Genomic DNA, 57671 nt, shown 5'->3' with positions numbered 1-57671 from the left:
CAAGGTGATGAGCGAACGTCCGTGCGAGATCGTGCGTTTGCCGGGGCACGGGCGTCCGATCGCGGTGGGGGAGCCGGCCAACCTGACGGTGGTGGATCCGGATTGCACCTGGGTGGCCTCCGGCGAGGCGATGGCATCGAAATCCGAAAACACGCCGTACGAGGGGATGGAATTCCACACCAAGGTCGTGCACACCGTGCTGCGCGGCCACGTCACGTGCGAGCACGGCACCGCCTCGGCGCCGCGAACTGAGGCACAACAATAATGAACACCCGTTTGAAAGGCGACTCCGTGACTCCTTCCACCAGCAACCAGCCGGCGTACCTTGTGTTGGCTGACGGTCGCGTGTTCCAGGGCGAGGCGTTCGGTGCCGTTGGTACCCGCCTCGGCGAGGCCGTGTTTACCACCGCGATGACCGGCTACCAGGAAACCATGACCGATCCCTCCTTCCACCGCCAGCTGGTGACGTTTACGGCACCGCAGATTGGCAATACCGGTTGGAACGATGAAGATGGCGAATCCCGGGGCGATCGCATCTGGGTGGCGGGCGTGATTATCCGCGACCTCGCCCACCGCGTATCCAACTGGCGTTCGAAGCGCACATTGGCGGAGGAGATGGTCGCGCAAGACATCGTCGGCATTCGCGGCGTCGATACGCGGGCCCTGGTGCGGCACCTGCGCAATCATGGTTCGGTGGCTGCGGGTATTTTTTCGGGTGCCGACGCCGCGCGCCCCCTGGAGGACCTGCTCGCTGAGGTGCAGGCGCAACCGGCCATGGCTGGCGCCGACCTTGCGCGCGAGGTGACTACCGATAGTGTGTACGAGGTTCCGCCGAGTGGCGAAGAGAAGTACACGGTGGTCGCGTACGACATGGGTGTGAAAACAAATTCGATACGCAATTTCAGTGCGCGCGGGGTGCGGTGCGTGGTGGTGCCCGCCAATACCCCGTACGCGGAGATCGTCGGCTACCGTCCCGACGGTGTGTTCGTATCTAACGGGCCCGGCGACCCGGCCACTGCGGATGAAATGGTGGCCGTGGTGCGTGACGTGCTCGCCGCGGATATCCCGTTCTTTGGCATCTGCTTTGGCAACCAAATCCTAGGCCGCGCGCTGGGCCTGGAAACATACAAAATGAAGTTCGGACACCGCGGCATTAACGTGCCCGTGCTGGACCTGGCTAAAGGCAAGGTGGAGATCACCTCGCAAAACCACGGCTTCGCGCTGAAGGGGGAGCGTGGGCAGCAATTTTCCACCGATTTCGGGCCCGCACGCGTTACGCACGTGTGTTTGAACGATGAGGTGGTGGAAGGCGTCGCGCTGGATAGCGGCAACGCGTATTCGGTGCAGTACCACCCGGAAGCCGCCGCAGGCCCCCACGATGCGAACCCGTTGTTCGATCGTTTTATCGAGATTATGGCCGCCCGCAAGGCCGCACACTAGGAAACCAGGAAAGGTAATTCACCATGCCCAAGCGCACAGATATTTCACATGTCCTGGTGATCGGTTCCGGCCCTATTGTGATCGGCCAAGCTTGCGAATTCGATTATTCCGGGACGCAGGCCTGCCGGGTCCTCAAAGAGGAGGGCATGCGGGTCACGCTGATTAACTCGAACCCGGCGACGATCATGACCGACCCGGAGTTTGCGGACCACACTTATGTGGAGCCGATCCAGCCGGAATACATAGAAAAGATTTTTGAAGCGGAGATCGCGGCCGGGCATCCTATCGACGCCGTGCTGGCCACCCTCGGCGGGCAAACCGCGTTGAATACGGCGATCGCGCTGGACCGTCGCGGCTCCCTGAAAAAGTACAACGTGGAGCTGATCGGCGCGGATATCGAGGCGATCGAACGCGGCGAAGATCGGCAGAAGTTCAAAGATATTGTCGCCCGCGTCGGCGGCGAATCCGCCCGCTCTCGCGTGTGCCACAACATGGAGGAGGTGCGCGAAACCGTCGCTGAGCTGGGCTTGCCGGTGGTGGTGCGGCCTTCATTCACCATGGGCGGGTTGGGTTCCGGTCTTGCTTATACCGACGAAGACCTCGAACGTATCGCCGGTGGTGGCCTGGCCGCATCCCCGGAGGCCAATGTGCTGATCGAGGAGTCGATCCTCGGCTGGAAAGAGTTCGAGCTGGAGCTTATGCGCGACGCCAAGGATAACGTCGTCGTCGTGTGTTCCATCGAAAACGTGGACGCCCTCGGCGTGCACACCGGCGACTCGGTGACCGTCGCCCCGGCCATGACGCTGACCGACCGTGAGTTCCAAAAGCTGCGCACGCAGGGCATCGCGATTCTGCGCGAGGTGGGCGTGGATACCGGCGGCTGCAATATCCAGTTCGCCATTAATCCGCGCGATGGCCGCATTATCACCATCGAAATGAACCCGCGCGTGTCCCGGTCTTCGGCGTTGGCTTCCAAGGCCACCGGCTTCCCGATCGCCAAGATCGCGGCGAAGCTGGCCATCGGCTACACCTTGGACGAGATCACCAATGACATCACGGGCGTCACCCCCGCCGCTTTCGAACCTACGCTCGATTATGTGGTGGTGAAGGCGCCGCGCTTCGCGTTTGAAAAGTTCACCGGCGCGGACGATACGCTCACTACCACCATGAAATCCGTGGGCGAGGCCATGTCGCTCGGCCGCAACTATATCGCGGCGCTGGGCAAGGTGCTGCGCTCGCTGGAAAACAAGCAGGCCGGTTTCTGGACCGTCCCAGACGAGTCCTTTGCCGGCGATAAAGCCACCGACGTTGCCGCCATTTTGGAGGATCTGCGCCGCCCGACCGAGGGGCGTTTGTACGATGCCGAGCTGGCCCTGCGCCTCGGCGCCAGCATCGAAGACGTGTACGAGGCTTCCGGCATCGACCCGTGGTTCCTCGCCGAGCTGCAGGCGCTGGTGGAGTTCCGCGCCGAACTCGTCGAAGCCCCCGTGCTCAGCGAGCAATTGCTGCGCCGCGCGAAGTTCTTCGGCCTGTCGGACCGCCAGATCGCCGTGTTGCGCCCCGAGTTCGCAGGCGAGGACGGGGTGCGCCGCCTGCGCTGGTCGTTGGGCATCCGCCCCGTGTTTAAAACGGTGGATACTTGCGCGGCGGAGTTTGAGGCCAAGACGCCGTACCACTACTCGGCTTACGAGCTGGATCCGGCGGCGGAGTCGGAGGTCACCCCGCAGACCGAAAAGGAAAAGGTGATCATCCTCGGCTCCGGCCCGAACCGCATCGGCCAGGGCATTGAGTTCGATTATTCGTGCGTCCACGCCGCCCTCGAATTGTCCCGGGTGGGCTTTGAAACGGTAATGGTGAACTGCAACCCGGAGACCGTGTCCACGGACTACGATACGGCCGATCGCCTGTACTTTGAGCCGCTCACCTTCGAGGACGTTATGGAGGTGTACCACGCCGAATCCCAGTCCGGCACCGTCGCCGGCGTGATCGTCCAATTGGGCGGTCAAACGCCCCTCGGTCTCGCCGAACGTTTGCGCGATGCGGGCGTTCCGGTGGTGGGCACCAGCCCGGAGGCCATCAACCTTGCGGAGGATCGCGGCGAGTTCGGCGAGGTGTTGCGCGCCGCCCAGTTGCCCGCCCCCGCGTTCGGCACCGCCACCAGCTTTGATGAGGCCCGTCAGGTGGCGGAGCGCATCGGCTACCCGGTGTTGGTTCGCCCCTCCTATGTGCTCGGCGGCCGCGGCATGGAGATCGTCTATGACCAGTCTTCGCTCCGCGATTACATCGAACGTGCAACCGAGATCACCAGCGATCACCCGGTGCTTGTAGACCGCTTCCTAGACAACGCCATCGAGATCGACGTGGACGCCCTCTGCGACGGCACCGAGGTGTATTTGGCGGGCGTGATGGAGCACATCGAGGAGGCCGGTATTCACTCCGGCGACTCGGCCTGCGCCCTGCCCCCGATGACGCTCGGCGCGGGGGATATTGAAAAGGTCCGCCGGTCCACTGAGGCGCTCGCACATGGTATCGGTGTGCGCGGCCTGATGAACGTGCAGTTCGCACTGAAGGACGACATTCTGTATGTGATCGAGGCGAACCCGCGTGCGTCTCGTACCGTGCCGTTTGTGTCGAAGGCGACAGGCACTCCGCTGGCCAAGGCGGCTTCCCGCATTATGCTGGGCGCGACGTTGGCGGAGTTGCGCGCGGAGGGCATGATTCCCACCGATTACGACGGCGGTTCGCTGCCTCTCGACGCCCCGATTGCCGTCAAGGAAGCCGTACTTCCGTTCCATCGTTTCCGCCGTCCCGACGGCACCATGTTGGATTCGCTGCTGAGCCCAGAAATGAAGTCAACGGGCGAGGTCATGGGCCTGGCCGATAATTTCGGCGCGGCCTATGCAAAGGCGGAGGCGGGCGCGTTTGGCGCGTTGCCCACGAGCGGAACTGTGTTCGTTTCCGTGGCCAATCGCGATAAGCGCACCTTGATCTTCCCCATCCAGCGTTTGGCGTCCCTGGGCTTTACCATGTTGGCCACGTCGGGCACGGCTGGGATGTTGCGCCGGAACGGCGTCGCATGTGAAACCGTGCTGAAGCAATCGGACGTCAAGGCGGAAGGGGAAGGCGTTTCCATTGTCGACCGTATTCACAATGGCGAGGTCGACCTTATCTTGAACACACCTGCGGGTTCTTCGGGCGCTCGCCACGATGGTTACGACATCCGTGCGGCCGCCGTGACCATGGGTATTCCGCTGGTGACCACTGTGCAGGGGGTGACGGCGGCCGTGCAGGGCATTGAGGCGTTGCGCGCCGGCGAACTCACCGTCTGCCCGTTGCAGGAGTTGGATTACTCATGACGTTCGGCGAAGCGCTTCTCGACGCCGCGGCCTCCCGCAGCCGCCTCTGCGTGGGCATAGACCCGCACCCAGCACTGTTGCAGCAATGGGGTTTACCCGTCAACGTTGCGGGCCTGGAGGAGTTTTCGCGGGCCTGTGTGGAGGCGTTTGGGGATACCGTAGCGCTGGTGAAACCGCAGGTGGCCTTTTATGAGGCTTTCGGTTCCGCAGGTTTTGCGGTGCTGGAGCGTACGATAGCCGCGCTGCGCGCACAGGGTGCCTTGGTGGTGGCGGATGCCAAACGCGGCGATATTGGCTCCACGATGGCCGCCTATGCAGCGGCCTGGTTGTCTGATGATTCCCCGTTGGTTTCTGATGCGCTCACAGTTTCCCCATACCTGGGCTATGGCGCGCTGGAGCCGGCGTTAACTCTTGCTGAGCGCACCGGCAGAGGAGTGTTTGTATTGGCCGCAACCTCCAACCCGGAGGGGCGTGCCGTGCAGGACTGTACGAACGTTGACGGGACAACGCTTAGCCAACAGATAGTGGATTTTGCAGCTCGCGATAATGCCCGTCATAGTGGTGTGGGCAATATTGGTGTCGTCGTTGGTGCTACGCTTGCCGACACGCCCGAGCTGAAACATCTTCGTGGACCCGTCTTGATGCCTGGGGTTGGAGCGCAGGGCGCCACCGCCCAAGATGTGAGCGAACTCGCTCAAGGCATCGAACATTTGGTCTTCCCAAATATGTCTCGCGGGATTTTGTTGGCGGGCCCACATGTGGCTGACCTGCGGAAATCCGTTGCCGAACAAGCCGCGAGCTTTCCGGGTTTTCCCAGGTAGATTCTCGGAGAAAAGTTGGTAATCTGGACCTCAATGACGTGGGATTTCGGCATGCCCACCTTTGACTTTTCCGAGATAGTGCTATGCTGATCCCGGCTCGGTTGTCTGCAGGTGTTCTGTAGGCCGCCGAAATCTGGTAGACATTACCGAAAGAACATTGACCGTTTATTTGAATCGGAGGAACCCCGTGGCCCTTCCCAAGTTGACCGACGAGCAGCGCAAGGAAGCCCTCGCGAAGGCCGCTGAGGCCCGCAAGGCACGTGCAGAGCTGAAGGAAAAGCTCAAGCGCGGTGGCACCAACCTCAAGGAGGTATTGGCCCAGGCTCAAACCGACGAAATCATCGGTAAGACTAAGGTGTCGGCATTGCTTGAGGCGATGCCGAAGGTAGGCAAAGTGAAGGCTAAGGAGATTATGGATGAGCTGGAAATCGCCCAGACTCGTCGTCTCCGTGGCCTAGGTGATCGTCAGCGCCGCGCTTTGCTGGAGCGTTTCGGCTTTAGCGACGAGGACTAAGTATTGTCTGCAGCCAGTTCGTTGGGCCGCCTCGTAGTGTTGGTTGGCCCTTCCGCCGTGGGAAAATCCACGGTTGTCGCGCGGTTGCGCGATGAAATCCCGGGGCTGTATTTCAGCGTCTCCATGACCACCCGTAAGCCCCGTCCCGGCGAGGTGGAAGGTCGTGATTACTTCTTCGTTTCTACCGAGGAGTTTCAGGATAAGATTGATCGTGGAGAAATGCTCGAATGGGCTGATATCCACGGCGGGTTGCAGCGCTCTGGCACCCCAGCCGGACCTGTTCGCGAGGCCCTAGCGGTGGGGCGACCCGTTCTCGTTGAGGTTGACCTCGTTGGTGCCCGCAACGTTGTCCGCGAAATGCCGGAGGCACATTCCGTGTTTTTGGCCCCTCCTTCATGGGAGGTTTTGGTGCAGCGGCTTACCGGCCGTGGTACCGAATCTGAAGACGTTATTGCCCGCCGGCTGGAAACCGCCCGTGGTGAATTGGCGGCGCAAGACGAGTTCGACCACATTGTGGTCAACGACGATATGGATCAAGCGGTTGCGGAGCTTCGTGCGATCCTGCTCGGTTCGTAAATTTATTCATCATTGTAGACACTGTTGAAAAGGTGCAAGTGACTCACGTGACTGCCAACAACCAGGACGTTTTCGATGCCCCAGTCGGCATTACCGAACCGCCCATTGACGAGCTTTTGGATAAAGTCTCCTCCAAGTACGCTCTGGTGATTTTCGCCGCGAAGCGCGCCCGCCAGATTAATAGCTACTACCAGCAGGCAGACGAAGGCGTGTTCGAATTCGTTGGTCCGCTGATCAATCCGCAGAAGCGTGCAAAGCCGTTGACCATCGCCCTGGGCGAGATCAATGAACGGCTGCTGGACCACACCGAGGGCTAGGACACCCTGACCCTCGTGAGTAAAAACATTGTCGTTGGCGTGTCTGGCGGCATAGCCGCGTATAAGGCATGCCACCTCGTGCGGCTGTTTACTGAACAAGGACACCGCGTGCACGTGGTGCCGACGCCCACCGCGCTGAAGTTCGTTGGAGCCGCCACCTTCGAGGCCCTTTCCGGCAATCCCGTCTCCACATCTGTGTTCGATGCCGTCGATGAGGTCCGGCACGTAAACCTAGGCCAGCAGGCCGATCTTGTGGTGATCGCCCCAGCCACCGCCGACCTTTTGGCGCGCCTCGTCATCGGCCGCGCGGACGATTTGCTCACCGCCACCTGCCTCGTGGCCACCTGCCCGATTGTGCTCGCTCCGGCAATGCACACCGAAATGTGGCATCACGCGGCGACCCGCGCGAACGTCGAAACGCTGCGGAGCAGGGGAATTGCGGTGCTGGAGCCCGCGCACGGACGTCTGACGGGCAAGGACACCGGCCCGGGACGCTTGCCGGAACCGGAGCAAATCGCGGCAATGGCGCAGGTGTTGCTGGCAGGCCAGAAATTGTCACGCACGCTGGAGGGGCTGCGCGTGGTGATCAGTGCGGGCGGCACGCAGGAGGACCTCGACCCGGTGCGTTACCTCGGCAATCGATCATCTGGTCGACAAGGGTTTGCGCTTGCGGAAGTCGCCGTGCAACGCGGCGCGGAAGTCACAATCGTCGCCGGCGCCACCGATAACTTGCCGACGCCGCCCGGGGCCCGCATTATCCGCGTCGGCTCCGCCGTGCAAATGCAGGAAGCCATCGAGGAAGCCTCGGCGGATGCGGATATCGTGGTAATGGCGGCCGCGGTCGCCGATATGCGGCCCAAAAACCCCGCATCGGTAAAGCTAAAGAAAGGCGTCGATTCGGATGCGCTTTCGAGCTTGGAATTGGTGGAAAACCCCGATATTCTCGCGGGCCTCGTCGCGGACCGGCGTCCCGGGCAAACCATCGTCGGCTTCGCTGCGGAAACCGGGGATACGGAACGCAGCGCGCTGGAGCACGCTAAGGTTAAGCTGCAACGCAAGGGTTGCGACGTGCTGATGTGCAACGAAGTCGGAAACGGAAAAGTGTTCGGACAGGCCACGAATATGGGGTGGATTCTTACCCGCAACGGCGAGGTGTTTGAGGTCGGGGCGGGATCCAAGTTCGAGGTGGCCGCCCAAATCTGGGACGCAATCGAGGCGGTACACGGCTAGCGCGCTTCGCGGCGAAAAATGATGCGATCGTTGCTGGTTGTAACACTTTTCAATCAGCGCGAAATTTCGCCGAGAGAAATATCTCAAAACAGATTCACCACCTTGACAGAATAGTTTAGAATATATATTCTTGGAGCCCATCAATAAGTTCGCTTCGTTTTAGGTAGCATAGTAGCTGGTGGGAGAGTGTTGGATGAAGGCGATCTCGGCTCGATGTGCGCAAAGAAAAAGAAATAATTAAAGACCTAGAGCTTCAAAATGCGTACTTAGTCACAGCACATAGACACGCTCAGCGCATTACGCGTGAATTGGATAACCACGGTGTGCCGTGGGCTATAGCAACTTCAGGCCAACGGGAGGTGGCAGTCGCTAGATTATTGGCGGCTGGCATTCGTCGACCTCAAGTGATGATTACCTGCGACGATTGCACTCAAGGTAAACCCAGCAAGGAGCCGTATACCCGCGCGGCGGACTTGCTTGGGGTTGCGCCTGAAGATTGTATCGTAATTGAAGACACGTTAGTTGGAATCACCGCAGGAAAAGCGGCCAGAGCAACGACAATCGCGGTGACCACCACATATCCGAGAACCTTTTTCGGGGAAGTTCCGGATATGGTTATTGAAAGTCTAGGTGAGATTATTGTCAGTGCTGACGGCGTATTCGTAAACAGGTCATAGCGTGAATAATCCCGTCGGATATTTCCAAGAAATCTATGGCAGATTCAGTGCGCGAACTTGTTCTGAAGCCATAGTCTATTTCTTAATCGGGGTCGCGCATGTTTTCTGGGGTGTAAGGTTTGCTGATTCTCAATTCTTAGGCTTATCAACGCTGCCGGTGCTGCTTACCGTGCAATTTGCAGCCTATTTGTCTGGAGTTTTGGTTACCCCAATTCTTGCAAAGTTCGCCGACCTTCGAGCGTTCGTTCCGATTTCGATCGGCATGTATTGCCTTGCAATATGTGTTGGCGCAACTAGCTGGTCAATGGTTCTCCTGAGTTCCACAATTTGCCCTAGTCCCCCGGTTTGAAGTTTTTTAGCTGGTTGATTTTTTCTTCGATTTCGGGTGTGAGCTGGGGTGGGATTTCGTATCGGTGCTTGCCGGTTTCGACGAGTGCGTGTCGGTACTGACTGAGGGTCGCGACAAGTTTCGGAGTGGTTATCTGGCAGGTGAGGTAAATGTGTTTTGACATTGCTAAAGCAGCCAGCACGATGGTGAGATGCGCTTGGATGGCATCTTCAGTGCGATGAAAAATTGGCCGGGCTTGCAAGTCTGTTTTCGCCATCCGGAACGCGTTTTCAATGTGGTGGAGCTCGTGGTAGAGACTAATTACCTCACTACCTGCGACTTGGTCTTTATCCAGGTTGGTAACGTAGCCTTTCCATCCGGCAAGAGCGAGCGCCTTATCGAACGCACTCTCGTTGATCCTCAGCGTGTCTTTGTTCCTTGATACAAACCGTGGCAACCGAGTAGCTGCCTTGCCTGCGACGGTTGCTTGAGCTTTTTCTTTTTGTTTTTGTAGCGTGAACGTGTCGTACTTGTAGCGCTTTGGACTAAAACCTACTACCACTCGGCGAGTGACCGCATTGCCTGCTTTGCCCATAGTTTTGGTGGTTTCGACAATTTCGTATGTGTCCGTTTTCTTCGACCACGCCGCCATGTCATCATCGGAGATAGTCACCGCGTGAGGGGCTTTTTTTAGCCGGTCGGCCACGATGTAGTTAATCCCTGCAGCATCAAGCTCATCAAGATTAGTTGCCGATAGCATCGCGGCATCAGCAACTACTGTCAATGATTCCAAATCGTGGGCATTGCGATAGGCCTCAAGCATCGGGATCAGCGTGGTGGTTTCCGCAGTCTTGCCATGAAAAAAGTCCACATGCAGTGGAAATCCCAGATTATCAGTAATCAACCCCACGACGATTTGAGGATCAACGCGACGCTCTTTGCTCATCCCGATCTTACGCAGCTCGTCTTCTTTTGAGGTTTCAAAATACAAAGTAGTCACGTCGTACAGCACCATGGTTACCTGATGATTGGTGCGCACATACTCGTGACATTTGGCCGAAATTATCTTTTTATAGTCGCGTTCGTGGCATCGCTTGAGTGCGTTGTAGATGGTGTTTTCATGCGGCGCACATCTGCCCATACTCGCTAAAACCTCAGGCACCTGAGCCTTCGAGGTGGGTTTAACCACACGTGCTATCACCGTGGACATAAACGCTTCATCATGTAACGAGGCAAAGCCAAGCTGTTGGTAAACCATGGCTAGCACATCCCAGATCAACCTGGCCGGAGATGAAATCACCCGTGGCGAGGCCGGAAAATTAGACTCAGCCACAGGCGCGCGTTGAGCGCGGGGCGGATCGCGGAGAACCGTCGAATCAGCACCGCGTTCAACTAACAGCTCGAGTTGCTTGTCCGAGGCCGATTCCAGGTAGTTAGAGATATCCACCATCGATGGACGCGCACGAACTGGCACATCAATGCCGATATCCAGACTCATCTGTGCGTCTAAACCCATAAATTCCTCTGCCTTGTCAATTAACGCATGCAAAGTCAGATCATCATGAGCAGTACCCACATGGGACAACACAACGGTGCGGCCACGGACTTTGCGCACAACTTGAACACTCACCCCACCAGAGGTAGTCCGCGAATACTTAATGTAAGCCACCCAATGACGCTATCACCAACCAGGCACCTAGTCCCCCAAAACGCACTTCCAAAACAACAAACCCCAAGGTCAGAAACATTCCACCCAAAAATCCGCAAAACAGTTGTGGAAGTCAGGTTAGTTGGAATCACCGCAGGAAAAGCGGCCAGAGCAACGACAATCGCGGTGACCACCACATATCCGAGAACCTTTTTCGGGGAAGTTCCGGATATGGTTATTGAAAGTCTAGGTGAGATTATTGTCAGTGCTGACGGCGTATTCGTAAACAGGTCATAGCGTGAATAATCCCGTCGGATATTTCCAAGAAATCTATGGCAGATTCAGTGCGCGAACTTGTTCTGAAGCCATAGTCTATTTCTTAATCGGGGTCGCGCATGTTTTCTGGGGTGTAAGGTTTGCTGATTCTCAATTCTTAGGCTTATCAACGCTGCCGGTGCTGCTTACCGTGCAATTTGCAGCCTATTTGTCTGGAGTTTTGGTTACCCCAATTCTTGCAAAGTTCGCCGACCTTCGAGCGTTCGTTCCGATTTCGATCGGCATGTATTGCCTTGCAATATGTGTTGGCGCAACTAGCTGGTCAATGGTTCTTTTGCTAGGTTCGAGCCTGCTGCTCGGCTTGATGGCTGGCATGCAGGAAACCATCATTGCGGCTGCGGTTTTGGCAGATCGGGGTCGGAGGCAGCAGATTTTCATTCTAGAAAAGTTTTTTGGCCTAGGTGCTTTTACGTTTCCGTTCTTTGTTGCGCTAACAGACGTTTCGGATTTGTTTTATTTGTACGGGATTTGTATTTGCATACTTGCGATTGTTGCCCTCGGACTGTGGATTTCCAGCGACATTGGGGAGGCTGGCCACTCAGCGGTGAGCGAAGTTCCCAGATTGAAGACGCGCTATCAATCAGATCGATCGCAAACTAAAAAGTCAATGCTTTTTACTCTGATGGTTGTTGCTTTATTCTACGGTGGTTTCGAAACCAATTTTGTGAACTGGTTGCCGGCATTCGGCTCCCACAGTGGTGGTAATGCTATCGGAGAGATCGCAATATCGCTCTTTTGGGTTGGCATTGTGGTTGGGCGGTTGGTGATAAATTTGGCACTTTCGCGCTTTAGCACGGGCTTTTTACTTTTTGTTTCCGGCGTTGCGCTCACTGTTTTTGTTTTTGTGCTGGGATTGTCGCTGAATATCACGCACAGGTTTTGGTTGTACGTTTTGATTCTGATTATTGGGTTATCGTCTTCGGTGATATTTCCGGGGCTGCTTTCGTATGCTGCCGGTAAGGTGCACGTCGATACCGCAAGAGTCACGAGTGCCCTAGTCTCTTCCGCAACCCTTGGCGGATCAGTTTGCGCTATGCCGTTCGGGTTTATCGTGTCGAATTTCGGTGAACGCTCGCTATGCTTGGTTTTTGCGGTGTTGGGTGTGTTGGCGATTCTTTTGATGTATTCGACGACGATTGTTCGTAGACATTGATATCACCGAATCCGCGACGTTGTGCCTAGGCGTGGGGGTCGCTTGATCAGTGGCGGATCGAGCATTGGCAGGGGCAAGCGGCGTTGTTGTGCTCAGGCGCTTTGTTGCCTATTTAGACCGCTTAGTCTAGATTGATGATGTCTGACGCATCGTCATCGTCGTAAAACACAAAGGAAGTTTAGTAATGGTTTTACCTGAGGCGCAGCACCGCCTTTTCACCAGCGAATCTGTGACCGAAGGCCACCCGGATAAGATCTGCGACGCCATTTCGGACACCATTTTGGATGCCATGCTCAAGGTGGATCCGTATTCCCGCGTCGCCGTTGAAACTGTGGTGACTACCGGTTTAGTTCACGTTGTGGGTGAAGTTCGTTGTGAAGGCTATGTGGAAATCCCGCAGCTTGTGCGAAATAAATTGCGCGACATTGGGTTTACCTCCTCGGAGGTGGGTTTCGACGGTACAACGTGCGGAGTTACGGTGGCCATCGGTGAACAGAGCCGAGAAATTGGCGCGGGCGTCGATAATTCGCATGAGGTACGCTCCGGCGCGAAAGTGGAGGAAGATGACCGCAACGGCGCCGGCGACCAAGGCCTTATGTTCGGATACGCCACCAATGAAACGCCGGAATACATGCCGCTGCCGATCTCGCTGGCGCATCGGCTGGCGCGTCGGCTGACCCAAGTGCGCAAGGAAAACATCGTTCCGCACCTGCGTCCGGACGGGAAAACGCAGGTGACCTTTGCTTATACTGCGGATAATCGCCCCAGCCACTTGAACACGGTGGTGATTTCCACGCAGCATGACCCAGATGTGACGCAGGAATGGTTGGAGCAGCAACTCCGCAAGCACGTTGTCGATTGGGTCATCGCGGACGCGGGCCTCGAACAATTTGTCGGCGATGATCTGCAATTGTTGGTGAACCCTTCCGGGTCCTTTATCCTCGGCGGTCCGATGGGGGATGCGGGCCTGACGGGACGCAAGATCATCGTGGACACCTACGGCGGCATGGCCCGCCACGGCGGCGGCGCTTTCTCCGGCAAGGACCCCAGCAAGGTGGATCGCTCCGCGGCCTATGCGATGCGGTGGGTGGCCAAAAACGTGGTGGCGGCGGGGCTGGCCGAGCGCGTTGAAGTCCAGGTCGCATATGCGATCGGGCGTGCGAAACCGGTGGGCCTGTATGTGGAAACCTTTGGTACCGCCGCGGCTGGTCTCAACGATGAGCGAATCCAAGACGCTGTGGCTAAGGTGTTCGATCTGCGCCCGGCCGCGATTATTCGCGAACTGGATCTGCGTCGTCCGATCTACGCGCAGACCGCCGCGTATGGGCATTTCGGCCGCACCGATTTGGATTTGCCGTGGGAGCGCACCGACCGGGTTGACGAATTGCGCGCGGCCGCCGGGCTGTAATACGGCTCACAATCGGCGGGTGATTGTTATGAATCTTGGAAGTTTTATAGCGTTTCGCCTGTGATGTTGCTAGCGTGGGCGGAGTGGTACCTAGTGTGCTTTCCCAAGCGAAGTCACTCCGCCTAGCCATGTGCTGAGCGCGCTAGGGCAATATCGAACACAATCTGGCACATCTTTGGGCGGTGAGTTTTGTGGTGGCCGTATGCCCGCGGCCGTCGATTGGAGCCAGGATCATGGCACCCCTGTTGCTCATGCCCGCAGTTTCGTTATCGTTCGTTTTGCCGTTTTTTATTTGCAGAGTGCGGGACCGCGTGCTGCGCGGCGTGTGGGTTTCCGTCTCGTTGACCACCGCGGTGATTGGCTTCGCCGTTCTGATCGCGGTGGTGGACAATAAGCACCTCGTCGGGATGTTCGCTTCCGTGTGCGTTGTCGCCGTGGTGTCTACGATTATTGCTGTTCGGATCGCCGAACGCTGGGATCGCCTGCACCCGCCAAAGGGAACACCTTTTCTAAGAGCGCTTCATAGATGAGCTGCTTGATGGCGACCCGCGCCTCCACAAAGATTTCGATCTGATTTATGGTATCTAAGAGTTCCTCGAGGAATTCGGAGGAAAACTCTGGCGGGATTTGGCCGGCCTCTTGCCAGCGCGGCACTTGCGCGGCGAGAAAGGTTTTGAAGTCGGATTCCTGGCAGCGGGTGAGGGATTCGGCGTGCAGCTCTGGGCCCATTTTGGGGTCGTCCCAGGCTTGCAGGATCTTGTTTTCCTGCGTTGCGGCGGCGAAGTGGTGTATGACGTGCATCATTGCCTCCCGCGGCTGGTCCCAATCCGTGGTTCGCGCGGCTTGGTCTTTCACCGCGGCGTTTTCGGCAAAGTAGATGTCGAAGAACAGTTCCTTTTTTGAGGGGTAGTACTTGTATACGCTGCCCACCGCCAGCCCTGCAGCAGCCGCGATGTCCGCCACCGAGGTCTTTTTGTAACCGTTGCGCAGAAACTCCGTTCGGGCTGCTTGCAGTAGCTTTTCCGGTGCTGGCTCCATAGGTTCGTATCCTACTACGGTTCCACGCCGCCAACGACGGTCAGCTTTTCCAGCGTCTTCGAATCGTGGGTCGAGTTTACGAACTGATCCGTGGCGTCTGTGCCGGCTTTCACGCCGTGGTGCATTCCGCGCACCCACGATGGAATGTTCGATACGTCATAGACGACGTCGTTCACAACAACGTAGGCGTCCTTCCCATCTGCGCCGTTGTGTTCGGCGACTTCCTCCATGGTGAAGGTGCGGTCCTCGATGATCGAAAGCTCCTCTTGGGTGAACGTGCGTTCGAGTTTGGTGGCGTCGCCAACATTGGGGTTCGGCGGCATTAGCGATTTCGCCGCGTAATAGCCGACCACGATGATCACGATCGTCACGATGATCACTACCGTGGTTATCCATATCGCTTTCACTGTTCCTCCAGACTGGTTTAGTGGGCTTTTCAGAAACTTCCACGCGTGAATGAACAGAATGAATATTCATTCACAGTGTAGTTCGCGGCGAGTCGGCGCGTCAACCTTCGGTAGAATCCTTGGATATGTCCACAGCCCGAGTGCCCGCGCCCGAGGTTCCGGTGGCCCGGGTTTTGCCCCTCCTCGGCCTGCCACACCTCGATAGATTGTTTGATTACCGCGTCGATTCTAAGCAGCACGAAGCCGTGCAGCCGGGGGTCCGCGTGCGCGTGCGCTTTTCCGGCCGACTAGTGGACGCGCTGGTAATTTCACGCTCTTCACACACCGAACACCAGGGCGAATTGGCGTGGCTGGAGCGCGTGATTTCCCCGGAGGTGGTGTACCCATTGCGCACCCGCGAACTGGTGGAGGCGCTCGCCGAACGTTATGCGGGCGTGCGTAGTGACCTGATCCGGGCCGCCATTCCCGCGCGCCATGCGGGTGCGGAATCCGCCGACACCAGCACTCCGTGGGAGGAGTTGGGCACCGTCAGCGAGCCGGACCTTTCGCAATGGTCTTCGTACGCCTATGGGGAGTCTTTTGTCGACGCCGTGCTCTCCGGCGCCAAGGCGCGTGCGGCGTGGCAGATCGCGCCAGGCGATGATTGGGCGCGGGCCCTTGCCGCCCTTGCAATCAAAACTGTGATCGACGGCGGTGGTGCGTTGATCGTGGTGCCGGACCAGCGGGATGTGGATGCCTTGGAGGCCGCCTGCAAGGAGTGGGTTTCCGCCAAACAGATCACTGTCCTCGGCGCGTCCCTAGGGCCCCAAGCCCGCTACCGGCGGTTTCTGTCCGTACTGCACGGGCAGGGCCGGTTGGTTATCGGCACCCGCAGCGCGGCGTTCGCCCCGGTGGCCAAGCTGCGCCTGGCGGTGATTGTGCATGATGGGGACGATAGCCTAGCCGAACCGCGGGCCCCCTATGTGCATGCGCGGGAGGTGCTCACCATGCGCAGCGCCAAGGAGCAATGCGCGCTGGTTGTAGCCGGGCATTCGCGGACCGCGGAAACCCAGCTTTTGGTGGCGCGCGGTTGGATGCATAATCTGGTCGCCCCCCGCGAGGTAATTCGAACGCGTATGCCACATGTGTTTGCGGCGGGAGATTCGGATTTCGCCCTCGAGCGAGACCCCCGGGCCGGGGTGGCCAGGCTCCCCAGCGCCGCGTTCGCGGCCGTACGGAAGGCCTTCGGCAGGGGAGAGCCCGCACTGGTGCAGGTGCCGCGCACCGGCTATGTGCCCACCTTGGCGTGCGGATCTTGCGGTTCCCCCGCCAGGTGCCGGCATTGCAATGGGCCCTTGGGTCTGCCTACCGGCGGCGATGCAGCCGTGCCTACCTGCCGGTGGTGTGGACGCCCAGATTCCAGGCATCGCTGCGGCGAATGTGGGTCGGTGAAATTGCGGGCCGTGGTGTTGGGTGCGGGGCGCACCGCCGAGGAGTTGGGGCGCGCTTTTCCCGGCGTGAAGATCGTCACCTCCGGCGGCGCGCACATCGTCACCGCCATCGAGGAAACCCCGCAGCTCGTGGTGGCCACGCCCGGCGCGGAACCGCGCGGCCGGTACGGTGCGTTGATCCTGTTGGATACGTGGGCGCTGCTGGGCAGGCAGGACCTGCGTGCCACCGAGGAAACATTGGCGCGTTGGGCCGCCGCCGCCACGTTGGTGAAGCGCGGCGGCGAGGTGGTGGTCATGGCGGATCCCGGGCTGGCCGTGGTGCAGGCATTGATCCGATGGGATATGGTCGGCGCCGCCGCATTGGAGCTTGAGCAACGCGCCGAGGTCGGGTTCCCGCCTGCGGTTCGCATGGCGGCGGTGGACGGGCCCGCCCAAGCGATCGACCAATTCATCGAGCTATTGGAGATTCCGGAAGGCGGCGAAATCCTCGGTCCCGTGGACTTGCCGCCGGGGGTGAAGCTGCCGGGCGAATATGACGAACAGGTTTCCGGACCTGTGCAACGCATTTTGGTGCGGGTGCCGGTGACCGCAGGCTTGTCATTGGGGCGGGCGTTGCGCGCCGCCCAGGTCGCTCGCGCGACGCGTAAGGAGCTGCTGCCGCTGCGGGTTCAGGTGGATCCCCTGCATATCGGATAGTGCGCGCGCAAGCGTTGACCTGCGGGAGCGAATCAGAGCTTGGGGGTGGTTGTGGTTAGTATGGGTGGGATACTAAAACGACGCGATATTTTTAAAGGAGCGCCCTGAAGTATGACCATCCGCGATATTCGCCTGTTTGGTGACCCCGTCCTGATAACCAAAGCGGATGAGGTGACAGAGTTTGATAGCAGCCTCGCGAATTTGGTGGATGACATGATGGAAACCATGGCCCATCACAATGGCGTGGGGCTTGCCGCAAACCAGGTCGGCGTGACCCGCCGCGTATTTGTGTTCGATTGTTCCGATGATGATGGGGAGCCCCTCAGCGGCCACGTGGTCAACCCGGTATGGGAGCCATTGTCTGAGGAAACGGTCACCGATGCCGAAGGTTGCCTGTCCATTCCGGGGGTCCGCAAAGATACCGAACGCTTCGCCCACGTGCGGGTGACCGGCCAGGACGTCACCGGTAAGCCAATTGAGATCGTGGCGGACGGGCTGCTCGCGCGGTGCATTCAGCACGAAACAGACCACTTGGATGGCGTGCTTTTTCTCAAGCGGTTGGAGCCGAAGCTCCGCAAAGAAGCCATGGGGGAGATTCGCAAATCCGATTGGTTCCAACGCTAGGAAAGGCCGATACACATATGCGGTTAGTTTTCGCGGGCACCCCTGAGCCCGCAGTCGTGGCATTGCAAAAACTCCTTGCCTCGCAGCACGAGGTTGTAGCCGTGCTTACTCGCCCAGACGCGAAACAAGGTCGGGGGCGCAGCTTGCAGCCCTCGCCCGTGGCGCGACTCGCGGCGCAGCACGGCATCGAGGTGCTGAAACCCACCAGCCTGAAACCCGACACCGAAGACGGCCAGCACGTGCGCGCCCGATTGCGCGAACTGGCGCCCGAATGCATCCCGGTGGTCGCCTACGGCAACCTGATCACCCGGGATTTGCTGGACATAGCCCCGCATGGATGGGTGAACCTGCACTTTTCACTCTTGCCGGCGTGGCGTGGCGCGACACCCGTGCAGGCCGCGATCAAGGCGGGCGACCAGCGCACCGGCGCCTCGGTTTTCCGCATCGAAGAGGGCCTAGATACCGGACCCGTGTTGGCGACGGTCGCGGAGGACATTTTGCCCACCGACACCGCCGACGATTTACTTACGCGTCTCGCACATACGGGCGGCGACCTTCTTGTCGAAACCATGGACGGTTTAGAGGCGGGCACCGTAGTCGCGAAACCGCAGGTGGGCGAGCCGACCTACGCCGCAAAGATCACCAAGGAAGACGCCCGCATTTCCTGGGCCGACAGCGCCGAGGCGATTGATCGCGCGATCCGCGCCCACACCCCTGGTCCTGGCGCTTGGACGCAGGCGGGTGAGGCGCGCTTGAAGGTGGGGCCGGTGGCCGTCACCGATCGGGATGATCTCGCGCCGGGCAAGTTGGCGATCGAAAAGAGTGGCGTTTACGTTGGCACCGGTTCGACCGCGGTGCTGCTGGGCAAGGTGCAGCCGCCCGGCAAGACCATGATGCAGGCGGATGCGTGGGCGCGCGGCGCTAAGGATATTGAAGGAATGGTGTGGCAATGAGCGGTTTTCGATCCCGGAGCCGGCGCTCCGTACAGCAGGAAAAAGAGCAGGCGAAGCGGCGGCAACGGGTGGAACGCCCCGCGCGGGAAGAGCGCCCGGACGTAGATGAACCCCGCCTCGCGGCCTTCGACGTTCTCACACAAGTGCGCGAAGAGGACGCCTATGCGAACCTGGTGCTTCCGAAGATGTTGCGGCAGCGCGGCATTCGGGGGCGCGATGCGGCGTTCGCCACCGAGATCACCTATGGCACGCTCCGCACGCTGGGGGTGCTAGATGCGGTGATTGACGCGGCGTCGACACGCCCGGTGGAGAACATCGATCCGGCGTTGCTGGATGCGTTGCGGCTCGGCGCGTACCAGGTGTTGTACACGCGGGTGGAGCCGCACGCCGCCGTTGATACGACCGTACGTTTGGTTGCGGAAAAGGTGAAAGGGTTTGCGAATGGCCTGATGCGGACGCTGACGCGCTCGAGCCGCGAATCGTGGTTGGCCAAGGCCGCGCCGAAGGGCGAGGTGCCCGAGTTGGCGTTCCGGCACGCGCACCCCACCTGGATCGCCGAGAGTTTCGCACGCACGATCGGCATTGGTGAGCTGGGTGCGGCTCTCGAAGCTGATTCCGAACGTCCGAAAGTACATTTGGCTGCGCGGCCGGGCGAGATGAGTGCGGAAGAGCTGGCGCTGATCACCGGCGGCGAGGAAGGCAAATACTCCCCATACGCCGTGTATTTGGATGGCGGCGACCCAGGGGCGTTGGAGCCTGTGCGGCAGGGGCTCGCCGCGGTGCAGGACGAGGGCAGTCAGCTGATCGCGCGCGCCGTGGTGCAAGCGCCCATCGAGGGCGAGGACACCGGGCGTTGGCTCGATCTTTGCGCAGGTCCGGGCGGTAAAGCGGCATTGATGGGGGCGCTGGCACGCATCGATGGCGCGCGTGTCGACGCCGTGGAAATCGCCCCCCATCGCGCCCAACTCGTGGCACAACTCACCGACGGTCTGCCGGTGGATGTGCACGTTGCGGACGGGAAAAAATCGGGTTTGAAACCCGGATACGATCGCATTTTGGTGGACGCGCCGTGCTCCGGACTGGGCGCGTTGCGGCGTCGTCCAGAGGCGCGGTGGCGGAAGCAGGAGTCGGATATCGCCGAGCTCAGCGTTCTACAATTCGAACTGTTGAGCGCCGCGTATGAGTTGTTGCGGCCGGGCGGCACTGTGGTCTATTCCACCTGTTCGCCGGATCTGCGGGAAACCCGCGAAGTGGTGGATCGCGCGGTGCGTGAGCTTGGCGCGGAGGAATTGGACGCGCATCCGTTGGTGCCGGGCATGAGCGATGTTGGTTTTGAGAAATCGGTGCAGATGTGGCCGCACCGGCACGGGACCGATGCGATGTTTTTCGCGGTACTGCGCAAACCGGTGACGTAAACTCACAAGTATGTTCATCGCACCTTCTATTTTGGCCGCCGACTTCGCACGTTTAGGGGATGAGATTCGCGCCGTGCCGAGCGCGGACTGGATCCACGTGGACATCATGGATGGACACTTTGTTCCAAATCTTTCCTTTGGGCCAAGCATTACCGCAGACGTTCACAAGGTGACGGATAAACCGCTGGACGTGCACCTGATGATCGAAAACCCCCAATTGTGGGTGGACGAATACATCAAAGCGGGCGCCGCGGGCATCACTTTCCACGTCGAGGCTGTTGACGATCACGTCGCGTTGGCCAAGTACCTGCGGGAGCAAGGCGTGCGCGCCGGGTTCTCGCTGCGGCCGGGCACCGCCATCGAGCCGTATCTGAAAGACCTCGAACATTTCGATATTGTGCTGGTGATGAGCGTGGAGCCCGGATTTGGCGGGCAATCCTTTATGCCGGACCAATTGGAGAAGGTGCGCACCCTGCGCAAGGAGATCGATGACCGGGGCTTGCACACCCTGATCGAAATCGATGGCGGCATTTCCGCCGCCACCATCGGGCAGGCGGCGGCCGCCGGTTGCGATGCGTATGTGGCGGGATCCGCGGTCTTTGGGGCCGATGATCCGGACGCGGCCGTGCGCGAGCTCGCGGAAATCGCCGCCGGATAGATGGATTATTCGCAAGCTTTGGCGGCGGCCATTGCCGCTTCCGAAGCCGTCGTGGGCACCACCAGCCCCAACCCGCCGGTGGGTGCCGCCGTGTGCGACGCCAACGGGGAGATCGTGGGTGTGGGGGCCACGCAGCCGCCGGGCGGCCCGCACGCCGAGGTCATGGCGCTGCGCCAAGCCGGGGAACGCGCCCGCGGCGGCACCGCCGTGGTCACCCTGGAACCTTGCAATCACACCGGCAGGACCGGACCGTGTGCGGCGGCGCTGGTGGCCGCCGGGGTTGCGGAGGTGGCGTACGTGCATTCGGATCCCAATGTGGCGGCCGCGGGCGGGGCGGAGTTTCTGCGCCGCGCCGGAGTGGCCGTGACGCAGCTTTCGGGCGAAGTACCCACGCTGCGCCCATGGCTGCGCGCGGTGCGTTTGGGGCGCCCGCACATCACCTGGAAGACCGCACACACGCTCGATGGTTTTACCGCCGCCCTGGATGGGACTAGCAAGTGGATCACCGGGGAGTCGGCGCGGCAGCATGCGCACCGGGATCGGGCCCGCCGGGACGCGATCATTGTGGGCACCGGAACCGCCCTTGTGGATCGCCCGCAGCTGACCGCCCGCGCGGCGGATGGCACCTTGTATCCGCACCAACCGCTGCGGGTGGTGGTGGGCACACGTAGCGTGCCGGGCGATTATTTGTGCTACAGCACCATCGACGAATGTATCCGCGAATTATGGGATCTAGGGTGCCGCGATGTGCTGCTGGAAGGCGGCGCCACACTCGCCACCGCCTTCCTCCAAGCGGGGCTCGTAGATGCGATCCATGCCTATATCGCGCCCGCGCTGCTGGGGGCGGGGAGGGGCGTGCTTACGGCGGCGGTCGGGGCGTCGATAAGTGATGCGAAGAGGTACCATATGCGCAGCGTTACCCAGCTCGGGGACGATGTGTTCGTGGAATTAGGAGCGTGAATGTTTACCGGGATCATTGAGGAAATCGGGCGCGTGGCGGCGGTAGAACAAATGGGTGATTCGATGCGTATCACCGTCGCCGCGGAGGCCGTGCTGAGCGACGCGAAACTCGGCGATTCCATCGCGGTCAATGGTGTGTGCTTGACGGTTGCGGAGCGGACCGCCTCGACCTTTAGCGCGGATTGCATGGCGGAAACGCTCGCCCGTTCGAGCCTGGGCAAGGTGCAGGTGGGCGGGCATGTGAACCTGGAACGGGCCGCGGCGCTGAATTCGCGGCTGGGCGGGCACATCGTGCAAGGGCACGTCGACAGCACCGCAGAATTGCTTCAGCTCGAACATACGCCCCACTGGGATGTGCTGCGTTTTTCGCTGCCGGAGCGGTTGGCGCGCTATGTGGTGGAGAAGGGCTCGATAACCGTTGACGGAACCTCGCTAACAGTTTCGAATCTAGGGTCGGATTACTTCGAGGTTTCGCTCATACCTACGACGCTGCGTGATACCACCCTGGGCGAGCTGCGCGCGGGGCAAACGGTAAACCTAGAGGTCGATGTGGTGGCCAAATACGTTGAACGTATGCTCGGCTCAAGGGTGGAGCGGGGCGGGGCCGAGCAAGCGCCCGGGGTACAGTGATTTTGGAACACAACCCAGAAAACACGTGAGAGTAGCAATCGGTGGAAGACGAAAAACAGGCCGCGAGCGTGCGTCTCGATAGCATTGAGGCGGCCATTGCGGATATCGCGGCGGGCAAGCCCGTCGTTGTGGTCGATGACGAGGACCGTGAAAACGAAGGCGACCTTATTTTCGCCGCAGAAAAATCCACCCCGGAGCTGGTCGCCTTTATGGTGCGCCACACCTCCGGGTATATTTGCGCCCCGCTGACCAGCGAAGAGTGCGATCGGCTCGGATTGCCGCCGATGGCCGCCGTCAACCAGGACGTGCGCGCCACAGCCTACACCGTCACCGTGGACGCGGCGACCGGAACCACCGGGATTTCAGCCGCCAGCCGGAGCGAAACCTTGCGTCGGCTCGCCTCCCCGGAGTTCGGCCCGGCCGATTTCACCCGCCCCGGACACGTGGTGCCATTGCGCGCCCGGCCCGGCGGGGTGTTGGTGCGCGCCGGCCACACGGAGGCCGCCGTGGACCTGGCGCGGTTGGCGGGTTGCGCCCCCGCCGGCGTGCTGTGCGAAATTGTGAGCGAGGACGATCCCACCGATATGGCGCGCGCCCCGGAGCTGCGGAGGTTCGCCGACGCGCACGGACTGCGCATGATATCCATCGCCCAGTTGATCGAATGGCGCCGCCAGCACGAGGTGCTTGTTGAACGTGTGACCGAGACGCGGTTGCCTACGGATTTCGGCGAGTTCCGCGCCGTCGGCTACCGCAATACCCTCGACGGCGTCGAGCACGTGGCGCTGGTGGTGGGCGACGTTACCGGGGGCGATGTTCCCGTACGTGTGCACTCCGAATGCCTTACCGGCGATGTGTTCGGATCCAGGCGTTGCGATTGCGGCCAACAGCTGCACTATTCCCTCCGCTATGTCCAAGAACAAGGCCGGGGCGTGGTGCTGTATATGCGCGGCCATGAGGGGCGCGGCATCGGGCTGCTGGCCAAGCTGCAGGCCTACCAATTGCAGGACGAGGGCGCGGACACGGTGGACGCGAACCTGACGTTGGGTTACCCGGCGGACGCGCGCGAGTTTGGAACAGGTGCGCAAATCCTGCGAGACTTAGGCATCACGTCATTGAATTTGATCAGTAATAATCCGACGAAGCGCCACGGGTTGACGGGGCACGGGATCAGCATCGCCGGCCGTACCCCCGTTCCGGTGGAGGTTCATGCGGATAATGTGAACTATCTCCGCACCAAACGGGACCGCATGGGGCACGAGCTTCCGGAGGTCGCGGAGTTCGAAGGAGAGCAATGAGCGCTGCAGGTTTGCCCACACTCGACGATATCGATGCCAGCGGCATGAGCGTGGCCATCGTCACCGCCTCGTGGAACGCCGATATTTGCGAACGCCTCCGTAATTCCGCCGTCGCCACCGCCGAGCGTTGCGGCGCCCACGTGCAGGAATATCGCGTCGTGGGGGCGTTGGAGGTGCCCGTGGTAGTGCAGGAGTTAGCACCGCGTTTCGACGCCGTGGTGGCCCTTGCTTGCGTGATCCGCGGCGGCACCCCGCACTTCGACTATGTGTGTGATTCTGTGACGCAGGGATTGACGCGCATCGCGTTGGACCACGCCACGCCGATTGGCAATGGCGTGCTCACTACCAATACGCGCGAGCAGGCAATCGAACGTACGGGTGAGCATGAAGACAAGGGTGCGGATGCGACCATGGCGGCGCTGCACACCGCCTGTGTGCTCGCCGCGATCCGAAAAGGCTAGACTAATGGCCGTGAACGCCTCGCAACCTGCCCCGGACACTGATCGCCTTGCAAAGGAACGGGCGACGGAACGCCTCGTCGCCGCCGATGCCGCCACCACCACCGATAAACCGTGGGACCTGGTGGTTACCTCGAAACGCATGAAGCTCATCGCATGGGTTTCCGCGATCTTGGTGCTGGGCCTGCACATTTTCATGGCCATGGTGGTTGCCGTCGGGGATACCGGTGCCGCCGTTACCACCGTGGATCAGTGGGCGTTCGTGGGCGTCGGGATTATCTTTGCGGTGGTGGCGTTGGGGTTGCAGCGCCCGCGCGTGCGCGCCAACGGCGATGGCGTGGAGGTGCGCAATTTCATCGGCACCCGGTTCTACCCCTGGGCCGTGGTCTACGGCCTGTCCTTCCCAAAGTCGGATCGCTGGGCGCGCTTGGAATTGCCCGACTTTGAGTTCGTACCCATGTGGGCCTTCCAATCCGCAGACGGCGCGGCCGTAGTGCAGGCGGTGACCAAGTTCCGGGAGCTGGAAGACCGCTACATGCCGGAGGACTAGCCTGATGGCGGATCCTGCCACGTACCGCCCAGCACCCGGCACCGTTCCGCCGGAGCCGGGCGTGTATACCTTCCAGGATAGCGACGGGCGGGTCATCTACGTGGGCAAGGCCAAAAACCTCCGCGCGCGCCTGTCGAATTATTTCCAGGATCTAACCCAGCTGCATCCGCGCACCCGCACCATGGTGACCACCGCGAACCGGGTGGATTGGACGGTTGTGTCCAGCGAGGTGGAGGCCCTGCAGCTGGAATACACCTGGATCAAGCGTTTCGACCCGCGCTTCAATGTGAAATACCGCGACGATAAGTCCTATCCCATGCTCGCGGTTTCCATCGGTTCCGAATATCCGCGCGCCTTCGTCTATCGCGGGGCGCGCCGCCGCGGGGTGCGTTATTTCGGCCCGTATTCGCACGCTTGGGCGATTCGTGAAACGCTGGATTTGATCACCCGCGTGTTTCCCATACGCACCTGTTCGCAGGGGGTGTTTCGGCGCCACCAACAGCTCGGCCGCCCCTGCCTGCTCGGCTATATAGATAAGTGTTGCGCGCCTTGCGTGGGCAAGGTGACCGCCGAGGAGCACCGCGAACTGGTTGCCGATTTCTGCAGCTTTATGGCCGGGCATACCGACGCCGTGGTGAAGCAACTCACCGCGGAAATGCACGCCGCCGCAGACGAACTGGATTTCGAACGTGCCGCGCGCCTACGGGATGATCTGGAAGCTATTACCAAGGTGATGGAACGCCAGGCCGTGGTGCTGGGCGATGGCACCGATGCGGACATCATCGCCACCGCCACCGATGACCTCGAGGCCGCGGTGCATATCTTCCATATCCGGGGCGGCCGGATCCGCGGCCAGCGGGGCTGGGTCGTGGAGAACACCGGTTCGCTTCCCCAGATGTTGCAAGATTTCCTGCTGCAATTCTACGGTGACGCGAGCGAACACGCTGCGGCAGTTGCGGCGTCGACAAGCGAGGCGAACATATCGCCGATTCCGCGGGAAGTGCTGGTGCCGGAACGGCCCGCGGACGCCGCGAATCTTGAAGCCTGGCTGACACAGCTGCGCGGCAGTAAAGTGCAGATCAGGGTGCCGCAACGCGGGGATAAGCGCGACCTTGCTCAGACCGTGGAGCGCAATGCCCAAGAGGCCCTCAAGCAACACAAACTCAAACGTGTGGGCGACTTGACGGCTCGGTCGGCGGCGCTGCAGGAACTCCAAGAGACGCTGCTGCTCGACCAACCGGTGCTGCGCATCGAATGCACGGACGTTTCGCACATACAGGGCACGGACGTGGTGGCCTCGCTGGTGGTGTTCGAAGACGGGCTGCCCAAAAAATCGGACTACCGCAGGTATAAAATCCGGGACGCGGCGGGGGACGGGCACTCCAACGACGTCGCCTCCATCGCCGAAGTGGTGCGGCGGCGCTTCCAGCGGTACCACGAGGATCGCCTCGCGGTGCCGGATGCAGAGGCCTTTACGGACGAGCCAACCAAACAAAGGTTCGCATATCCGCCGCAGCTGTTTATCGTCGACGGCGGGCTGCCGCAAGTCAATGCCGCCCAACAGGTGTTCGATGAGCTCGGCATCGTGGACGTCACCCTTATCGGGTTAGCCAAACGGCTGGAAGAGGTGTGGCTGCCGGGGGAGGAAGACCCCCTGATTCTGTCCCGCACCTCGCCCGCGCTCTTCCTGCTGCAGCAACTCCGCGACGAGGCGCACAGATTTGCTATTACCTTCCACCGGCAGCAGCGTTCGCAGCGGATGCGCGCCTCGGCACTGGATTCGGTGAAAGGCCTCGGCGCGGCGCGGCGGCAGGAACTAGTCAAACACTTCGGCTCGGTGGCGCAGCTGAAACAAGCCTCCGTGGAGGACATTGTGCAGGTAAAAGGCTTCGGGCCGAAACTCGCGCAATCCGTATTTGAGGCATTGCATCCGGAGGAGTGAACCCGCTCTGTTGGATCTGGCTGAGGCAGATGTGGCCGGGTCGATGGCTGGCAAAGGTTCAATCTTGTCTGTGCTTCACGGCCTTGCCAACAGCTTGCCCTGATAGGTTGTGTGTGGCTCGGGATAGGTTGTGTGTGGCTCGGGATAGGTTGTGTGTGGCTCGGGATAGGTTGTGTGTGGCTCGGGATAGGTTGTGTGCAGCCGTTGACCTGCGATCGTCCGGAATTTCTTCATTGGGGTGCCGAACGAAGAATGGAAAGACGATTTGCAGCGTTTTTGGCCAAGATTCGTCCGGAATTTCTTCGTGAGACCCCCGAAAGACCCCCGAATGAAGAATAGAAAGACCAGCCCCAGGTCGGCGGTTGCGCACAACCCATCGGCGGCCTAGGTGGTGGTGCACAACCTATTGCCGCTGGGGTGACTTGGGGGCCGAAATCGGCCGACGAGCTCAGCGCTCAGGCAGATTTGACACGCCGGCCGTTGCGCGGCGGTGTTTCCGCAGGACGCCGAACTTGCCCTGTCAGATCTGCCTGAAGCAGATCCGGCGAGGCTGAGGGTTCGAGAAAGTTCGAACCTTATTGCCCGGGATTGCTCTCTCGGCAGCTTTCGCCGATAGGTTGTGTGCAGCCGTTGACCTGCGATCGTCCGGATTTTCTTCATTGGGGTGTCCAACGAAGAATAAAAAGACGATTTGCAGCGTTTTTGGCCTGTCATCTCTCAGGACCTTGGTAACAACCTGTTTCATCACCTTGGTGACAACCTGTCTCATGTCCTTGGTAACAGTCTGTCTCATGGCCTTGGATGCAACGAGTCTCATGACCGTGGAAACGATTTTGGTGGTGTTCGTTTTCAATTAGGTGCATGGTTCGTCCTCTTTCGCCGAATGTGCGGCGTTTAATTGTTGAATTTGATCCGTGTGCCGCGAACGGCATGAGTATTACGGAGTTTTGTGCGGTTCATGGCATTAGCCGGAAAACGTATTATGCGATCAAAAAGCGTTTTGAGCAGGAAGGATTTGGGGCGCTGCATCCGCGGTCGAGTGCGCCGCATAAGCCTGCGACTACCTATGATGAGGCTACGGTGTCGATGGTGCTTGCGATGCGGGAGCGGCTTGGCCAATTTGGTTGGGATAATGGGCCGCGATCCATTTGGTATGCGTTGATTGATCAGCCGAATGTGGTGCAGCCGATTCCTTCGGTGTCGACGATTGCTCGGATTCTGGCTGCTGCGGGTGTGGTCGCGAAGAATCCCCGGAAGCGGCCTCGCTCATCGATAGTGCGCTTCGAGCGATCCTGTGCCATGGAGTTGTGGCAGCTGGATGCGTTTTCCTATCGGCTCGCTACTCCGGCGGGCACTGTGATCACGATTTACCAGCTCATCGATGATGCAACCCGATTTGATGTGGGTACTACGTATGGCACCAAGCCGGAGAATGGGGCAGATGCGTTGAACTGTGTAGTTAACGCGATCCGTGTCTATGGGGTACCGCGCCAATTGCTGAGCGATAATGGTGGCGCGTTTAATCAGATTCGCCGGGGCCGGATCACTGCGCTGCATCGGTTTCTTGCCGTCAAGGGTTGTGAGGCCATTACTGGCCGGGCGGATCATCCCCAAACCCAAGGCAAAAACGAACGCTCCCATCAAACCTTGGTGAAGTTCCTTGATGCGCACAAGCCCAGTACTGAGGCCAAATTGAAGGAATTGCTCAGTGAATACCGGGAGTACTACAACAACAAGCGGAGGCATCAAGCACTCGGGGGTATGACCCCGAAACAGGCCTGGGACAGCATCGAACACCGCCCTAGTAGCGGCGAGCCCATCACCCAGGAGCAATTGACTGCAGAGATTGAAAAATACCGGCAGGCCCGTTCGAGCGAGTCCCCCAGCGCTGCAGATGGCCTCGACCAGGATCCAGCAATGCTGTACATCAAACCCTCGTCCAGACCACGTTTCGCGCTCGCGGGGTACTACATCAATATCCCCAAACGGCTTACCGATAAGCACTACTACGTCGTTCACACCGACGATGAATACGCGCTATTCGATTCCGTCGACGGCGTCATGGTCCTGCGAATCCCACTGCCACTAAACGTGCTCGGCGAACCGATCGGCGCCACCGTACCCCTTTGGAAAATCATCGGCGCGTACCTCCACGAGGCCCCGCCGTGGTTTCTCAAACGACAGCAGCAATGGCTACAACAACACCCCACCGCCGCTGCTGAACTAGAGGATTAACTACCCGCTCGCGCGTTACCAAGGTAATGCTACTGGTTGTCACCAAGGTGATGATACTGATTGTTACCAAGGTGATGGCACAGAGTGTTACCAAGGTCGCGAGATTCTACACAGCGTTTTTGGCCCAGATTCGTCCGGAATTTCTTCGTAAGACCCCTGAATGAAGAATAGAAAGACGAGCCCAGGTCGGCGGTTGCGCACAACCAATCGGCGGATCTAGGCGGTTGCACACAACCCATCTCGGTGCGCTCGGCCGCAATCCGCAGGGACAGGCATCAGCAAAGCACTTCGGCTCAGTAGCGCAGATGATGCAGGCCACGGCACAGGACAAAAGGTCTCGGGCCGAACCATCGCGCAATCCATTTCCGCACCAGCACTCCCACCCCTACAACACCACCACTCCCAACCCCTTCAACACCACCACTCCCAACCCCTTCAACACCACCACTCCCAACCCCTTCAACACCACCACTCCCAACCCCTTCAACACCATTGCTCCCAAAAGCTAGACGATAGTATGGGGCGTATGAGTGAGCGTTCCATAGAATCCGCACCGGTGCTGATTACCGGCATGTCAGGCGCGGGGTTGAGCACCGCAGCCAGAGTTTTGGAAGATTTAGGCTGGTATGTGGCCCACAATCTACCCCCGGAGTTAATCATTAGTTTCGTAGAGATGTGCGATTCTAAGAATTCGCCGGTGGATAAGATCGCGGTGGTTTCCGATGTGCGCTCCCGCGAGTTTTGCGGCAGTTTGCCGGAGGTTATCGCGGTGTTGCGCGATCACGATATCAACCCCACGGTGCTGTTTATGGAGGCCCGCGATGATGTGTTGATTAAGCGTTTTGACACCGTGCGCCGCACCCATCCGCTGCAGGGTAGCGGCACGCTGCAGATTGGCATTGAACGCGAACGCATTGTGCTTTCCCAGATCAAGGAATTGGCGGATATCGTCATCGATACCTCGGATTTGTCTATCCACGATCTCCGCCGGGCGATCGAAACTAGTTTCGCCACCATCGCGAAGAAGCGGCAGCATGTCACCGTGCAATCCTTCGGGTTTAAGCACGGCGCCCCCCGCGACGCGGACATCGTGGTGGACGTCCGTTTTTTGCCGAACCCGTTTTGGGAGCCGGAGTTGCGCCCGTTCCGCGGCACGGATAAGCCGGTGAGTGATTTTGTGTTGCGCCAGGCAGGGGCGGAGCCGTTTATTTCTAATTTTGTGGAGATGCTGGGCAATATGACGGCCGGGTATCGCCGCGAGGGTAAGAATTTTATTACCGTGGGCGTGGGCTGTACCGGTGGGCATCATCGTTCGGTTGCCGTGTCCGAGGAAATCGCGCGGAGGTTGGCGGAGCAGGACGGTTTGGACGTGTCCGTGAACCACCGGGATATTAACCGCGTGTAGCCGGAAGGGGGTTGTAAGGACTCATGATGAAAATCCACAGGATCACCTCGCTCGGCGGCGGGCATGGGCTGTTTCAAACGTTGCGGTCCGCCCGCAGCCTGAATATCGAACATATTACCGCCGTGGTGACGGTTGCGGATGATGGCGGTTCTTCCGGCCGTATCCGCCGCGAGCTGGGCCAATCGCCGCCGGGGGATTTGCGCATGGCGTTGGCGGCGCTTACTCGGGACGAGCCGGACGGCCACCTGTGGGAGGGCGTGTTGCAGCACCGTTTCGGCGGTACGGGCGCGTTGGCGGGCCACGCGGTGGGCAACCTGTTGTTGTCCGGGTTGACGGAGTATTTTGGCAGCCAGGTCCAGGCGCTGGATTTTGTGGCGCGCACCGCGAATTGCCAGGGCCGGGTGCTCCCGGTGTGCGAACAACCGCTCGATATTGAGGCTGACGTTTCCGGGCTTGACGACGACCCTCGTATCATGCTCCCAGTCCGCGGCCAGGTTTCCGTGGCCACGACGCCGGGCAGCGTTCGGCGGGTGCGGTTGATTCCGGATAAGCCGGAGGCGTGCCGGGCCGCGGTGACGGCGATTCTGGATGCGGATGTGGTGACTTTGGGCCCGGGGTCGTGGTTTACCAGCGTGATCCCGAACCTATTGGTGCCCGGCATCGTCGACGCATTAGCGAACACGCGAGCGAAGAAAATTGTGGTGTTAAACCTGACCGCGGAGCCGGGGGAGACGGCCGGTTTTTCGGCGGAGCGGCACATTCATATGCTGTCCCAACACGCGCCGCTGCTGCAAGTCGATCGTATTATCGTCGATGCTGCTACTATTCCCACCCAGCGGGAACGTGCGCAACTCGCGCGTGCCGCCGCTTCGCTCGGTGCGGAGGTGGCGTTTCATGATGTTCAGGAAGCTGGCACCAATCGGCATGACCCGGCGAAGCTCGCAGCCGCACTCGTATCTGAGTGCGAGAAAGGATAGGCTTCCCCGGTGGCTTTAACGGCAAAGGTCAAGGATGAACTCGCTCGAGTTTCCGTAACAAAACAGAGCGCGCGGATGGCGGAGGTCGCCGCGTTGCTTCGCTTCGCCGGTGGCTTCCACCTGGTGGCCGGCAAGCTGGTGATCGAGGCGGAGTTGGATTCCGCGGTGGTGGCCCGCAGGCTGCGCCAAGAGCTTATGGAGTTGTTTCATTGCGAGGTCGCCATTCACGCCATCAGCCCCGGTGGGATTAGAAAATCTACTCGATACGTCCTCCGGGTGACGGAAAACACCGAGGATATCGTGCGCCGGCTGGGCCTGGTTACGCGTTCCGGGCATCCGGTGTGGGGGTTGCCGCCGCAGGTGGTTTCCGGGACCGTGGTGGATGCCGAGGCGGCGTGGCGGGGGGCGTTTTTGGTTCACGGTTCCTTAACCGAGCCTGGCCGTTCCTCTTCCTTGGAGGTGACGTGCCCGTGTCCGGAGGCGGCATTGGCATTGGTCGGGTGCGCGCGTCGTTTGGGCATTACGGCGAAGACGAAGGAGACGCGCGGGAGTGACCGCGTCGTTATCCGTGACGGTGATGCGATCGGCGCGTTGCTCACCCGCATGGGGGCGCAGCAGGTGCGGCTGGAGTGGGAGGAGCAACGCATGAGGCGGGAGGTGCGCGCGACCGCCAATCGTTTGGCAAATTTTGATGACGCAAATTTACGGCGTTCCGCTCGGGCAGCCGTCGCCGCCTCCGCTCGTGTCGAACGTGCGTTGGAGATTTTGGGTGACGACGTCCCTGAGCACCTGGCCGAAGCGGGCAATTTACGCGTGCAGCACCGGCAGGCTTCCTTGGAGGAATTGGGGCGTCTTGCGGACCCGCAAATCACCAAGGATGCGGTGGCCGGGCGTATCCGTCGGCTGCTTTCCATGGCGGACAAACAGGCTGAAGAGCTGGGTATTCCTGACACCCATTCAGCGGTGACGGATGAACTGCTTGAGGAAGAACCCTGATTGTGTGGAATGTCACTATTGCGGGGGATCGTGATTCCGAAGTGCAGTCCGTGTCCCTCAGGTGGGGGTATTGGGTTTCATTCAGGGCCCTGAACGCACGGAAGTGCGAATGAGGCGAAGACCGTAGGCACCCCCGATCGGACAGGTCTGATGTCCGATCGGGCGCTGTGGCGGGTGTAATGCCCCCTGCGCGCGTGGCGGGTGCTAGGTACACTCAGAATTACTGCGGGCGAAAGTTCTTCCCCGCCACTTCCAACCAGTGCCAACAACACAAGGAGAACCTCGTGACTATTCGTGTAGGTATTAACGGCTTCGGTCGTATTGGTCGCAACTTCTTCCGTGCCGCCGAGGAGCGCGGCTCGGACATTGAGGTCGTGGCAGTCAATGACCTCACTGACAACAAGACCCTGGCACACCTGCTGAAGTATGACTCCATCCTGGGCCGCCTGGGCAAGGATGTTGAGTTTGACGATGAGTCCATCACCGTCGACGGCAAGAAGATTATCGTTACTGCCGAGCGCGATCCCAAGAACCTCAAGTGGGGCGAGTTGGGCGTCGACATCGTCGTCGAGTCCACCGGCTTCTTCACCGATGCAGAGGCGGCAAAGGCTCACCTTGAGGCAGGTGCGAAGAAGGTTATTATCTCCGCCCCCGCGAAGAACGAAGACGCTACCTTCGTAGTCGGTGTGAACCACACTGAGTATGACCCAGAGAAGCACAACATTATTTCGAACGCTTCCTGCACCACCAACTGCTTGGCTCCGCTGGCGAAGGCCCTCAACGATGCGCTGGGCATTGAGCGCGGCCTGATGACCACCATCCACGCATACACCGGTGACCAGCGTCTTCATGACGCACCTCACCGTGACCTGCGCCGCGCCCGCGCCGCTGCACAGAACATCGTTCCCACCTCTACCGGTGCCGCCAAGGCCGTTGCCCTGGTGCTGCCGGAGCTGAAGGGCAAGCTGGACGGTTTCGCTATGCGCGTTCCGGTAATCACCGGTTCCGCCACCGACCTCACCTTCACCGCTTCCCGCGAGACCTCCGTGGAAGAGGTCAATGAGATTGTGAAGAAGGCCGCTGAGGGTCCGCTCAAGGGCATCCTGGCTTACTCTGAGGATCCGTTGGTGTCCACGGACATTGTTACCGACCCGCACCCGTCCATCTTTGACTCCGGCCTGACCAAGGTCATGGGCGACCAGGTGAAGGTTGTATCCTGGTATGACAACGAGTGGGGTTACTCCAACCAGCTCGTGACCATCACCGAATACGTCGGTGAGCGCCTCTAAGAGCTATTTTCGGCTTTTAAATCCCTGACCAGCCCGGGGTGTGCCTCGTGGCACACCGGGCTGGTTTTTCTTTTTACCTAACCTTTCCCAGGAGAATCCATGACTGTAAAGAACCTGAAGGACTTGCTCGCCGAAGGTGTCGATGGGCGTTACGTCCTCGTCCGCTCCGACTTCAATGTCCCGCTCAATGAGAACCGCGAGATTACGGACGCCGGACGCATTAAGGCATCCCTGCCCACCTTGAAAGCATTGACGGAGGGCGGCGCCAAAGTCATTGTCATGGCTCACCTGGGCCGCCCCAAGGGCGAGGTGAATGAGAAGTATTCGCTGGCCCCCGTCGCCGCGGCCCTGTCCGAGGAGCTCGGCCAGTACGTTGCGCTCGCCGCCGATGTGGTGGGCGAGGATGCGCACGAGCGCGCCAACGGCCTCACCGAGGGCGATGTGCTGCTGCTGGAGAACGTCCGTTTTGATCCCCGCGAGACCTCCAAGGATGAGGCGGAGCGCGGCGAATTCGCCGATCAGCTCGTCGCCCTGGCCCCCGGTGGTGCCTTCGTGTCCGATGGTTTCGGCGTGGTGCACCGCGCGCAGACCTCGGTGTATGACGTGGCTAAGCGCCTTCCGCACTATGCCGGCGGCTTGGTGGAGAAGGAAATCAATGTGCTGCAGAAGGTGGCCGAGGCCCCCGCAAAGCCTTATGTGGTGGTGCTGGGCGGCTCCAAGGTTTCCGATAAGCTCGGCGTGATCGAGGCGCTGGCCCCGAAGACCGACGCCCTGATTATCGGCGGCGGCATGTGCTACACCTTCCTCGCGGCGCAGGGCTACGATGTGCAAAAGTCCCTGCTGCAGGAAGAAATGATCGATACCTGCAAGGACCTGCTGGCCCGCTACGGCGACAGCATCGTGCTCCCCGTCGACCTGGTCGCGGCCTCCGAGTTCGCCCCGGATGCGGAAAAGAAGATCGTGGGCCTAGACGGCATTCCGGAAGGCTGGATGAGCCTGGATATCGGCCCGGAGTCCGTGGCCAAGTTCGCCGAAACCCTGGCCACCGCAAAGACGGTGTTCTGGAACGGCCCCATGGGTGTGTTCGAGATGGAGGCTTTCGCCGACGGCACCCGCGGCGTGGCCCAGGCCATTATCGATGCCACCGCTAAGGGCTGCTTCTCCGTGGTCGGCGGCGGCGATTCCGCGGCTTCCGTGCGCGTGCTCGGCCTCGATGAGGATGGTTTCTCCCACATTTCCACCGGCGGCGGCGCTTCCCTCGAATTCCTCGAGGGCAAGGAACTGCCGGGCGTGGCAATCCTGCAATGATCAACCCGAAGCTCAACCCGAACGTTTCAAACCGAGGAAAGGACGTGTCCCCATGGCACGTAAGCCACTGATTGCTGGCAACTGGAAAATGAACCTCAACCACCTTGAGGCCACCGCGACCGTGCAGAAGCTGGCGTTTGCACTGCCGAAGGAGTATTACGACAAGGTTGATGTCGCCGTCACCGTCCCGTTTACGGACCTACGCTCGGTGCAAACCCTGATCGAGGGCGATAAGCTGCAGATCACCTACGGCGCCCAAGACGTTTCCCAGCACGAGTCCGGCGCCTACACCGGTGAGATTTCCGCCGAGATGCTGGCAAAACTGGGCTGCACCTGGGTTGTGGTCGGCCACTCCGAGCGCCGCGAATACCACGGCGAAAGCGACGAATTGGTCGCCGCAAAGGCCAAGGCAGCGCTGGGTAAGGGCATTAGCCCCATCGTATGTGTGGGCGAAAAGCTGGAGGTCCGCGAGGCGGGCAACCACGTGCCCTTCGTGGTGGATCAGACCCGCAAGTCCCTGGCCGGGCTGTCCAGCGAGGAGCTGTCCCGCACCGTGATCGCCTACGAGCCGGTGTGGGCCATCGGCACCGGTAAGGTCGCGTCCGCGGCGGACGCCCAGGAGGTGTGCGCGGCGATCCGCGAGACCATTCGGGAGATCGCCGGTGATGAGATCGCGGATGCGATCCGCATTCTCTACGGTGGTTCCGTCAAGGAAGATTCCGTTGCGGAGATCGTGGGCCAGCCCGACGTGGATGGTGGCCTGGTGGGCGGCGCTTCGCTCAATGGTGAGGCGTTTGCCAAGCTGTGCGCCCACGCAGTTTCCTAGTCTCGGCGCTTGGGTTATGAACGCGCGGTGCGTACATTGGCACCGTGCGTTTTTCTGTTGGATTGAAAGGATTATACGGTGACTGAAAACCTCCGGGATGACATCCGTTACCTGGGCCGAATCCTCGGCAATGTCATCCGCGAACAGGAGGGGAATGAAGCATTCGAACGCGTGGAGCAGGCGCGCCGAATGTCCCTCAGCGGCGGGGTGGACGAGCTGGTTGCGTTGTTCCGCAACGAGGAGCCTGCCAAGCTGATTACGGTGGCGCGCGCCTTTAACCATTTTGCGCTGCTGGCTAACCTCGCCGAGGATTTGCACGACGAGCAGGCGATTGACGCGCGTATCGACGCCCCGGACTCGACGCTCGAGGCAACCTGGCGCAAGCTCGCTGACGCCGATGTGGAATTCCACGATGTGCAGCGCATGCTGAAACATGCGGAGGTGGCGCCGGTGCTTACGGCACATCCCACCGAAACCCGGCGGCGTACCGTGTTCGACGCCCAAAAACACATTACCGAGCTGATGCAGCTCCGCCGCAAGCTTTTGGAAACCCAGCCGGAATCGAAACGGCTTGCGACCATCGAGCGGGACATCACCCGGCGCATCACCATGCTGTGGCAGACCGCCCTGATCCGCGCCGTCCGCCCCCGAATCGAAGATGAGATCGAGGTGGGCCTGCGTTATTATTCGCTGAGCCTGCTGCAGGAAATCCCGGCGATCAACCACGATGTGGCCACCGAGCTCCGTGCCCGATTCGGCCCGGATGTGCCCGATGTTGCCATGATCAAGCCGGGTTCGTGGATCGGCGGTGACCATGACGGAAACCCCTATGTCACGGCGTCGACACTCCACTACGCCACCTCGCGGGCGGCGGAAACGGTGCTGCGCTACTATATCCGCCAGCTGCACGCACTGGAGCACGAATTGAGCCTGTCGGATCGGCTGAGCGAGGTCACCGTGGAGCTGGTGCAGCTCGCGTCGAAGGGGCACAACGATGTTCCAAGCCGCGTCGACGAACCGTACAGGCGTGCGATACACGGAATGCGTGGGCGCATGATGTCCACCGTGGCAAAACTCATCAATGAGGACGCCGTGGAGGGCACGTGGTTTAAGGTGCACGAGCCGTATACCGAGCCCGCCGAATTCGCCGCGGACTTGGATATCATCGATGCCTCGCTACGCAATTCCAACGACGATATTATTGCCGACGATCGCCTGGGCACCCTCCGCGCGGCCGTCGCGAGCTTTGGTTTTCACCTGTATTCCATGGACATGCGGCAGAATTCCGATTCCTTTGAATCCGTAATCGCCGAGGTTTTTCGCGGCGCGCGCATCCACCCCGACTATGCCTCGTTGAGCGAGCAGGAGAAGCGTCGCCTGCTGGTCACGGAGCTGGCCTCGCCGCGCCCGATCATTCCGGCGCGCTGCGCACCGTGGACGGAAGCCACCCAACGCGAACTGGACATATTTGCGGAAGCCGCCCGGTCCGTCGAACAATTCGGCGAGCGCATGGTTCCGCATTGCATTATCTCCATGGCCACCTCCGTCAGCGACATCCTCGAACCTATGATCCTGCTCAAGGAGTTCGGCCTGATCCGCGCGGACGGCGACCGCCCCACCGGCACCGTGGACGTGATCCCGCTCTTTGAAACCATCGAGGACCTGCAGGCCGGCGCCCGCATCCTGCGCGAGCTTTGGCAGCTGCCGCTTTATCGAAACTATTTGCAGCAGCGCGGCAATGTGCAGGAAGTGATGCTGGGGTACTCAGATTCGAATAAAGACGGCGGCTACTTCGCCGCAAACTGGGCGCTTTACGACGCCGAATTGGATATCGTGCGCGCCTGCCGCGACAACGGCGTGACCCTGCGCTTCTTCCACGGTCGCGGCGGTACCGTCGGCCGCGGCGGCGGACCCTCCTACGAAGCCATCCTCGCCCAACCTAACGGCGCAGTACAGGGCGCGGTTCGCATCACCGAGCAAGGCGAGATCATCTCCGCCAAATACGGCAACCCCGCCTCCGCCCGGCGCAACCTAGAGGCGCTTGTCTCCGCCACCGTGGAGGCTTCGCTTCTGGATGTCGAAGAGCTCGCCGACCGCAGCCGCGCCTACGAAATCATGCGCGAGATCGCAAACCTGAGCCAACAGAAATACGCTTCGCTGGTGCACGAGGAACCCGGGTTTATCGAATACTTCACCTCCTCAACCCCGCTGCACGAAATCGGCGCTTTGAATATCGGTTCGCGGCCCTCCAGCCGGAAACAAACGGAATCCATTTCGGACTTGCGGGCCATCCCCTGGGTACTGTCATGGTCGCAATCCCGCGTGATGCTGCCCGGTTGGTTCGGCGTCGGCACCGCCCTGCAACAGTGGGTTGGTGGGGACGTCGAACGCCTTGCCGAATTGCGCACACTGTACAAAACGTGGCCATTCTTTACCTCCGTGCTATCCAATATGGCGCAGGTGATGAGCAAGGCCGACCTCGAGCTGGCGCGGCTCTATGCAACGCTGGTGGACAACAGGGAAGTTGCGGAACGCGTAGCCAATACGCTGAGCGAAGAATACGCCCTCACGCTGGAAATGTATCTGACCATTATCGAGGCCGAAAGCCTCCTCGCAGACAACCCAGCCCTCGAACGGAGTGTTCGAAGCCGGTTCCCGTACCTGCTGCCGCTTAACGTGATCCAATTGGAATTGCTGCGCCGCTACCGCGCCGGCGACGCCAGGGAAGTGGTATCCCGCGGAATCCAACTCACCATGAACGGACTTTCCACCGCATTGCGCAACTCCGGCTAGTGTAGACCCGCTAGTGTATACTGAGCCAAGTTGTAACTGGTCGCAGAAATTCTTAGGAACACAATGGTTATTGCACTTCAAATCGTCCTCGTGCTGTCCTGCCTGCTGATGACGATGTTCGTCCTGCTCCACAAGGGCAAGGGCGGAGGCCTCTCCAGCCTCTTCGGCGGTGGCGTGCAATCAAACCTCTCCGGCTCCACAGTGGTGGAAAAAAACCTCAACCGCATGACCGTCCTCATGGCAATCATCTGGGTGGCATGCATCATTGGGCTGAATCTGATCCAGGTATACGCCACCTAGGATCAGGCTCGAAACGGCTGGTACATAGCGGGTTGCGCTGGTGCCAGCCGTTTTTGTGTGGGTTGGGGGCGGGTGAACTAGCAGTTCTAGTTGGTCACCCCCGCCCTGCATGAATGCGGTGAAATGCCTATTATTTTTACTGGTTCTGGGAGCTCCCTGGAACCTTCTTACTTCATGTAACAAAAGGAAAGCGTCAATGATTACAGGTTCTTTGAAGAACCAAGTAGACCGCGTATGGGATACCTTCTGGTCCGGGGGAATCTCCAACCCGATGGATGTGATTGAGCAGTTTACCTATCTGCTGTTTATCCGCCAGCTGGACGAGCGCCAAAACGAGATCGACCAAAAGAAACTCCTTGGCATCACAGTCCACGAAGAGGAAAACATCTTTACTGATGATCAAGATGACCTCAGGTGGAAAAACCTTATGCAGATTGGTGACCCCGAGCAACTGCATACCGTTATGGCAACCCAGGTCTTCCCGTTTCTCAGAACTATCGGTACCGGCATGTTTAGAACGCGTTTTTTGAAGTGCTTTGGTGGTGATCGTGAAGCGCCAGAGTGGGCATCGTGTAGTGGTGATGTTGGCTCTGGCGCTTGGTGGTGTGTGTGGTTAGGTCAGTCGCATGTTGGGCCCGTCGAGGTTGATGATTTCGGCGCCGCCGATGAGGCGGTTGAGTAGTGATTCTGCGACGACTTTATCGGGGATGGATTCGTACCATTGTTCTGGTACGAATTGTGATGTGATCATGGTGGATCCGCGGTGTTCTCGTGTTGCCAGGATGTTAAAGAGGGCGTGAGCGGTGTCGCCGTGGATTGGGGTGGTGAGGAAGTCGTCGAGGACTAGGAGATCTATTTGGGCAAGCCGCGTGGTGAGTTCGAGGCGTTTTGGATCTGTGAAGTCTAGGACGGCGAGTTGGGCTGCGAGCTCGTTGGTTCGATAGAACAGGGCGGTGTGTTCGCGGCGGCATGCTGCGTTGAGCAGGGCTTCGGCGAGGTAGGTTTTACCGACCGATGATTTACCAAGGATTACAACGTTGGTGTTGTTGGTGATCCATTGACAGGCGGCGAGGCGTGTTATTGACTCGCGGTTGAGGGTGCGGTCTGGCCGGTAATGGAGCTCTTCTATGCAAGCATCAGGGTTTGGCGACTGGGATTGCTTGAGTAGTTTGGCGATTTTTCGTTCCTGCCGGGCTGCGACCTCTTTGTCCAGCGCGTACGCAATTTTTTGGCTGAATGTCCAGTGATCGAACGCGGGATCGTTGGCGATGTCGATGGCCGCTTCACCGAATGCTGTTAAGCGCAGTTTGGTGAATGCGGGTAGCCATGTGTGGTCGAGGTGAATTGTGGGGTCGGTCATCGCGTTGTTCCTTCTTGCTGTTCGACGCCTGGATTAGTGGTGAGATTGCCGAGGCGGAATTGATCGGCGCCGCCAAGCATGCCGTTTCTGTTTGCAAGCAGCGGCAACGCTGTTTGGGATCCGCGCTGCCGATCATCTGGCATGGCGCTGCGAGTACTGGCCTCTGGGCGTGAGGCGGCCTCTGCACGAATAGCCGCCATCATCGTTTTCACCGCTGTATACGACACGGCTCGTGGCTTGTCTCCTGCAGTCAGGCGTTGGCAGGCAAGTTCAAGGATGCCTTTATTGTCTCCCTTGCCCAGCGACAAGATTGACCGTGCTGGCTGGTAAGCCTGGGCGATGATTGGGCGGGAAGCCAATAATGAATCCATCGCTCGGCGGGTTGCGGGCCCGATACGGGATGCTTGGGAGCGAAAATAGTCGGCTGACCACAAATTACCCGGCACTTCCAGCCCGGGAGGGCCATGTAATTCAGCTTCCGTGGAATACGCCCCCCGCCGCGTTGCTTTAGCGTGTTGAGCGACAAGGGCCCCATCGTGAAATACATCAACCGCCATACCACGAATCCGCACGTCGACGGTGCTGCCGATGAGGGTATACGGCACCGAATAGTGGGCGGTATCAAAAGTGATGTGCCAGTTGGGCGCCACCTTTGATTTGCGCCATTGGACCGGCTCGTATGGCCTGGCTGGCAGAGCCCCAAGAAACGAAGCCTCACATTCGGTAAAGATCTGCCGGCGCGAGACCTGCTGATCCCGAAACGGCACATGATCATTGATCGCGTCGACCTGGGCAGCAATCGCCGCATTCAAATCATCCAGCCAAGCAAACGATCGGTTCTTAAGTTTTCCGATGACCCGACTGCTGACAACTTTTACGCCTGCTTCGACGTTTCCCTTATATGTCGGCGACGCCGCGGGCGTGGCATAGGCAGCCGTGCCGTAATGCGCCAAAAACTCCTCATACGCATCATTGATCCTTCGCGGTCCGCGCCCGCTACGATGGACCGAATTCGTCGCGGTCGCAGCATTATCCGGCACAATCACCTCGGCAACACCGCCAAAATACTCAAACGCCAAGCGATGAGCCTCATGCCAGTTATGCTGACGCTCATCCAGCCTGCCCGTCGCAAAAATCATCCCTGAATACGGCAGCGTCGCAACAAAAATGCTGACCCTCGTACGCTTGCCCGTCACAGGATCCTTCAGATGCATCTTGGTACCCGCCCAATCCACCTGCATCGTCGCCCCCGGCGAATGCACAATCCTCGCGGTAAAACCCCGAGACGCCACATCAGCTGCCACAATCTGACGAAATCGCTCATACGAATAGTGCCGCAACCCAATCGGCGCAGGCTGCTCAACATAGCTAGCCCACAACACATTCAACGGTGTTTTCTTCCGACCGGTCCGCGCAGCGATCACCGCATCCATATCGATCGGCACAAACTTATCCGACACAGCCCGACGCCGATCACCAACAATCCTGGCAAGATCCTCATCCGACAAACCACGAATCTGCTCCACCGAGGTAATCCCCTGGGAGGCCATAGCTTTCACAGCTTTAGAAATGGTCGCCGGCGCGGCACCCGTCTGCGCCGAAATGACACGATACGGCACCTTGTCCAACGCAAGCCGCATCACCTTACGGTAGTCAACCATCGTTGACTCCTTTCTAACACCACATGACCCAGTGCCATGCGGTACTAGAAAGACTGACTTAAACCCCCACCACGCGCTACACGATACTCACTCTAACGCTTCACGAACGTCACCACGCCGCTTCAAAAAACACGTTCCTAACAACCGGCACGCTTTCCGCGCTTTTCCGAGACGCTACCTTCGGCATCAACAGCCCCTCCACGCTGCGTAAAGCAATGGAGCTGATTAACGATCTCGACATTAAAAATCGTGACATCACCGGCGACCTGTACGAATACATGCTCTCCAAGCTGGCCACCTCAGGTACGAACGGTCAGTTCCGTACCCCGCAGCACATCATCGACCTGCTGGTTGAACTCATGGCGCCGCAACTTGGTGAGAAAATCGTCGACCCCGCCTGCGGCACCGCAGGTTTCCTCATTAACGCCGCAGAATGGATGAAGCGCAAGCACAAAGAGGACCTGTACAAACCAGCGGTCCGCGAGCAGTTCTACCGCGACACTTTTACGGGTTACGATTTCGACCGCGCCATGATCCGCATCGCCGCCATGAATAGCTACATGCATGGCTTCGATGAGCCCAATATCACCTACCGCGATTCTCTTGGCGAACTCCCCGTCCATGAGCACGAGCATTACGACGTGATCTTGGCCAACCCGCCCTTCGCTGGCAGCCTCGACGAAGAACGCGTCGACCCAGCAATTCGAAAAATCGCCACAACTAAAAGCACCGAGTTGCTGTTCCTCGCACGATTCCTTATTTTGCTTAAAGTCGGTGGTCGAGCAGCAGTTATCGTCCCCGAAGGCGTACTATTCGGGTCTACCAAAGCCCACAAAGCATTGCGTAAAGAACTGGTAGAAAACCAAAAACTCGACGCAGTTATCAAACTCCCTTCAGGCGTATTCAAACCCTATTCTGGGGTCTCCACGGCCGTTCTATGCTTCACTAAAACCAATTCCGGTGGCACTGATGAAGTCTGGTTCTACGACATGCTTGCCGATGGTCGCAGTCTCGATGACAAGCGCACCCCGCTGCTGCCCGAGCATCTCCTTGGCCCGGCACCACACGAAGTGGTTACAGAAGCAAACCGGTTTGCTGATCCTGTTTTTGTTGAACTGACTGAAGAACAACTGCAGAAGAATAATCTTCCCGATCTACTTACTAGATTCCACAACCGTAATTCAAGCGAACGTGACCGAACTCGCACGGACCAAAGTTTCACGGTCAGCATCGAGGATATCCGAGCCACCGGCTACGAACTGTCGATGAACCGTTATAAAGAAATCGTTTTTGAAGACGGAGAAACCCGCGACCCTCACGAAATCCTCGATGAGATCGCAGCTCTTGATGAAGAAATTTCTGAAACGCTTGCCAAAGTACGTGGTCTTATTGGGGGTGCGAAGTGAGCCGTTGGCCCATGGTGAAGTTGGGTGAGGTATCTGCTCTTAATCCGCGCCGAGATCAATCTATTTCTGACGCAACTATTATTAGTTTCATCGAAATGAAGTCGTTGCTTGAAAGTGGATCAGTCTGCCCGGTTATACAATCTGCGAAAAAGTACCTTAAAGGGTATTCCACATTTCGAAATCACGATGTTTTGGTAGCAAAAAGTACTCCCTGTTTCCAAAACAATAAAATTGGCTTAGCGCGCATAGACACTAGCTATGGTTTTGGAACCACAGAGTTTCATGTACTGCGAGCTCAGGAGGAATTACTTGCACCCGAGTATTTAGTACTTTTTCTAAGGCAACAGAAAGTACTAGCTGCAGGTGAAGCTCGGATGACAGGAAGTGGTGGGCAACGGCGAGTACCAAAGTCATTTTTGGAAAATTTAAAAATCCCTCTCCCTCCCCTCAATGAGCAAAAACGAATCGCGGAGATTCTGGGTGGGGTAGCTGATTGCTTAATCGCAGTTCAGTCGGAGATTGATAAGGTTGAGTCTTTAGTTGCAGGCGTGATTTCTCGGTTTTCCGACGATGGTAAAATGATGCGGCTTGATGAGTTAGCCGTGATTTCTGGCGGCTTGTCATTAGGGTCTCATCGAAAGAGCAAGCCTTTGACATCAAAGTACTTACGTGTAGCAAATGTTTTTTGGGGGCAAGTCTCGTACGAAGAAATAAAAGAGTTAAAATGCACAGAGAAGGAACTGGAACGAACTATCCTGCAAGACGGTGATATTGTTATCGTAGAGGCTCATGCGAATAAGTTTCAAGTAGGTAGATCTGCCACTATTCGAAACTGTAATGAGCAATTGGTTTTTCAGAATCATTTATTTCGAGCGCGACCCGTTGCAGGTATAGATAGTGATGTTTTGGCTGCGATGCTGAGTAGTTTTATTGTGCGACGACAACTGTACCAAATGGCAAAGACTACTTCTGGTCTTAACACAATTTCGATCTCTCAAGTGCGATCACTTCAGATTCCAGTTCCGACAGATTCGGGGCAGGTCGCGCTAAATTCCAATTTGCGGCAACTAGATCACCTTTGCCAACTTCTGCGTCAAAAACTTGCGTTGCTTGAGGAGCTGCAACGGTCACTTTCCGCACGTGCGTTCGATGGGCGGCCGTAAGGGTTGTGGTGATTTGTTAGGGTAGCTCTTATCGCCATGTAAGGGAGGATTGCTGATGATCACGCCACAGCCAACGAACTTCGCATTCGTCGGTCGGGTTTGGCCGGAATTGCTGATCCACTGCCGTAACGTAGAACAGTCCGCCGTCAGCAATCCTCGTGCCGCGGGCGTCGAGGCGCGCTTTACTCTGGAACGCTTGGTGGACCACATCATCGAAGCCTATGGTTTGCGGGCTATCGGCGGTTGGTCGCTTAATGACAAGCTCAATCACCGATCCTTCAAGGATCGGGTCAATCCGATAGTGCATAGCAAAATGAACGTGCTGCGGCGCTTCGGCAATGATGCCGCGCATGGTACTGATCATATTGATCCCGAACGGGCGGTGCGTGCTACTGGCCAGCTCTTCGATATCCTGTGCTGGGCTGTGGTCAATGTTTCCAATAAGCCAATAGAACGTTCGCAACTACCTACATTTGACCGTGACATAGTTTTGCGTGCGCCTAAGCAGCGCGCCCAGAGTCAAGCGGAGATTGCAAAGCTCAATCATCGGCTACGCCGTGCGGTAGAAGCGGCGGAAACAACAAAACTGTTGCTCAGTGAGCAAGAAGAGTCGTGGCGTAAGGAACGCGAACAACACCTGGAACAGATCGCAGCCTTTCAAGGTGAGAAAGACGAGCTGGAACGGCGTCTTGAAGAAGAACGTGCGCTTTTTGAACAAGAGCTGACGAAAATGCGGGAGGAGATTGCCTCCCGGCAGCAAGTGGATACCAGTTTGAACTTTGCCATCAGCGAGGCGGAAACCCGCCGCGATCTGATTGATCCAGCACTTGCCGAGGCTGGCTTTAGCGTGGAAAACCGAAATCTGATGGTGGAGTTCCCAGTCAAAAACGGTCGCGTGGACTATGTTTTGCTTGGCGATGGTGGCAAACCCTATGCCCTGGTTGAGGCTAAGAAAACCAGTAAGTCCATTGATGCTGGACGCCAGCAAGCGGAATACTATGCCAATGAGCTGGAAAAACAGTTTGGCATGCGCCCGATCATCTATTACACCAATGGCTATGAGATCCGATTGTGGGACGACGCTGCCAATATCCCAGATGTGGGCGGGTATCCGCCTCGCGCAGTGGAGGGATACGCCACCAAAGACGAACTATATGCGATGATTCGGCGGCGTAGTCAGCGCCAACGGTTGGATGCGGTGGGCGTCGATAAGCAAATCGCTGGGCGGCCGTACCAAACAATCATGCTGCAAGCCGTGGGGGAGCGGTTTGGGGCCGGACACCGGCGAGCGCTGCTTGTCATGGCCACCGGCACCGGGAAAACCCGGACGGCAATCGCGTTGGTGAAAAAACTCACCCAAGCCGGGTGGGCGAAAAACGTGCTGTTCTTAGCAGACCGAAAATCCTTGGTGAAACAGGCGGCCGATGCCTTTAACGAACACCTAGAGAACATTCCCGTGGTGGATTTGTTGAATAATCCAAAAGGTGAGGGGCAGGTATTTTGTTCCACGTATCAGACAATGATAAACATGCTGGGCGGGGAGCAAGGCAGAGCAAGGAGTTTTAGCTCGTATCATTTTGACTTGATTATCGTGGATGAAGCGCACCGTACGATCTATCGGCGATACAGTCGGATCTTTGACTACTTTGATTCGCTATTGCTGGGGCTTACGGCAACGCCGCGGCAAGAAGTGGATCACAATACCTATTCCATGTTCCATTTGGAAAACGGAAACCCTACCGCGGACTATCCGTTAGATGCAGCAGTGGAAGATGGGTATTTGGTACCGTTCAAATCCTTCCAATGCTCGTCGGTGATTCTTCGGGAGGGGGTAGCGTACCGAGACCTTAGCCCCGAGGAGCAGCTGGAATGGGAAAACCAGAACTGGGGCGTGGATGAAAACGGTGAACCAATCGAGATGCCTGAAGAGGCAAACGCCGCGGAAATTAATGCCAAGCTGTACAACAAAGACACCATCAGGCAGGTGGTGGGCCAGGTGCTTCAATATGGCATTAAAGTTGCTGGCGCCGATCGAATTGGTAAGACTATTTTCTTTACCCGCAATAAAAAGCATGCGGAGCTGGTGTTTGAGATCATTTGCGAGACGAATCCGCAGATCCGTGCCGCGATTATTACTCACGATGCCCACAACAGCCTCGGGTTAATCGATCGGTTTAGGTCCACTGCGAAAGACGCCATCGATATCGCGGTCAGTGTAGACATGCTTGATACTGGGGTGGATGTGCCGGACGTGGTCAACTTGGTGTTTTTCCGGCCTGTGTATTCCAATGTGAAGTTCTGGCAGATGATTGGTCGCGGCACTCGGCTTAGGGAGAATCTCTTTGGTGAAGGGCTACATAAAACCGAGTTCTTTGTCTTTGACTATTGCGATAATTTGTCGCGCTTTAATGGGACGGATGGAGTGCCGCCAACCGAGGGCAGCCCGCAACGGTCCTTGTCCGAACGTACGTTCTTGAGACGTTTGGAGCTGGTGGAACTGCTGCCGGACGATGATGAGGTACGCGCTGGGGTAGTGGACAAACTGCGCACCCAACTGGAATCTGTGCCCAAACGCAGTGTGCTTATACGTCCTGAAAATCGAGAAACATTAGAGCGGCATTGCGGGGCGCAAGCGTGGGAGACGATTGACGTCGATTCGCTGAAAGACTTGGCCTACCTGCCCTTTGCCGATGAACCCGAGGACGAAGAACACGCAAAGCGTTTTGATTATTTAGTGCTGAGTTTGCAGCTTGATGTGGCACGTGGTGACGCGCTAGCTGAACGTAACCGCGACCGCCTAACCGCAATATGTTCGCATTTGCTGGGCAAAACGAATGTTCCGAGAGTGGCAGCTGCTGCTGCCACTTTGGAGCGGTACAGTGCGGAACTCTGGTGGGAGGGGATCACGGTACTGGAGTTGGAAAAGATGCGCCGCCAACTGCGCACCTTAGTTCAGTTCATGGATCGAGGTTCCCGCAACGCGGTGGTCATGGATCTTCGAGATGAACTAGTTGAGCCAGCAGAGCTAGCATTATTGCCCGAATATGCTGGCCAGTATCGCAGCAGCATTGAAGACCGTATTAGGAGGGTGCTGGAGGAGCACATTGACGACCTCGCGGTCCAGCGAGTACGTAAACTAAAACCTCTCACGGCTACTGACCTGCAAGTATTGGAAGAAATCGTTGCCGAAGCAGGACAGGAATCAGTTCCGGAACTGCGTGAACGCATTCACGGGCAATCAGTAGTCGGATACGTGCGCGGACTCATCGGGCTGGATGAGTCAGCGGTAGAGGCAGCTTTCGCTGATTTCCTCGATGGTTCCCGGTTGAATTCCGTGCAGATGGAATTTTTGCACAGGATCAACCGAGTCTTGTGCAAAACTGGTTCGTTGACTATGGATCAATTGTTTGGGGAGCCGTTTAATGAGCTAGGCACCGTGATGGATGTTTTCGACGGCGATATGGCGGTGGTGTTGGATCTGAAGGCGCGGATTGAGCAGGTGAATCAGGTGGGGTGAGAGGCTGTACGGGATAATTGAGCTTCATTCAAATTCTCAGTTATTGTAAAACTCTTTGAATTGTTAATTGATGTGGGCAGCATTAACTGCGGCGCTTGCTAATTCAGGTCAACAATACTGTGTGCTGATCTAGTTAAGAAAGGAAACAAATAATGGCAAATGCGCTTGACAAGGGGGCCGTGTGGAGAAAATGGGATCTACACGTTCATGCCCCTGATACAAGACTCGAAAACCGCTATGAAAAAACCGAAACCGGTGAAGTTGATTGGGATCGATTTTGTAAAATAATCCATGAATCTGACGTATTTGCAGTTGGCATTACGGACTACTTTTCTCTCAACTCCTTTTTTACATTCAAGGAAAAGTACACTAAAATATATCCAAACGATAATGGTCGAGTTTTCTTTCCAAATCTTGAATTACGTCTTGAGCAGGCTGTTCACAAAAAAGGAGCTGCGGTGAATATTCACCTCATTCTACCTCCTCACATCGAACGATCCGACGCTGATCGATTGCTGCACCAACTAAAGCTGCAGAATAGGAAACCCTCACAAGCCTCCAGGTGCTACACTTGCGCTGACACTTCGGAGTGGTCTGCTGAAGAGCTGAAGGGTGCAGTGACGACCCTGGACAGTATTCATGAAGCAATTAAGAATTCTTTCGATGGCGCGGATTCTCTCAATCTTGAAAACTATGCACTAATCGTTGTGTCCGGCCGTGACGATGGTCTTTCTCCGGGGGAGACGAAATTGAGTCGTCGTAAAATTGAAACGATTGACAGAATTGATTCTGGCGTGCATGCTGTTTTCTCCCGTGGAAAAGACGCGGAATACTGGTTAAGGACGGATCGTATCGATTCTGAAGAGGGAAGTATCCCGCACCCGACATTCGGCGGATGTGACGCGCATGACTTTGAAAGTCTCGAAAAAATGCTTGGAAAGACGGGTCAAGATGAGTCGCGACATTGGGAGACAACTTGGATCAAGGCAGATTTGAGCTGGGAAGGTTTACTTCAAACCTTAGCGGAGCCTGACACCCGTGTCAGGATTGATGAGCTGTGTCCAGACCGCAAAGATTCATATCGTGTAATCAAAGCTGTTGAGTTTAAAGACGAAAACGTTTTTCCAAAACGTCTAGTCTTTAATGAAAATCTAAACGCGATAATCGGCAGCAGGTCATCGGGCAAGTCGTCGCTTCTTTCGCATATAGCGCATGCCGTTGATGATAAAGAGGTTGAGAGTCAGCAGAAGGCTGCGGGCATAGAAATAGGTCCAGCGGCTGGTTATAAGTGGACGGACATTCCTTCAGATTATTGCAAGGTAGAATGGTGTGGCGGAAGCGAGGAGGGTCGTGTTATATATGTGCCTCAAAACTTCCTAAATAAACTGAGTGGCGAGCCAGCTAATGTTACTAAATATATCCTTCCGTCCGTCGAGAAAAACAATTCCTTGCTACATGGGGAGTTTGAAAGAACTCGGTCTCAAATTGCTGAAATCAATGGTGATATAGAACACTTAGTTACTACTTGGTTCGACGCCATGACGCTGCTGAAATCGATAGAGAAGCAGAAGAGTCTACTCGGTGGCAAAAACGAAATTGAAAATCAGATTCGTGTGCTTGATTTGCAGATTCGTGAGCTTAGAGAACACACTAATCTTTCTGAAGTTGATGCCGAAATGTATCGGACGGTGAAGGATCGCATTGATTCTTTAGATCAAAAGATCAATTCATCTAACGCCGAAAAGGCTTGGGTGGAAGGATTAACGGAAGGTATTACAGCTTCAGGCCGGTTAAAGCTGAAGGATGGAATGTTCATTGTGTCGCCGAATTCGAGGTGCTTAGATCTAGATTTTTCGCCTTCGCTGCAGAAAAGGTTTGAAGGTTTGATGCAAAGGCTGCAGTCTGAGGTTAACGAAATAGTTGTCACTTTTCTTGAAGAAGTATCGCAACAGGCGAATGAAAGAATTGAGAACAACACCGACGAAGTAGAGAACTTGAATTCTGAGAACAACGAGTTGTTTCGAAGATTTGAAAATAACTCATCGATTGTAAAGCTTGAAAGTGATCGCGATAACCAAATCAAGATACTCACAACAAGGGAGAATGAGGAGAAAAAGTTCCACAAAATAAAAGTTAATCTTTGTGAAACAATTAAATCGATAGAAACCAAGCTGGAAGCGCGAAGTAGGATTGAGGATGGTTTTGTCGAGAGGTTTAACGAGGAGGTTAAGGGGTATGAGAACTTAAACTTTGGCGTAGAAGCAGGCTATGACGCTGATTCCCTTGATCAACTCAGGGATAAATTCCACCTTTCTGCAAAGAATCGATATATTCAGAAGGAAAATGGGAGTATACTCGCTATCGAGGAAGTCCACACCGATGTCGAAAGATTCCTTAGGGAGCTTGAGGCGGGTGTACTAAAAATTAAACAAGCTGAGAAGCCACGAGTGGTAGCTCAAGCTGTTTTAACTGAGAGTAGGGATCTTCGTTTTTGGGCTTCGCTTGATGGCGATAAGATCGGCGGGTTTGAAGCGTCAACAATGACGCCGGGTAAACAGTCTTTGTTTGCGCTTACCTTGATTCTTAGTGATGCGGGAGAGGAGTGGCCCCTGTTGATCGATCAGCCAGAGGATGACCTTGACAGCCGCTCAATATATTTTGAGATCGTTAAGTTCTTGAAGAAGCAGAAAACGCGGCGCCAGATTCTTATGGTAACTCATAATGCAAATTTGGTGGTTGGTGCAGATGCAGAGTGTGTGATTGTGGCTAATCGTCACGGTGATGATCGAAAAAACATTGACAATCGGACTTTTGATTATTATTCTGGTGCATTGGAAAATTCGTCAAGTACTCAAGACGCTGAATTTGAACTCGAACGGCAAGGTATTCGTGAACATGTTGTTGAATTGCTTGACGGTGGTAGCGAGGCGTTCAAAAAAAGGAGGGACAAGTACAAGTTATGAAACTCTATTTGTCACCATTAGTGTCGTGTATCTGCTTTAGTGATCTATTAGCGGCGTTCCTGTGACTGGTCTTGAGTGACAGTGAGTAAATCCGGCGATGTTGGACGTTCATTCTGCAGCCTCTGTAAAGCAATATCAAGTCGAGAAGGTTCTTCAATAACTGTGCTTAGAAGAATTATTCGCGAAGATTGATATTGTCCGTTCCGTGGTCTGACTTAGGTCCATTTTTCATCTTTTGGCACCTGTTCGATTATTGCGGTGATGTCGCTGGGTATAAGGGTGTGGGCGTGGACGGTTAGACCTAAGTCAGGAAGCAAGCCGGTCAAAGATTCGAGCGTCTAACCCAATGCGGACGAGGCGGCCCGCACGGCGTCGAGCTCACGCGTGAGTTGTTGCCCGCTCATGCCCGGTGGCTTTCTGCGGTATCCGGTGTACTCCAAGTTGCGAGCCGGAGGTGTCGCCCGTGCCAGTGCTTGATGAGCCAGCGGTCGTGGCTGGCTACGATTAGTGTTCCCGGCCAGTTGCGTAGTGCTTCTTCAAGGGCGTGCATGGTGTCGAGGTCAAGGTAGTTCGTGGGTTCATCGAGCACTAGGAGAGCAGGGTGGCTGGAGAGTGCGACTGCCAGTTGGGCTCGACGTTGATTACCGGCAGACAGCTGTGAAATCGGGGTTGCCCACAGTGAAGGATGCAGTATTCCTTTGCCTTGCGCGCCGATACCGTCGCTCCAGAAACCTGAATCAAACCCAGGGTCGGATTCGGCAGGGAGGCGTTGCGGGACAAAGCCGATTGGCTCTGTGCGAGCAATAGTCCCGTCGCTGTTCGTGTGATCAGGTGGAGCGCCAGCGGCAATCCATTTCAGCAAAGTTGATTTCCCCGCCCCATTTTTACCTGTCAGCAGCAGGTGTTCACCTTGATCTAGGTCGAAACTCACTGGCTTCAACCGGCCGTATACAGTCGCTTGGCGCGCAGTTACAGCCAGCCCTGTTCCCAAGCTTGGTTCTTGGGTGGGGAATTTCAGCTGGTAGTCACGGGGTTTTCGGACTTCGTGCTGTTCCAGGCGTTTGAGCCGAACATCGTCATTACGGGTTCGTTTCACAGATGTTGCGGCCGCTCGATCTGTGAAGAATTTTTTCTCTATGCCCGCCGCTGTTTCTACGCGAACCCCGCCCTGTGCAATTTTCATGCTCTCGTGCCGATGCTCACGTATCTGGCGTTTTTGTTCCTGCTGCATGGCATGTAGCTGCCGGTGTTGTTCTTGAGCTGCTGCCTTAGCGGCTAAGTAGTCAGTGTAGTTCCCGGTATTTCTGTATACGCCCGTGATCTCTTGGCCTTCAGCTCGCGCCAATTCCGCCCAGACTGTGATGTCCATATCGTAGATTGCGGTCGCGGTGTCTTCGATAAAGGCCCGGTCGTGGCTCGTGGCGAGCACCGGCCCTTCCCAGTTTTTGATTGTCTGGGTCAGAAAGTCGATGGCCTGGGCATCTAGGTGGTTCGTTGGCTCATCAAGAATCAGCACCTCAGGGCGCACAACAAGCAATACGGCCAATTTCAGCCTCGCGCGTTGCCCAGGCGATAGGCTGCTAAGGTTCCGCTCATCGTTCGATTCAGCGAGTTCCGCTAGACCGAGCCCGTTCAGCGTTGCTTTCACACGAGCGTCCAAGGACCACACATCTAGCGTTCCCATTTGAGTAAGCACCTGGTCGTACTCAGATTCGATTCCTGCCTCACCGGCCGCCAGGGTTGCGGTAAGCTGCTCGAACCGGGCATTGAGACTCTTGAACGACGCTAGCGCTGCATCAAGGAATTCGCCTACAGTACCGCCGAACGATTCTGGATCAGGGACGCACGAATGAGACACGCCGGAGGCGATCCGCCCCGAATCAGGTGACAAGTCGCCAGCAATAACCTTTAATAGCGTGGATTTGCCAATTCCGTTCGGGCCGACAAGGAAGGCGCGTTCGCCGTTTCCAACGTGAATACTGATTTTGTCAAGGATTGTTTGGGAGCCGTATGAAAACGAAACATTTTCGAGCACAATTGCGGGCATGGTGATCTCCGAGCGTAGAGCAAGCTTTGGTCGCGTCTCAGCGGTGCTGAGTGGAGATCACTTGAACACCGGAACCACCCTTTCATTCATGCCCGCCACCAGTCAATGGCGTAACGTCAATCGTACATTGGTCGTGTGACTTAGCGGCAGGATTCCCAGCACATTCATCCGAACGCACGGCCGAAAACCGCTACTTACTTACTCCATCAAGGCCCAACCAACCGGCCATGGATTCGAGCGTGTGATCTAAGGCGGCTGGGGCAGTGCGCGGGGCGTCGGGCTCCCACGTGAGTTGCTGCACGCGCAAGGTTCCAGTACGGCGATCGGCCTTGAGGTCGACCCGACCGACTAGTTCATCGCCGAACACGAAGGGCAACACGTAATAGCCGTGGGTGCGCTGTGCCCGCGGCGTGTAGATCCCAATCCGATAATGCATTCCAAATAATTGTTGCGTGCGTTCGCGATGCCAAATCAGCGAATCGAACGGATTTACCAGCGTCACGACGTCCGCCTTACGCGGCCTACGCGCCGCCGTCCACAGAAAATGCTCACCCAAATCCGCCACCTCCACGGCCTCTAATTCGCCCGTGCCAAGCAGATGTTCGATCGCGGGAGCCGTCTCCTGCCCAGTCATACGAAAGTAGTCCCGCAAGCTAGCTCGCGTAGCGACGCCCATCGCTCTCGCCGCCGTTCGGACAAGCTCAATGTGCGCTTGCGTAAAGGGGATAGCACCTAGTTGGGCATAGGTTTCAGCCGGGATAACTCGCTCCGAAAGGTCGAAGACACGCTCGAATTGGGCATTGCGTCCCGTAGACGCCAAAACTCCCGCCCTAAACAGGTATTCGATTGTCAGTTTGGTGGAGCTCCAATTCCAACCCCAATTGTCCTTGCGTCTCTCTTCCTCCAATTTCAAACCGGCCTCACACTCGCGGGATGTGAGCGCCCCATGTTGATCGAATTCGGCCAAGATCGCCTCGATAATGCCGGGGTGCTGTTTTAAGGTGTCGTCAAGCCCGCCCCAGGCCTCGAGTCTTGCCTTCGCTTGCCGGAATTCAAACAGTGGCCATCGTGATGAGGGTATCAGACTTGCCATATGTGCCCAGGATTCGACCAGTGGCCACGGGTGTTGATCTCGCATACCATCGAGCAGTGCCGTGTCGTACGCGCCAAGGCGGGAGAAAAACGGCAGGTAGTGGGCGCGTGTCAGCACATTTACCGAATCCACTTGCACCACGCCAACCCTGTCCATGACTCGGTCAATATGCCTTCTCGTCACTCGGTCGGGCTGCGGATCCAGAAACCCTTGCGCCGCAAGCGCAATCCGGCGCGCCGCTGGTAATGAAAACCTAGTCACATTGGCGATACTAATGCGCACTGGATGCGGGCGGGACGATGGAAATCGGGGGCACGGGGCAGCTGCGCATAGCTGTGGAAATGGAGAGCTATTTATGGGGTGGACAAGATGTCGTTATTGCTGAAGATGACGGGTTGGGAATATTCTTGGTCCGGACCGTCGTCGTAAAGGAAACGCAGATAGGCGCTGAGCTGGTCGTAATCGCGGAATGTTAACGCTTGGTATGGCTCGTCGAACGCCAACTTTTCGACGAACAAAACGCCGTCATTGTAGGGCACGGCAACCCCAATATGGCCGATAAATAAGTGCGCTGGCGTGTCCAAAGTATCGTGAATAAACACGCTTACGACCTTGATATTTGGATGCGTAAACGTAATCTCTAGGTCTCGGAAATGCCGCTCAATATCAGCGACATGCTGTATTGGGTCGTGTTCACTTGTGGTTTCAATTCGGGCAAAGAGCTGCTGAAACGCCTCCAGCTCAGCGGTGGAAAGGAGCTGGGTGGGGGCATGGGCTATGGCATCTTCATCCATAAATAGCATCGAATTGTCTGGCGCCGAGTGCTGCGAATTGAGCGGCACAATATCGTGTGTAAGCAAAAATGTATTAATGCGGCAATTGGTGCCGATGAATTCAGGGAAGCGCTGGTTCCATAAATCCGACATTGCGGCTAGTGGATAGTCGGCAATGTAGTCGGCGGAATAAGGGCGGAAACCGCTTGGTAGCAATGAATCTTGTGCGACGGTGTTGTTATACAAATCAACCTGGGCAAAGAAACGATCGGCGCTGTCAGCGGAAACACCCGCGGCCAGCAATGCCGCGCGAACCTCGGATTTGCTTCCTTCATCCACAAGGTTGGAGACCGTCACGCCGTCTAACGCGGGGGTCATCGGCGAAGAAGTAGTTTTGGCGGCGGAGGTGGTTGGATCCGTGGGGGAGGAGGTTGGTTGCGTGCAGGCCGCTAAACCTAATGTTGCGCAAAGAGAAACACCGAGGAACAGAAGAGCATGACGGGGTGCGACCATGGGTTTAGTTTAGCGGCTAGGTAACCTCAGCCAACTGCGGCACCGGAGCGTAAGCTCCAGCGGTGAGTATCGGGGGCGTCGATAAGCTTGAAACGAAGTATTACGTTTGTGTTGAAGGTTTCTGAGGAGGCGCCAAATTGAATACACGAGTTCCAATTGCGCCCGAAGTGCTTAAGTGGGCGGTGCAAAAGACCGGCCGTACGGTCGAAGAGCTTTCGCAACAGCCAAGGTTTCACAGGCTGCCATCTTGGATTGCAGGCACCGATCAACCGACGCTGCGGCAAGCCGAAAAGCTGGCTCAAACAGCGAACGTTCCTTTTCCCTTCCTTCTGCTTGAGCACCCTTTTGAAACTCACATTAAGCTTCCCGATTTCAGGACAATTGGTGGTAAAGGTGTTTCGCATGCCAGCCCAGAGTTGGAACAAGTGATCAATGATTGCCAGTCACGACTTGATTGGTATAAGGAATACGCCGAAGATGCTGGGATACCCCGAGTTAACTTGTTGGGCCAGCGAACTATAAATGACAACCCAGAAGAATCAGCCCAAAGAATACGAAAAGTGCTTGGGTGGGAACCAGGTAAGTACTCCTATGGCGACAGAGCGGTTTCTGAGCTTGCGGAAATGATTGAGCAACAAGGTATTTTGGTGATGCGCAGCTCAATGGTGCAGCACAACACTCACCGTCCTTTGGATTTGCAAGAGTTTCGCGGATTCACCTTGATACAGGACGGTTACGCGCTAATTTTTATCAATACAAAAGACACTAAAAGTGGGCAGGTGTTTAGTCTTGCTCACGAGCTTGGGCATGTATTGCTTGGAGAGCCAGGCGTTTCTGGAGAACAAATCGATGGCGCTCCGGAAATAGAGCAGTGGTGTAATTCTTTTGCCGCAGAACTTCTTGTACCTAGAGAGTATTTGTGCCGTAAATGGGGTGGTTCTGTTTCGGACGGTTTCGATCAGGAAGGAGTAAAGGCATTGGCGAATAGGCTCGGCGTGAGCGCAGAAGCTGCGGCAGGCGGTGGGCACGGTATAAACAGCATGCTCCCGCGGCTTGGAACGCGCTTCATTCGGGCAACCGCCAATGCCGTAGGGTCGGAGCTATTGCAGGTCACAGACGCTTTGTATCTGCTGGGGCTGCGTAACTACAACACCGCTTTGAGGCTTATGGAAAGCGCGGGCAAGGCCGCCTGATGCGTCTGAGTGCCTCGAATGTTCTTGCCTCGGCTCCGCTTCACTTATGAGCGGTGAAGTACTGGGGCGAAGCTTGCGGCGGGCACGCTCGACATTGGGTTGATGCTGCGAGAGAATATTCCCATGAGTGATGAAAGTACTGCGGAGTTTTCTCGGCTGACGCAGCGTAATCAGGAGTTGCAGGCGCTCAACGCCGACATGGAAACCGAGCACGCGAAGTTGGAAGCACGTCACGCCAAACTGGAGGCGCGGATCGCCGAATTGGAAAAGGCGGTGGCGGATAAGGATGCTGCTACCACAGAACATGTCAAGGTGATGGAAGCGATGGAAAAAGCTATCGCTGCCATGCAAAAACACACCGGTCGTTGATGCTTGGTCTCACAGGATAAATCCTTACGGCCGACCAACCTCCGGCCGCCCACCTCCGAAGCTCGTGCACCGAGGCCTTTTTACCCCTGCGCGTCGGCGGCGAGGAAGAGGAGGGTTTCGGTGCGGCCGCGGGCGCCGGCTGCGGGCCATGCTTCGGCGGGGGCACCGGCGATCACCTGGGCGGCGGCTTCGGCTTTTTCGGGGCCGCTGACCAAGAGCCATACGTGGTCGGCGCGGACGATTGCGGGCAGGGTAAGGGTGGCGCGTTCCGCCGGGGGTTTGGGGGAATCCGTGACGGCGAGGGTGAGGCGTTCTTGTTCGCGGACGGCGGGGGTGTGGGGGAAAAGGGAATTGATGTGGCCTTCGCCGCCCATGCCAAGTAGATGGAGGTCGAACCCGTGGGGTGCGTGTGCGGCGAGGGTTTCGGCGTAGGCTGCTACCGCGGCGTCGAGAAGCAATTCGCCGAGGCGCCAGCCGTGGATGTGGGCGGGGGGAATGTCCACGTGGTCGAGCAATGCCTCGCGAGCCTGGCCTTCGTTCGAATCTGGGTGCGATGGTGGGACGTTGCGTTCGTCGCCAAAGAAGACGTGGATGCGGGACCAATCGACGCCGTCGAGGGTGCGG

The 57671-nt window shown here is 57.6% G+C and carries 49 protein-coding genes (2 of these 49 only partly in view); 39 read left to right on the top strand and 10 right to left on the bottom strand.

Going from position 1 to position 57671, the window contains the following annotated elements; genetic code table 11:
• From CCANI_RS07585 to CCANI_RS07545, 9 genes are all read left to right on the top strand, one after another.
• Positions 1-265, top strand: partial view of a dihydroorotase gene (locus CCANI_RS07585; protein ID WP_146324823.1) — the 3' portion only. It extends 1091 nt beyond the left edge of the window; only the last 265 of its 1356 coding nucleotides appear in the window; its start codon lies beyond the left edge, outside the window; it ends in the stop codon at positions 263-265.
• On the top strand, positions 265-1440 hold the full coding sequence (carA, locus tag CCANI_RS07580; RefSeq protein WP_146324822.1) for a glutamine-hydrolyzing carbamoyl-phosphate synthase small subunit: 1176 nt from the start codon (positions 265-267) through the stop codon (positions 1438-1440). Before CCANI_RS07585 ends, carA begins: the two co-directional genes overlap by 1 nt.
• A gap of 23 nt (positions 1441-1463) precedes the next feature.
• Positions 1464-4796, top strand: coding sequence for a carbamoyl-phosphate synthase large subunit (gene carB / locus CCANI_RS07575; RefSeq protein WP_146324820.1), 3333 nt, complete (start codon positions 1464-1466; stop codon positions 4794-4796).
• Entirely contained in the window at positions 4793-5617 is an 825-nt protein-coding gene (gene pyrF, locus CCANI_RS07570) for an orotidine-5'-phosphate decarboxylase (protein WP_146324818.1), read from the top strand. The genes carB and pyrF overlap by 4 nt, the downstream gene beginning before the upstream one ends.
• A 187-nt stretch (positions 5618-5804) precedes the next feature.
• Positions 5805-6131 (top strand): integration host factor, actinobacterial type, encoded by a 327-nt coding sequence (gene mihF / locus CCANI_RS07565; protein ID WP_027012248.1) that lies wholly within the window; start codon positions 5805-5807, stop codon positions 6129-6131.
• A gap of 3 nt (positions 6132-6134) precedes the next feature.
• On the top strand, positions 6135-6707 hold the full coding sequence (gene gmk / locus CCANI_RS07560; RefSeq protein WP_146324816.1) for a guanylate kinase: 573 nt from the start codon (positions 6135-6137) through the stop codon (positions 6705-6707).
• A 38-nt stretch (positions 6708-6745) separates the two neighbouring features.
• Positions 6746-7024 (top strand): DNA-directed RNA polymerase subunit omega, encoded by a 279-nt coding sequence (rpoZ, locus tag CCANI_RS07555; protein ID WP_146324814.1) that lies wholly within the window; start codon positions 6746-6748, stop codon positions 7022-7024.
• A 15-nt stretch (positions 7025-7039) separates the two neighbouring features.
• Entirely contained in the window at positions 7040-8254 is a 1215-nt protein-coding gene (gene coaBC, locus CCANI_RS07550; RefSeq protein ID WP_246118254.1) for a bifunctional phosphopantothenoylcysteine decarboxylase/phosphopantothenate--cysteine ligase CoaBC, read from the top strand.
• A 215-nt stretch (positions 8255-8469) separates the two neighbouring features.
• Positions 8470-8931: an HAD-IA family hydrolase gene (locus CCANI_RS07545; protein WP_146324810.1), complete on the top strand. Its 462-nt coding sequence runs from the start codon at positions 8470-8472 to the stop codon at positions 8929-8931.
• A gap of 332 nt (positions 8932-9263) precedes the next feature.
• On the opposite strand, the gene CCANI_RS07540 is transcribed toward CCANI_RS07545, so the two are convergent.
• Positions 9264-10889: an IS1634 family transposase gene (locus tag CCANI_RS07540; protein WP_290210782.1), complete on the bottom strand. Its 1626-nt coding sequence runs from the start codon at positions 10887-10889 to the stop codon at positions 9264-9266.
• A 316-nt stretch (positions 10890-11205) separates the two neighbouring features.
• Here CCANI_RS07540 and CCANI_RS07535 point away from each other — a divergent pair, with 316 nt between their 5' ends.
• The gene (locus CCANI_RS07535) at positions 11206-12396 is read left to right on the top strand and encodes an MFS transporter (RefSeq protein ID WP_146324808.1); all 1191 of its coding nucleotides are present in this window, start codon (positions 11206-11208) and stop codon (positions 12394-12396) included.
• A gap of 184 nt (positions 12397-12580) precedes the next feature.
• A complete protein-coding gene (gene metK, locus CCANI_RS07530; RefSeq protein ID WP_146324807.1) occupies positions 12581-13804 on the top strand; it encodes a methionine adenosyltransferase in 1224 nt (407 codons plus the stop codon).
• A gap of 447 nt (positions 13805-14251) precedes the next feature.
• On the opposite strand, the gene CCANI_RS07525 is transcribed toward metK, so the two are convergent.
• Together CCANI_RS07525 and CCANI_RS07520 are read right to left on the bottom strand one after the other, a co-directional pair.
• The gene (locus CCANI_RS07525) at positions 14252-14842 is read right to left on the bottom strand and encodes a TetR/AcrR family transcriptional regulator (RefSeq protein ID WP_146324806.1); all 591 of its coding nucleotides are present in this window, start codon (positions 14840-14842) and stop codon (positions 14252-14254) included.
• A 14-nt stretch (positions 14843-14856) separates the two neighbouring features.
• On the bottom strand, positions 14857-15222 hold the full coding sequence (locus CCANI_RS07520) for a cytochrome b5 domain-containing protein (protein ID WP_246118253.1): 366 nt from the start codon (positions 15220-15222) through the stop codon (positions 14857-14859).
• Positions 15223-15374: 152 nt separating this feature from the next.
• Between CCANI_RS07520 and CCANI_RS07515 the strand changes: the two genes are divergently transcribed.
• The 11 genes from CCANI_RS07515 to uvrC all read left to right on the top strand — a co-directional run bounded on the left by CCANI_RS07515 (position 15375) and on the right by uvrC (position 26860).
• A complete protein-coding gene (locus tag CCANI_RS07515) occupies positions 15375-17375 on the top strand; it encodes a primosomal protein N' (protein WP_146324805.1) in 2001 nt (666 codons plus the stop codon).
• A 111-nt stretch (positions 17376-17486) separates the two neighbouring features.
• Complete coding sequence (gene def / locus CCANI_RS07510) at positions 17487-17999, top strand: peptide deformylase (protein WP_146324804.1); 513 nt, start codon at positions 17487-17489, stop codon at positions 17997-17999.
• Between the two features lie 17 nt (positions 18000-18016).
• Entirely contained in the window at positions 18017-18952 is a 936-nt protein-coding gene (fmt, locus tag CCANI_RS07505; protein WP_146324803.1) for a methionyl-tRNA formyltransferase, read from the top strand.
• A complete protein-coding gene (locus CCANI_RS07500; protein ID WP_146324802.1) occupies positions 18949-20367 on the top strand; it encodes an RsmB/NOP family class I SAM-dependent RNA methyltransferase in 1419 nt (472 codons plus the stop codon). The genes fmt and CCANI_RS07500 overlap by 4 nt, the downstream gene beginning before the upstream one ends.
• A 10-nt stretch (positions 20368-20377) precedes the next feature.
• The gene (gene rpe / locus CCANI_RS07495) at positions 20378-21025 is read left to right on the top strand and encodes a ribulose-phosphate 3-epimerase (RefSeq protein WP_146324801.1); all 648 of its coding nucleotides are present in this window, start codon (positions 20378-20380) and stop codon (positions 21023-21025) included.
• Positions 21026-21985 carry a bifunctional diaminohydroxyphosphoribosylaminopyrimidine deaminase/5-amino-6-(5-phosphoribosylamino)uracil reductase RibD gene (ribD, locus tag CCANI_RS07490; RefSeq protein ID WP_146324800.1) on the top strand — a complete coding sequence of 320 codons (960 nt, stop codon included), beginning with the start codon at positions 21026-21028 and terminating at the stop codon, positions 21983-21985.
• Positions 21986-22615 carry a riboflavin synthase gene (locus CCANI_RS07485; protein ID WP_146324799.1) on the top strand — a complete coding sequence of 210 codons (630 nt, stop codon included), beginning with the start codon at positions 21986-21988 and terminating at the stop codon, positions 22613-22615. It abuts the gene before it with no gap.
• A 41-nt stretch (positions 22616-22656) separates the two neighbouring features.
• Positions 22657-23910, top strand: coding sequence for a bifunctional 3,4-dihydroxy-2-butanone-4-phosphate synthase/GTP cyclohydrolase II (locus CCANI_RS07480; protein ID WP_146324798.1), 1254 nt, complete (start codon positions 22657-22659; stop codon positions 23908-23910).
• Complete coding sequence (gene ribH / locus CCANI_RS07475) at positions 23907-24371, top strand: 6,7-dimethyl-8-ribityllumazine synthase (protein ID WP_146324797.1); 465 nt, start codon at positions 23907-23909, stop codon at positions 24369-24371. The genes CCANI_RS07480 and ribH overlap by 4 nt, the downstream gene beginning before the upstream one ends.
• 4 nt (positions 24372-24375) lie before the next feature.
• Positions 24376-24918 (top strand): PH domain-containing protein, encoded by a 543-nt coding sequence (locus CCANI_RS07470; protein WP_146324796.1) that lies wholly within the window; start codon positions 24376-24378, stop codon positions 24916-24918.
• Positions 24919-24922: 4 nt separating this feature from the next.
• Positions 24923-26860 carry an excinuclease ABC subunit UvrC gene (gene uvrC / locus CCANI_RS07465; RefSeq protein WP_146324795.1) on the top strand — a complete coding sequence of 646 codons (1938 nt, stop codon included), beginning with the start codon at positions 24923-24925 and terminating at the stop codon, positions 26858-26860.
• A 520-nt stretch (positions 26861-27380) separates the two neighbouring features.
• Here uvrC and CCANI_RS07460 read toward each other — a convergent pair.
• Complete coding sequence (locus CCANI_RS07460) at positions 27381-27677, bottom strand: hypothetical protein (RefSeq protein ID WP_146324794.1); 297 nt, start codon at positions 27675-27677, stop codon at positions 27381-27383.
• 44 nt (positions 27678-27721) lie between these two features.
• Between CCANI_RS07460 and CCANI_RS07455 the strand changes: the two genes are divergently transcribed.
• The 11 genes from CCANI_RS07455 (at position 27722) to CCANI_RS07405 (ending at position 39671) form a co-directional block, all read left to right on the top strand.
• Positions 27722-29095: a helix-turn-helix domain-containing protein gene (locus tag CCANI_RS07455; protein WP_146325786.1), complete on the top strand. Its 1374-nt coding sequence runs from the start codon at positions 27722-27724 to the stop codon at positions 29093-29095.
• Positions 29096-29319: 224 nt separating this feature from the next.
• Positions 29320-29604 carry a hypothetical protein gene (locus CCANI_RS07450; protein ID WP_186750449.1) on the top strand — a complete coding sequence of 95 codons (285 nt, stop codon included), beginning with the start codon at positions 29320-29322 and terminating at the stop codon, positions 29602-29604.
• A gap of 8 nt (positions 29605-29612) precedes the next feature.
• On the top strand, positions 29613-30500 hold the full coding sequence (gene rapZ, locus CCANI_RS07445) for an RNase adapter RapZ (RefSeq protein WP_146325711.1): 888 nt from the start codon (positions 29613-29615) through the stop codon (positions 30498-30500).
• Between the two features lie 23 nt (positions 30501-30523).
• On the top strand, positions 30524-31477 hold the full coding sequence (locus CCANI_RS07440; RefSeq protein WP_146325712.1) for a gluconeogenesis factor YvcK family protein: 954 nt from the start codon (positions 30524-30526) through the stop codon (positions 31475-31477).
• 9 nt (positions 31478-31486) lie between these two features.
• The gene (whiA, locus tag CCANI_RS07435; protein ID WP_146325713.1) at positions 31487-32473 is read left to right on the top strand and encodes a DNA-binding protein WhiA; all 987 of its coding nucleotides are present in this window, start codon (positions 31487-31489) and stop codon (positions 32471-32473) included.
• Positions 32474-32757: 284 nt separating this feature from the next.
• Complete coding sequence (gene gap, locus CCANI_RS07430; protein ID WP_146325714.1) at positions 32758-33762, top strand: type I glyceraldehyde-3-phosphate dehydrogenase; 1005 nt, start codon at positions 32758-32760, stop codon at positions 33760-33762.
• A gap of 99 nt (positions 33763-33861) precedes the next feature.
• Complete coding sequence (gene pgk / locus CCANI_RS07425; RefSeq protein WP_146325715.1) at positions 33862-35070, top strand: phosphoglycerate kinase; 1209 nt, start codon at positions 33862-33864, stop codon at positions 35068-35070.
• A 52-nt stretch (positions 35071-35122) separates the two neighbouring features.
• Positions 35123-35896, top strand: coding sequence for a triose-phosphate isomerase (gene tpiA / locus CCANI_RS07420; RefSeq protein ID WP_146325716.1), 774 nt, complete (start codon positions 35123-35125; stop codon positions 35894-35896).
• Positions 35897-35974: 78 nt separating this feature from the next.
• The gene (gene ppc, locus CCANI_RS07415) at positions 35975-38689 is read left to right on the top strand and encodes a phosphoenolpyruvate carboxylase (RefSeq protein ID WP_146325717.1); all 2715 of its coding nucleotides are present in this window, start codon (positions 35975-35977) and stop codon (positions 38687-38689) included.
• A 63-nt stretch (positions 38690-38752) separates the two neighbouring features.
• Positions 38753-38989 carry a preprotein translocase subunit SecG gene (gene secG, locus CCANI_RS07410; protein WP_146325718.1) on the top strand — a complete coding sequence of 79 codons (237 nt, stop codon included), beginning with the start codon at positions 38753-38755 and terminating at the stop codon, positions 38987-38989.
• 196 nt (positions 38990-39185) lie between these two features.
• Positions 39186-39671: a type I restriction-modification system subunit M N-terminal domain-containing protein gene (locus CCANI_RS07405; RefSeq protein ID WP_290210749.1), complete on the top strand. Its 486-nt coding sequence runs from the start codon at positions 39186-39188 to the stop codon at positions 39669-39671.
• On the opposite strand, the gene CCANI_RS07400 is transcribed toward CCANI_RS07405, so the two are convergent.
• Together CCANI_RS07400 and istA are read right to left on the bottom strand one after the other, a co-directional pair.
• Entirely contained in the window at positions 39603-40349 is a 747-nt protein-coding gene (locus CCANI_RS07400) for an ATP-binding protein (RefSeq protein WP_146325781.1), read from the bottom strand. The two genes, CCANI_RS07405 and CCANI_RS07400, sit on opposite strands and share 69 nt — an antisense overlap.
• Complete coding sequence (gene istA, locus CCANI_RS07395; protein WP_290211552.1) at positions 40346-41968, bottom strand: IS21 family transposase; 1623 nt, start codon at positions 41966-41968, stop codon at positions 40346-40348. The genes CCANI_RS07400 and istA overlap by 4 nt, the downstream gene beginning before the upstream one ends.
• A 257-nt stretch (positions 41969-42225) precedes the next feature.
• On the opposite strand from istA, the gene CCANI_RS07390 reads away from it, so the two are divergent.
• The 4 genes from CCANI_RS07390 (at position 42226) to CCANI_RS07375 (ending at position 51059) form a co-directional block, all read left to right on the top strand.
• A complete protein-coding gene (locus CCANI_RS07390) occupies positions 42226-43416 on the top strand; it encodes an HsdM family class I SAM-dependent methyltransferase (protein WP_246118135.1) in 1191 nt (396 codons plus the stop codon).
• An 11-nt stretch (positions 43417-43427) separates the two neighbouring features.
• Positions 43428-44579 carry a restriction endonuclease subunit S gene (locus CCANI_RS07385; RefSeq protein WP_290210740.1) on the top strand — a complete coding sequence of 384 codons (1152 nt, stop codon included), beginning with the start codon at positions 43428-43430 and terminating at the stop codon, positions 44577-44579.
• A gap of 55 nt (positions 44580-44634) precedes the next feature.
• Positions 44635-48096, top strand: coding sequence for a DEAD/DEAH box helicase family protein (locus CCANI_RS07380; protein ID WP_146323226.1), 3462 nt, complete (start codon positions 44635-44637; stop codon positions 48094-48096).
• 152 nt (positions 48097-48248) lie between these two features.
• Complete coding sequence (locus CCANI_RS07375; RefSeq protein ID WP_146323225.1) at positions 48249-51059, top strand: TrlF family AAA-like ATPase; 2811 nt, start codon at positions 48249-48251, stop codon at positions 51057-51059.
• Positions 51060-51459: 400 nt separating this feature from the next.
• On the opposite strand, the gene CCANI_RS07370 is transcribed toward CCANI_RS07375, so the two are convergent.
• The 3 genes from CCANI_RS07370 to CCANI_RS07360 form a co-directional block, all read right to left on the bottom strand.
• A complete protein-coding gene (locus CCANI_RS07370; RefSeq protein ID WP_146323224.1) occupies positions 51460-53106 on the bottom strand; it encodes an ABC-F family ATP-binding cassette domain-containing protein in 1647 nt (548 codons plus the stop codon).
• A 190-nt stretch (positions 53107-53296) separates the two neighbouring features.
• Complete coding sequence (locus tag CCANI_RS07365; RefSeq protein ID WP_222432933.1) at positions 53297-54460, bottom strand: winged helix-turn-helix domain-containing protein; 1164 nt, start codon at positions 54458-54460, stop codon at positions 53297-53299.
• Between the two features lie 92 nt (positions 54461-54552).
• The gene (locus tag CCANI_RS07360) at positions 54553-55485 is read right to left on the bottom strand and encodes a DUF4300 family protein (RefSeq protein WP_146323223.1); all 933 of its coding nucleotides are present in this window, start codon (positions 55483-55485) and stop codon (positions 54553-54555) included.
• Positions 55486-55622: 137 nt separating this feature from the next.
• Here CCANI_RS07360 and CCANI_RS07355 point away from each other — a divergent pair, with 137 nt between their 5' ends.
• Both CCANI_RS07355 and CCANI_RS07350 read left to right on the top strand, forming a co-directional pair.
• Positions 55623-56678 (top strand): ImmA/IrrE family metallo-endopeptidase, encoded by a 1056-nt coding sequence (locus CCANI_RS07355; protein WP_146323222.1) that lies wholly within the window; start codon positions 55623-55625, stop codon positions 56676-56678.
• Positions 56679-56801: 123 nt separating this feature from the next.
• Positions 56802-57047: a hypothetical protein gene (locus tag CCANI_RS07350; protein WP_146323221.1), complete on the top strand. Its 246-nt coding sequence runs from the start codon at positions 56802-56804 to the stop codon at positions 57045-57047.
• 80 nt (positions 57048-57127) lie between these two features.
• Here the strand turns inward: CCANI_RS07350 and pgl are convergent, their stop codons facing one another.
• Positions 57128-57671 carry the 3' portion of a 6-phosphogluconolactonase gene (gene pgl, locus CCANI_RS07345; protein WP_146323220.1) on the bottom strand. 158 nt of this gene lie beyond the right edge of the window, so the window shows 544 of its 702 coding nt (coding positions 159-702); its start codon lies beyond the right edge, outside the window; it ends in the stop codon at positions 57128-57130.

Source organism: Corynebacterium canis (genome assembly GCF_030408595.1).
Taxonomy (GTDB): Bacteria; Actinomycetota; Actinomycetes; order Mycobacteriales; family Mycobacteriaceae; genus Corynebacterium; species Corynebacterium canis.
This window is presented reverse-complemented; position numbering and strand designations above follow the sequence as displayed.

What these genes read in the sequence shown, in the direction of transcription:
- carA (WP_146324822.1), top strand. Translation starts at nt 265, where the DNA reads ATGAACACCCGTTTGAAAGGCGACTCCGTGACTCCTTCCACCAGCAAC.
- carB (WP_146324820.1), top strand. Translation starts at nt 1,464, where the DNA reads ATGCCCAAGCGCACAGATATTTCACATGTCCTGGTGATCGGTTCCGGC.
- pyrF (WP_146324818.1), top strand. Translation starts at nt 4,793, where the DNA reads ATGACGTTCGGCGAAGCGCTTCTCGACGCCGCGGCCTCCCGCAGCCGC.
- metK (WP_146324807.1), top strand. Translation starts at nt 12,581, where the DNA reads ATGGTTTTACCTGAGGCGCAGCACCGCCTTTTCACCAGCGAATCTGTG.
- CCANI_RS07525 (WP_146324806.1), bottom strand. Translation starts at nt 14,842, where the DNA reads ATGGAGCCAGCACCGGAAAAGCTACTGCAAGCAGCCCGAACGGAGTTT.
- CCANI_RS07515 (WP_146324805.1), top strand. Translation starts at nt 15,375, where the DNA reads ATGTCCACAGCCCGAGTGCCCGCGCCCGAGGTTCCGGTGGCCCGGGTT.
- def (WP_146324804.1), top strand. Translation starts at nt 17,487, where the DNA reads ATGACCATCCGCGATATTCGCCTGTTTGGTGACCCCGTCCTGATAACC.
- fmt (WP_146324803.1), top strand. Translation starts at nt 18,017, where the DNA reads ATGCGGTTAGTTTTCGCGGGCACCCCTGAGCCCGCAGTCGTGGCATTG.
- CCANI_RS07500 (WP_146324802.1), top strand. Translation starts at nt 18,949, where the DNA reads ATGAGCGGTTTTCGATCCCGGAGCCGGCGCTCCGTACAGCAGGAAAAA.
- rpe (WP_146324801.1), top strand. Translation starts at nt 20,378, where the DNA reads ATGTTCATCGCACCTTCTATTTTGGCCGCCGACTTCGCACGTTTAGGG.
- ribD (WP_146324800.1), top strand. Translation starts at nt 21,026, where the DNA reads ATGGATTATTCGCAAGCTTTGGCGGCGGCCATTGCCGCTTCCGAAGCC.
- CCANI_RS07485 (WP_146324799.1), top strand. Translation starts at nt 21,986, where the DNA reads ATGTTTACCGGGATCATTGAGGAAATCGGGCGCGTGGCGGCGGTAGAA.
- ribH (WP_146324797.1), top strand. Translation starts at nt 23,907, where the DNA reads ATGAGCGCTGCAGGTTTGCCCACACTCGACGATATCGATGCCAGCGGC.
- CCANI_RS07470 (WP_146324796.1), top strand. Translation starts at nt 24,376, where the DNA reads ATGGCCGTGAACGCCTCGCAACCTGCCCCGGACACTGATCGCCTTGCA.
- uvrC (WP_146324795.1), top strand. Translation starts at nt 24,923, where the DNA reads ATGGCGGATCCTGCCACGTACCGCCCAGCACCCGGCACCGTTCCGCCG.
- CCANI_RS07460 (WP_146324794.1), bottom strand. Translation starts at nt 27,677, where the DNA reads ATGAGACTCGTTGCATCCAAGGCCATGAGACAGACTGTTACCAAGGAC.
- CCANI_RS07455 (WP_146325786.1), top strand. Translation starts at nt 27,722, where the DNA reads ATGGTTCGTCCTCTTTCGCCGAATGTGCGGCGTTTAATTGTTGAATTT.
- rapZ (WP_146325711.1), top strand. Translation starts at nt 29,613, where the DNA reads ATGGGGCGTATGAGTGAGCGTTCCATAGAATCCGCACCGGTGCTGATT.
- CCANI_RS07440 (WP_146325712.1), top strand. Translation starts at nt 30,524, where the DNA reads ATGATGAAAATCCACAGGATCACCTCGCTCGGCGGCGGGCATGGGCTG.
- pgk (WP_146325715.1), top strand. Translation starts at nt 33,862, where the DNA reads ATGACTGTAAAGAACCTGAAGGACTTGCTCGCCGAAGGTGTCGATGGG.
- tpiA (WP_146325716.1), top strand. Translation starts at nt 35,123, where the DNA reads ATGGCACGTAAGCCACTGATTGCTGGCAACTGGAAAATGAACCTCAAC.
- secG (WP_146325718.1), top strand. Translation starts at nt 38,753, where the DNA reads ATGGTTATTGCACTTCAAATCGTCCTCGTGCTGTCCTGCCTGCTGATG.
- CCANI_RS07405 (WP_290210749.1), top strand. Translation starts at nt 39,186, where the DNA reads ATGATTACAGGTTCTTTGAAGAACCAAGTAGACCGCGTATGGGATACC.
- CCANI_RS07400 (WP_146325781.1), bottom strand. Translation starts at nt 40,349, where the DNA reads ATGACCGACCCCACAATTCACCTCGACCACACATGGCTACCCGCATTC.
- CCANI_RS07390 (WP_246118135.1), top strand. Translation starts at nt 42,226, where the DNA reads ATGGAGCTGATTAACGATCTCGACATTAAAAATCGTGACATCACCGGC.
- CCANI_RS07385 (WP_290210740.1), top strand. Translation starts at nt 43,428, where the DNA reads ATGGTGAAGTTGGGTGAGGTATCTGCTCTTAATCCGCGCCGAGATCAA.
- CCANI_RS07380 (WP_146323226.1), top strand. Translation starts at nt 44,635, where the DNA reads ATGATCACGCCACAGCCAACGAACTTCGCATTCGTCGGTCGGGTTTGG.
- CCANI_RS07375 (WP_146323225.1), top strand. Translation starts at nt 48,249, where the DNA reads ATGGCAAATGCGCTTGACAAGGGGGCCGTGTGGAGAAAATGGGATCTA.
- CCANI_RS07370 (WP_146323224.1), bottom strand. Translation starts at nt 53,106, where the DNA reads ATGCCCGCAATTGTGCTCGAAAATGTTTCGTTTTCATACGGCTCCCAA.
- CCANI_RS07360 (WP_146323223.1), bottom strand. Translation starts at nt 55,485, where the DNA reads ATGGTCGCACCCCGTCATGCTCTTCTGTTCCTCGGTGTTTCTCTTTGC.
- CCANI_RS07350 (WP_146323221.1), top strand. Translation starts at nt 56,802, where the DNA reads ATGAGTGATGAAAGTACTGCGGAGTTTTCTCGGCTGACGCAGCGTAAT.